This is a genomic window from Spectribacter hydrogenoxidans (genome assembly GCF_031846275.1).
Classification (GTDB): Bacteria; Pseudomonadota; Gammaproteobacteria; order Nevskiales; family Salinisphaeraceae; genus Spectribacter; species Spectribacter hydrogenoxidans.
Window position 1 is genome coordinate 56,153 of sequence record NZ_JAVRIB010000009.1, and the last position, 55,760, is coordinate 111,912.

The window sequence follows — 55,760 nt, forward strand, 5'->3', positions numbered from 1 at the left end:
TGCGATCCCGGCCGATGAGGCGGAACTGGCAGCCATCATCCTGGCGGCTCGTGAGGCAGGCGAATGCGTGCGGCCGGTCGGGGCGGGCCACTCGTTCACCCCGCTTTGCGCGACCGATGGGGTGCAGGTCTCTGTGTCCCGCTTTACCGGGCTGCGGTTGGTGGATCAGGCGACCGGTCGCGTGCGGGTCGGGGCCGGTACCCGCCTGGGCGAACTCGGGGCGGCACTTCACGACCATGGGCTGGCCATGCCCAATCTCGGCGACATCGATGTGCAGTGTCTGGCCGGAGCGCTGGCCACCGGCACCCATGGCACCGGCGTGGCATTCGGCAATCTGGCGACCCAGGTGACCGGCATGCGCTTGGTTGGTGCCGACGGGCAGGCTCGCTGGTGCAGCGCGGATAATCATGCCGACATTTTTCACGCCGGCCGCATTCATCTCGGCGCTCTTGGCGTGGTCACCGAGGTGGAACTGGCCTGTGTCCCTACCTACCGCTTGCACTACCGCAGCGGGCGGATCGGCTGGGACGACATGCTTGCGGGCCTCGAGGCACGGCGGGCCACCCACCGCAACGTGGAGTACTACTGGTTTCCCTATACCGACACAGTCCAGCTCAAGACCATGGACGAAACCCGCGAGTCGCCCCGCGGCGGTGGTCGCTGGCGACGCTGGCAGGACCTGCTGGTGGAGAACGGCGGCCTCTGGGTGCTTTCGCGACTCGCCCGTGCCCGGCCGGCGAGCTGCCCGCGCCTGAACCGTATCGCCGCCGCCGGGGTGCCCCGTCATGACCAGATCGCGCCGGCCCATGCCGCCTATGCTACCGCCCGGCTGGTGCGCTTCAATGAAACCGAATACAGCCTGCCGCGGGCGGCATTGCCCGAGGTACTGCGGGCAATCCGCACGGTGATCGAACGCGATCGCTTTGCCACCAATTTCCCGCTGGAGATCCGCGATGCCGCGGCTGATGATGTTCCGCTATCGCCGGCTTACGGTCGGGATTCGGCCTATATCGCCGCCCATGTGCATGCCCGCATGCCGTTCACCGATTACTTCACCGCGCTGGGCGAGATTTTCCGGGATCACGGTGGCCGGCCGCACTGGGGCAAGTGGCATGACGAGGATGCCGGGCGTCTGGCATCTCGCTATCCGGCATGGCGAGATTTCGAAGCGGTTCGCAAGCGGCTGGATCCGGATGGGGTGTTCCTGAATCCGCATTTGTACCGGGTGCTGGTTGGCAGCGGTTGATCCGCGCGGCTCAGCCGCGTGCCGGCAGCGGCGTGACCCAGAGTTTCCAGGTGCCGGTGGCCTTCACTTCGATATAGAACTCACCGCTGGTGTCCACGTCGAGATGACCCTCGCCGGGGCCGGTGCCGTAGGAGCGAACCAGCTTACCGCTGGTGCGGTAGATGTAGATCACGAAGATCACGTCCTCGTTGCGGTAACGCACCCGGAATGGTCCCGGACTGGTGAAGACGGCGGTGCTTTCGCGACCGTGGCCGGCGAAATCGAATGACAGGTGCCGGTCAACTGCGCGGTCGTAGCAGGCCAGCCGGTCGTTGTCCCCGGTTTGCGCCCGGCAGGAGCGAAGCGCCGCGGCGGCCTTGTCGCCGAGCGCCGGGTCAGCCGCGAGTACGCCCGATGCGGCGAGCACGGCGACTACGGCAAGCAGACCGGCGAAGCGCTGGCGGACGGTCACCAGTCGAACGGACAGGCGGTACAGTCTTCCATGTGAGTGCCCTGGAAGATGGCGTAGGGATAGCGCGCGCCGGTCATGTCGGCACCGGCCAGATTGGCCAGCGACAGCTTGGCTTCCTGAAGATTGGCATTGACCAGCCGCGCCCCGTCGAGCTGGGCCTTGGGCAGCCAGGCCATCTCGAGATTGGCGGCCGTGAGGTTGGCGCCTGACAGGGTGGCACCGGACAGCCGCGCGAAGTTCAGGTTGGCGCCGCGCAGGTTGGCGTCGGTCAGATCGGCCCCCTGCAGGAAGGCGGTGACCAGAACGGCGGCTTCCAGATTGGCGCCGCGAAGATTGGTGCCGCGCAGGTTCGCGTGCTCGAGATCGGCCCGGGCCAGGTTGGCCCCGGCGAGATTGGCACCGGACAGGTCGGCATTCTCCAGATCGGCGTGACGCAGATCGGCGTTCCGGCAGTCGGCGCCGGCTTCGATGCGGCAGTCGCCAATGGTTCTGGCCGGCGCGTCATCGGCGGTCTCGCCGGCGGCGAGACTCTGCCCGGCCGTCGCCAGGCATAGCGCCATGAGGAGAATTGCGGGCTTTCGCATGATGGATTCCTGAAAAAAAGAGGGCCGAATCCGTGGCGGAGCGACTTAGTGGAGATTTGGAGACTAAGACACCACGGATTCGGCCCGGCACTCTGAAAGGAAAGCGTCAGGTTGTTTTTGAAGTAACGGTTTTCCGGTTGACCTCTAGTTCTGGGCGGCGAAGTCCGGAATCTTGAAGGCGATGAACGAGCCGCCCTGGGATACCGGCTTGGTCAGGTTGGCCAGGTCACCACCCCATAGCGGCACGGCGCCGCCGTAACCGGTGGCAATGCCTACGTACTGGTCGCCGTCATGCGTCCAGGTAATGGGGCAGCCGACCACGCCGGAGCCGGTCTGGAACTTCCACAGCTCCTTGCCCGTCTTGGCGTTGAAGGCCTTGAAGAAGCCGTCGCTGGTGCCGGTGAAAACCAGGTTGCCGGCGGTAGCCATGGTGCCGGCCCACAGCGGCAGCTTCTCGTTGTGTTCCCACACGATCTCGCCGCTGGTCGGGTCCATCGCCCGCAGGGTACCCACGTGGTCGTCGTACAGCTTCTTGATGCGGAAGCCCTGGCCGAGATAGGCGGCGCCCTTCTTGTAGGTGACGTTTTCGGTCCAGTAGTCCTCGGTCCAGTTGTTGGCGGGGATGTAGAACAGGCCGGTATCCGGGCTGTAGGACATCGGGTTCCAGTTCTTGCCACCCAGGAACGGCGGGGTCACCTGGATGGACTCGCCGCGATCCTTGCCCTCGGCGGGCTTGGGCGGACGCTGGCCGGCCACTTCGATCGGGCGGCCGGTCTTCTCGTCGATGCCCTCGGCCCAGGTGATTTTGTCGACGAACGGGTAACCGGCGATTACCGCGGTGCCGTCGTTGATGATGTCGTCATCCCGATCCGCCAGATCGTTGATGTCGGTGACATAGAAAAACCCGTTGCGGTCGGCATGGGCCCCGGCGCGAACGGTCTTGCCGTCCTTCTTCATGTCGAAGAGGATGATCTCGTTGTTGCCGGAGAAGTCCCAGGCATCGTTCGGGGTGTGCTGGTAGAAGCCCACCAGTTCGCCGTTGCTCGGGTCCACGTAGGCCTGGCCCGAGGTGTAAAGGCTGTCGTAGTCCTGCGGGTCGCCGGTCTCACCGGTGCGCTTCCAGGTGTTCCACGGCGCCGGATTGCCGGCTCCGATGATGATGGTGTTGGTGGCCACGTCGAACGACGCACTCTGCCAAGGGGCGCCGCCTCCATGGCTCCAGGATTCGGCCTTGCCCGTGCCCTTGTAGTCACCGTCTGGCCAGGATGGGGCGGCCGGGTCGCCGGTTGGCGTGCTTTCCTCGCCGTCCAGGCGGCCCATGTGGCCCTCCACCAGCGGCCGCATCCAGATTTCCTCGCCGGTGTCCGGGTTGCGGGCGTAGAGCTTGCCCAGTACCCCGAATTCGTCACCGGAGCTGCCGTGGATCAGCATCACCTTGCCGGTTTCCTGGTCCTTGATGATGGTGGGCGCGCCGGTCATGGTGTAGCCGGCTTCGTGATCGGCGAACTTCTCCTGCCAGACGACCTCGCCGGTGTCCTTGTTCAGCGCCACGATCGCCGCATCCAGGGTGCCGAAGAACACCTTGTCGCCGTAGATCGCGGCACCGCGGTTGACCACGTCGCAGCAGGGGCGGATGTTCTCGGGCAGACGGTGGGCGTACTCCCACAGCTTCTCGCCGCTTTCCACGTCCAGCGCGAAAATGCGGGAGTAGGAGGCAGTGATGTAGGCCACGCCGTCGTGAATCAGCGGCTGGGTTTCCTGCCCGCGCTGCTTCTCGTCGCCGAAGGAAAACTGCCACGCCGGCCGTAGCCGCTCGACGTTCTTGACGTTGATATCGTTCAACGGGCTGTATCGCTGGGCGTCCGGCCCGAACCCGTACATCAGGATGTTTTCCGGGGTCTGGGCATCGTTGACAATGTCCTCCCAGCTGACGTCGGCGGCCAGGGCCGGCGCGGAACTGACGGCCATGCCGGCCGCCAGGGCCAGGGCCGTGTTGCGACGCCTTGGCGTCGTGGATTGCTGTCGCATGAATCGGTCTCCTCGTGGAACGCGTTGTATGGACTCCCGCGCGGCGCTTGTGGCTATGGTTTTGTGAACGCCTTGCCAGCCACACTGGGGCAGCAACCCTGAGAAAGACTTGAGAGAAAGATGGGAAAACGCTGAGAGTGAGTCAGCGCCTCACGCCACCAGCCGATACCCCACGCCGCGCACGGTCTCCAGCCGGGGCGGGGCGTCACACTGGCCGAGCTTGCGGCGCAGGTAACCGATGTAGACGTCGACCGTATTGAAGGTGACGTCGGCGTCTGGGCCCCAGACCCGCTCCAGCAGGCGGGTGCGCGATAGCACTCGCGGCGCGCCGGCCATCAGGCAGTGCAGCAGCGCGAACTCTCGGGCGCTCAGCACGATGGTTTGATTGCCACAGCGAGCTTCGTGCATGTCCGGGGTCAGCGTGAGTTGCCCGACCCGCAGGCATTGTTCGGCCGGGTGTCCCCGCCGGCGCCTGTTGATCGCCTCCAGGCGGGCCAGCAATTCCTCGAATGCAAAGGGCTTGGTCAGGTAGTCGTCGGCACCCGCGCGCAGCCCGGCCACGCGGTCGTCCACCCGGTCACGGGCGGTGAGCATGAGAATCGGGGTGACGTCGCCGTCGTCACGGATCTGCTGGCAAAGCCGCACCCCATCGAGGTCTGGCAGGCGCAGATCCAGGATGATCAGGTCATAGTCCACATTGCCCAGACGGGCCAGGGCGGCGGCCCCGCTTTCGGCGGTGTCGGGCGTGAACCCCTCTGCGGCCAAGCCGCGCCGCAGCATGTCCGACACCCGTGGGTCATCCTCGACGATCAGCAGATTCATGGCGCGGCTACCTCGGCTGCGGCCAGCGGCAGCACCAGTACCGCCCGGGTGCCGCGCCCGCCGGGGCCGGCGCCAAGTTCGATGGTGCCCCCGTGGTCCTGGGCGATGCGCCGGGCGATGGTTAGCCCCAGGCCGAGACCGCCGGTGTCGCCGCCACGGGCGAAGCCGTCGAAAGCCCGCTCGCGCTCGGCCGGTGCCATGCCCGGTCCCTGGTCGGTGACGGTGATGATGCCGCTACCGGTCGGCAGGTCGTGATCCAGTTCGATGTGGACGCAGCACTCGTCCGGCGAGTGCTTGATGGCATTATCGAGCAGGGTCAGCAGTGCCTGCTGAAGGCGCTGGCCGTCGCCGCGCAGTGTCACGGCGTGACCGGGCGCCAGGTAGATCACGCGGATGCCGCGTGGCCGGCCGAGCGCGCCGGCTGCGGCCGCGGCACGGCTGACGATCTTCCCCAGTTGCAGATCCTCGCGCACGAAGGCCAGTTCGCGGCTGCGCGAGCGGGCCAGGGCCACGAGATCCTCGATGGCATGGGACAGGCTGTCGGCCAGCCCCACGATCTGCTGCAGAGCGGCCCGTAGTTGCCCGGTATCCGGCGCGCGCTGGCGCAGGGCCATGTCCGCCTCGCCGCGCAGGGCGGTCAGCGGCGTGCGCAGTTCGTGGGAAATCTCGCTAAAGAACTGCTCGCGCCGGTTGTCGACGGCCTGCAGCCGGCGATTGCGCTGTTCCAGTTCGGCGGTGCGCGCCGCGACCTGGTTGGCCAGATCCACGCGCAGGCTGTCCAGCCGGTGCCGGTCGCGCTGAAGGCGGGCGGCCATGCGGTCGAACATGGCGGCGAGCAGGCCGATGTCGTCGCGGGTGTGGTCCTGCAGGCGATAGTCGAGCCGGCCGCCGCCGACCAGCGCGGCCCCGTGCATCAGCCGGCGCAGGCGTGATCGCATCGCACCGACCAGGCCCAGATTCACCGCGGCCGCCAGCGCCAGTACCAGCAGGGGCAGGCCCACGGCCAGCAGGGTGGCTTCCCGCGCAGTGTCGGCCATCTGACGGGCATTGGCCTGGACTTCAGCGCGTTCGTCACGGATTGCCTGGTCGAGTAGTCGCTCGATGTGTTCACGGGTGACCCAGAGCGGTTCGCGGCGGCTCAGTAGTACCTCCTCGGCGCGGGTGAGCAGCGCCTCGATGGCGGCGATCTGATCGAGTTCGCCGCGCTCGTCAGCGCGGGCCGCAGGCTCGAGCAGCGCCAATTCGGCGCCAACGGACTGACGCCAGGCTGTCAGCAGTTCCATCGCGTCTCGCTGGGCCTGCGCGTCGATACCGGGGGCAGCCAGCGAGGCCATGTAACGGTCGATGCCGCCTGCTACCCGAGCCAGCAGTTCCAGCTGCTCGTGAGCATGGCCGCCCCTCCGCAACAGAAACTGCGCCTGCTGCCAGCCGATCGCGGTGACGGCGCCCCCGCAGGCGAGGGCGATGCCGGTGATGGCCAGTGTGATGATCAGCAGGCCGTTCAGGCCGCGGATCGGCCAGTGGCGGGTATCGGCGCGCGGGTGGGAGTTTCGGGGTCGGATAGGGTGGGGGCGATCCTGAATGCTGCGGCCTATGAAGACCCGCTTCCGGCCCGAGATCAATAAGGCAGACTTCCCCTTTTTGAATTTCCGGATCTAGTCCGCGCGCCGCTGAAGCAGGTATTCCCGCCGGCTTCGGTAGGCCTGCCGCCAGCTTTCCGCCAGTGGCGGCAGCTCGGCAAGCGCGGCCATCTCGTCGAGATCGGGCGCCGGGTCGTTTCGCACCGACCATAACCGGGCGAGGGTGAATCCGTGCCCGGCCGCCTCGATCCGGGTCGGCACGTCATCCGGTGCCACCTCACCCGGCTCGGCCACCCGGTACAGCCAGCCCGAACGGCCGGTCTGCGCCACCACCTGAGCGAAGTTGCGGATACCGGTGCGCCTGGCGATCTTGTAGCAGGGGTAGCGCGGCTGGGTAATGACGATGCAGGCGGTGCCCAGGCGGAAGACATCCCCGGCGTGGACATCGGTCTCGGTCATGCCGCAGGTGCTGAGGTTCTCGCCCAGCAGGCTGGGTTCGAACTGGTCGGCCAGATCCGGGTATTCCTGCCGCCAGTGGTCATAGTGCTCGGCGGGATAGTGATTGAGTGCGCGCTCGGGGCCGCCGTGGTGGGTGCGGTCGGCCTGGCGGTCGCCAGCCAGGCCTTCGGCCGCCAGGACGACGGGCGCGTCGGCGCGCTGCTTGAACATGCCGGTGAGCGATCCGACGCCGGGAAGCTGACGCAGGTCGCCGACGAACAGGCCCAGGGTTTCGATGGAAGCGGCATCATGAGCCATGGCTATCTCCGGGGGCGATGGGTCTGGGGGTTGATGCCGCCCGGCTTGTCGGCGATCCAGGCCACGAAGCGGGCGATGTCCGGATGGCCGAGCAGGGCGTCACGGTCATGATAGCGCTCGGCCAGCGTCTTTTCGTCGAGTACGGCGTGGATCTGCTTGTGGCAGGGGCGGCACAGGAAAAGAATGCGCTGCTGGCGTTCGTTGCGCGAGAAGCGGCGGCGAATTCGCTTGAGCCGATGGGTACGGCGCGGGATCAGGTGGTGGCGCGTCAGCCGCACCTCCCGGCGTTCGCAGAGCTGGCAGCAATCGGGCTCGACCATGATCTAATCCTGACGCGGACCCGGCCGGTTGGCCAGCGGTTAAGCTGGCGGCATGACCGACACCCTCGAGGTAACCGGCTGTCAGCGTGTGTTTACCACCAATCCGGGTCTGGAGAAGGTGGTGATCGCCGAATTTCGCCAGCGCTGTTATGCCGCCGGCGCCCCGGCCGGTGGCTTCGATGCCCGCCGGAGCGGCGTCCGCGGTCGGGTGCTGGCCGGCGCCGATGGTGTCGTGATGGCTGCGGTAGCCCCGCGCATGCGCAGCATCCATCACGTGCGCCGGCCGGTTGACCGGTTCGACCTGCCGGACGGGCCCGATCCTCTGGCGGCGATTGCGGCCCGGGTCGCGCAACTGGACCTGCCCGAACTGGCCACCGCCGCCAGCTTCCGGGCGAGTTGCATCCGGCGCGGCGACCAGCGGTTCACCAGCGAGGACGTGATGCGTGCCGTGGGCGCGGCGATCAACCGCACCTGGCAGGTGCCGGTGGACCTGACCGGTTATGACGCGGCGGTACATGTGGACGTGATCGAGTCGCGCTGCATCGTGGATGTCGTGCTTCCGCACCAGGCGCTGTCCAATCGGCACCCCCGTGTCGAGACCCATCCCACCGGCCTGCGTGCCAACATTGCCTACGCGGCCCTGCGCATGGCCGGCATCGAGGAGGACAGCACCGGCCGGGTGCTCGACCCCTTCTGCGGCTCCGGCACCATCCTCCTGGAAGCCGGTGACCTGGCCCCGGGGATCGAAGTGGTTGGCTGCGACTGGAACGAGCGGGCCGCGGCCGGGGCCGAAGCCAATCTGGCGCAAGCGGGTCTGGGCGGCCGGGGGTGGGTCGAGTGCCGCGACAGTCTTGCCGGGCTGGATGATCTTGGCGCTTTCGACGCCGTGGTCACCAATCCGCCCTTCGGTCGCAAGCTGGGCCGCGGCATGAAGTTTCCGGATTTCTATCGGCGCCTGTTCGAGCTGGCGGCCGACCGGCTGGCGCCGGGACAACGGCTGGTGTTTCTCGCGGACCGCGGCGGGGCGGTCAACCGTGGCCAGCGGGCCGCCGGGGGCTTTCGCCTGCGGCGACGGCGGCTGATCCAGATGAGTGGCGTGTGGCCCTGCATCTACGTGTTCGAGCGCCTCTGATTGCTGGCTATACTTCCGGGATAACAAGAGGAGGGAACTGCAATGACCGTCGAAACCACTGTCTTTCTGTTCACTATCGGTCTCGGTCTTGTGCACATTCTCGTGATGGCGATGTGCAATATTCCGGTCTATGGGTTGATGCCGCTGCTGGGCGCGCGGGACAACCTGCCGAAATCGGATAACGTCTTTCTCAACCGGGCCTGGCGAGCCAATGACAATTTCAAGGAAACCGCGATCTGGGCTCTGCCGCTGCTGGTGCTGGTCCAGGTCACCGGCGATGCCAATGCCACCACGGCGCTGGGTGCCTGGGTGTATTTCTGGTCGCGGGTAGCCTATCTGCCAATCTATTTCTTCGGCGTGCATACCCTGCGAACCGTGGCCTGGTTTGGCGGGCTTATCGGTATCGGCATGATAGCGCTTCAGCTCTTCTAATCGCGTTTCGATCCCGGGACTTTAATGGAAGCCCCGGGATCGAGTGATCAATCGGCCGAGCAGAGGGCTGTGGTCCTCCAGGCGCTTGGCGCGCAGGTGGCGGGCCTCGCCGCTGCGCTGCATGCCCCCGCTGACCAGTAGCAGCCGCTAAGCCAGTGCCGGCCGGCTGATTGGCGAACAGGCCGGGTGGCCATAGATCGGCAACCGTCCCGTTCACGGCCTATCGCTGAACTCGCCGCGGCGGATTATGCCCACGGCTCGGCCCTCGATTGCCAGCGACTGGCCGCTGCCATCCACCACGATGGGCTCGTAGGCAGGGTTGGCCGGTAGCAGCTCAATGATGCTGCCGCGGCGTCGGAAGCGCTTGACGGTGACCTCGTCATCCACCCGGGCCACCACCACCTGGCCGTTGGCCGCCTCGCGGGTGGCGTGCACGGCCAGTAGATCGTCATCACGGATGCCGGCGTCGATCATGCTGTCGCCGCGTACCCGCAACAGGTAGTCGGCCCGCGGCTTGAACAGAGAGGGAGCGATCCGGTGATGGGTTTCGATGTTCTCCACCGCCAGGATCGGGGCGCCGGCGGCCACCCGGCCGATCAGTGGCAGGGTATCGGGATCGGCGACCTGGGGGGACAGCCGGATGCCGCGGCTGTGACCGGCGCTGAGCTCGATCGCCCCGCGCCGGGCCAGCGCTCGCAGATGGGCCTGGGCGGCATTGGGCGAGGCAAAGCCGAAGTGGTCCATTATCTCCGCCCGCGTCGGCGGAATGCCCCGTTCGGCGAGGGTGTCGCGGATGAAGGCCAGAATCAGGGTCTGGCGGTCGGTGAGTTCGAGCATGGAGCGATCCGATTGCCGGTTGCGTGTAAATATATACAGCTAGTGATCGATGTACAACGCCTCCATGCGGGTTATTCGATCTTCCACGAAAAAGCCCCCGGCCGAGGGCCGGGGGCTTGTTGCGCGAATGCCGTTACCCGAGGAGGGTTAGGACGGCAGATTCGGCAGCATCAGCAGATCAGTCAGGCTGCCCAGCCCCGGGAGTGCGGGCAGACCGGCGTCGCCCAGGCCCGGAAGCGCGGGCAGGCCGGCATCACCGAGGCCCGGCAGTTCCGGCAGGCCGGCATCGCCAAGGCCCGGCAGACCGACATCACCCAGACCCGGCAGACCGCCAGCAGCGCCTCCGGTCGGATCGGGGATCACGGTGTCCAGTACCAGATTGAATTCGAGTTCTTCCAGGAAGACGATGGCCGGGTCGCTCAGCGGCGCACCGGCATCGGCGAGCTGGCCGGCGGGGCCGTCCAGCGCTTCGAACAGCGGAAGACCAGCATTAACCAGCTGCTGGCCAAGATCACGGCCGGCAGCGATGAACTCGAGTTCCATGCCTTCCAGCGGCGTGCCGACCAGCGTACCGGTGAACAGGTTGGCCGGGACGTCGGTCAGAGTGTTCTCGACGTAGTCCGGCGCGATGATGTCGCCGTTATCGTTGACCAGTTCACCGTTGAGGCTGGCAATCAGGCTGGAATCCAGACCGCGATTGGCGGCAGGTCCTTCAACCAGGCCATTGACAGTGTTGTCAACGTTGTTGAGCAGGACCTGCAGGTTTTCCGGCCCCTGGGCTGCGGCGCTGCCGACAAAACCGGCTGACAGCACGACTGTAAGTGCAATGCGTTTCATGGTGGCTCTCCTACGCTCGGCCATTATTGAGATGGTTCGAAAATGACGTGTTCAAGGCAGAGACCGTTGTTGTTCTGCTGCCAGGACCGCGTAGGAAGCAGACTACACGAAGAATCGTCAGTAATGAAAACCCGCCCGACGCAAGGCACGTCGGGCGGGTCGGAAACGGGACGTTGTCATGCCATCGCCCTCGCCTGTCACGGGCGGCGCGATGCCTGTGTTTACAGCCCCTGCAGGGTGACATCCCGGGCCAGCGCGGTGAGCGTGCCGCCGTCGACCTGATTCAACGGTAGCGGCACTTCCTCGGGCAGCAGACCGTTGTTGCCGCCAGCCAGCACCATGCCGCTGCCCAGCAGCCCACCGACGATGGGCAAGCCGCCCTGGCCGCCCAGCAGGCCGCCGATCAGCGGCAGACCGCCGTCGTCGCCGCCCAGCAGATCGCCCAGAAGCAGCAGATCGCCGTCACCGCCCAACAGGACGCCGACGATGGGTAAGCCACCCTCGCCCCCGAGTAGATCGCCCACCAGGGGCAGCCCTCCGGCACTGTCACCGCCGAGCAGGCCACCCACGATCGGGAGGCCGCCCTCGCCACCGAGTAGGCCGCCCACGATCGGGAGGCCACCCTCACCGCCGAGTAGGCCGCCCACGATCGGGAGGCCACCCTCACCGCCGAGCAGGCCGCCTACGATCGGGAGGCCACCCTCACCGCCGAGCAGGCCACCCACGATCGGGAGGCCACCCTCACCGCCGAGTAGGCCGCCCACGATCGGGAGGCCGCCCTCGCCACCGAGCAGGCCGCCGACCAGAGGCAGACCGCCTTCGCTGCCACCGAGCAGGCCGCCGATCAACGGCAGGCCGTCGGTGCCGCCCAACAGCGGCAGGCTGCCGTCTCCGCCGGCAATCGGCAGCAGTACACCGCCCATGTCCCCGTCGCCAGGACCGACCAGATCCACTTCGGTCAGATCCCGGACCACCACCAGCAGGCCGGTGGGCAGACCCAGGCCACCCAGCGATGGCAGGGCTCCATTGCTCAGCAGAACAATTTCCTCACCGTTGACCAGGGGAATGCCGTTGGCCAGCAGGCCGCCGTTCACGTAGAGCGCGCTGAGCGGTGTACCGATCTCGACCAGCGGTGCTGACAGATTGCCAAGTAGCGGGGCCAGATTGCTCCCGGCAATGCCGAACAGCGGGTCGGTGAGACCCTGCAGCATGCCGTCTTCGGCGGCGAGGTCAGCCAGGGGGCTGCCGTCGGCTAGGTCCATCGCCAGCGTGTTGACCAGAATCTGCAGATCGTCGGTCGCGGCAACGGCATTGCCGGTCAGGACATTCTTGAGTGTTGAGTCCAGATTGATCACGGCGTGGTCCAGCGCCGCCACGATGTTGCCGCCATCCTGGGCCCAGCTGCCGCCGGAAGCGGCCAGTAGTGCCAGACCGAGCCCGGCGGATTTCAAGCAATGCTTGGTTTTCATGATGCATTTCCTCCCTGAAATGACGAATGGCGTCGGGCGGGTGCACGACGCAGTCCGGAATACCTGCCCGCATGATCCCGCCGGGGTCGGGACGGGTCTATCGGTGATTTGCGCCAGCGGGCGTCAGAAAATTGACGCCATGGTCGGCGTATTGCCAGCGCGAGGATTGATACCCGGCCACGAAAAAGGCCCGGCGATGAGGCCGGGCCCTGATTCGCGGGTCTGTTTTGCCCGACGTTGGTTGGCTCAGAGGCCGGCCAGCGAGACCCCGTTAACCAGCGCACCGGCCGTGTTCGGATCGAGCGACTCGAGTGGCAGCGGCAGTTCCGTCAGCAGCATGCCCTGACCGTTGCCGGCCACCATGCCGCCGCCGAGCAGGCCGCCGATGACGGGCAGGCCGCCCTGGCCGCCGAGCAGGCCACCGATCAGCGGCAGGCCATCCTCGCTTTCCAGTAGCCCGCCGATGATGGGGATACCGCCTTGACCGCCCAGCAGGCCACCGATGACAGGGATGCCGCCCTGGCCGCCCAGCAATCCGCCGACAATCGGGAGGCCACCCTCGCCGCCGAGCAGCCCGCCGATGACGGGGATGCCGCCTTCGCCACCCAGCAAGCCACCGATCAATGGCAATCCGCCGTCGTCACCGCCCAGCAAGCCACCGATCAATGGCAGCCCGTCGCCGCCCAGCAGGTCGCCACCGAGCAGGGGCAGGCCATCGAGTTCGCCACCGCCCAGCAGCGGCAAACCCTCACCCAGCAGGTCATCGGTGACCTGGATCAGCGGCAGGGTCAGCGGTTCACCGACCTGGGCCACCGGGATGGTGATGCCGTCGAGGGTTGGTGTGAGGCCCAGCGCGGCATTGGTCAGCGAATCGGTCAGGGCGATGCCCGAGTCGGCCAGCCCGGCCGCCGGCGTACCGGCGGACAGATCCCCGATCAGCGTGGACACGGTCATGCCCAGGTTTTCGGTGGTGGCACTGGCATCGCCCATCAGCAGCGTGTTCGCCGTGCCGTTGAGGTTGATCGCCAGCTGATTGAGGCCCCCTGTGAGATTGGCGACCGGATCCTGCGCCTGGCTGACCCCGGAAAGCGCCAGCAGGGCAGCGCCTGCCACCCAGTGTTTGCTTGTATGCATCGTCTTTTCCTCCCTCTGGGATTGAACGGTGCCGTGTGGCACCGGGCGTGGTCGGTGAGAGGATCAGGGCTGTTGGCGGGTCTGCCTATCAGCGAAATGCCACGGTAAATGTCGGAAAATGCTGTCGCCGGGTCGGGCCATGGCGGTCAGTGGTTCGCCAGAGCGCTCAGCAGCCGTTCGTGGATGCCGCCGAAGCCGCCATTGCTCATCACCACGACCCGGTCGCCGGGGCGTGCTGCCGTGACGATGGCATGCACCAGCGTATCGATGTCGTCGGCGAGTGCGGCGTGATCGCTCAGGCCGGCTAACGTCTCGGCAGCGTCCCAGGCCAGATCGGCGGTGTAGACGAACACGGCGTCCGCCGCGGCCAGCGAGGTGGCCAGGCGGTCACGATGGATGCCCAGCCGCATGGTGTTGGAGCGGGGTTCCAGCACCGCCAGGATGCGACCGTCCGGGAAGCTGGCGCGCAGGCCCGCCAGGGTGGTGGCGATGGCCGTGGGGTGATGAGCGAAATCATCATAGACGACGACCCCGCCGGCCTCGCCACGTTGTTCCATGCGGCGCTTGACTCCGGCGAAGCCGGCCAGGGCGGCACAGGCCGACGCAGGTGCCACCCCGGCGTGGCTGGCCGCTACCAGGGCGGCCAGGGCATTCATGCGATTGTGCGCGCCGGTCTGGTTCCAGTTCACCGCGCCGGCCAGCTCACCGGCGTGTAGGACATCGAAATCGGTGGCGGAATCGCGGCGGGGCAGGGCCTGCCAGCCGCTTGGTGTCCCGAAGGCCTCCCGCGGTGTCCAGCAGCCCATGGCCAGGACTTCGTCGATGGCCGGCTCGGTGGCGTTGTGGATGATCCGGCCACGCCCCGGCACGGTACGCACCAGGTGATGACACTGGCGCTGAATGTCGGCCAGGTCATCGAAGATGTCCGCGTGATCGAATTCCAGGTTGTTCAGCACCAGCGTGCGCGGTCGGTAGTGGACGAACTTGGAACGCTTGTCGAAGAATGCTGTGTCGTATTCGTCGGCCTCCACCACGAAGCATTCGCCCTCGCCCAGCCGGGCCGAAACGCCGAAATTGCCGGGAATGCCGCCGATCAGGAACCCCGGCGCCAGTCCGGCATCCTCGAGCAGCCAGGCCAGCATGCTGGCGGTGGTGGTCTTGCCGTGGGTGCCGGCCACGGCCAGCACATGCCGGCCCGCCAGCACGTTTTCGGCCAGCCACTGTGGCCCGGACGTGTAGGGCAGACCGGCGTCCAGCACCGCCTCGACCTCGGCATTGCCACGCGACAGCGCATTGCCGAGGACCACCTGATCCGGCCGGTGTATGAGGTTGTCTGCGCCGTAGCCGTCGAACACCTCGATGCCGGCCTCGGCCAGCTGTGTGCTCATGGGTGGATAAAGGCCCTGGTCCGAGCCGGTCACCCGGTGGCCGGCGGCCCGGGCGAGCAGTGCCACCCCAGCCATGAAGGTGCCGCCGATGCCGCTGATGTGGACCTGCATCAGCCGCGTACCCGCATGCGCCCGGTTGTGGCCGTCACCGCAACGCGGGACCGATCAGGGCGAATGCCATGAACAGCAGCATTTCGTAGCCCAGAGCCACCAGTACCCCGAGTCCGAGCGACAGATCCAGCGCATGCCGGTAGATGTGGCCGAAGGCGATCAGCCCCCAGATGCCCACGATCATGTACACCAGCAGCACCAGCGTCGAGGGCTGGGGAATGTCATCCGGCGAGGCCCCCTCGGCCAGGGCCGTGAGCATCGGCGCCAGTGCGCTGGTGGGGCCGAGCATGAGAATGGTCAGTGCGCTGCCCGTGGCGAACAACGCGATCAGCGTCTGCAGAAAGCGGGGGCTCAGATCGCGGAACTTGAGCACCCCGTGAACGTAGAGCGCCAGCAGCCCGGTGGCCAGCAGGGCCTGGGCCAGCGCGGGGCCCACCGATGCGGCCACGCTGACCTGGGCGAACGTCAGGGTAAGATAGGCGCCCGCAACCAGCGACAGCAGGTTCCAGTCCGCAGGCAGATCCTGCGGCCCCCGTCTCAGCAACAGGATATCCAGAGTGACGCGTAAGGTTTGGACGAACATGATGCAACAATCCTACAAGTGGGCCGCATGATACCGGAGGCACCCGACAAGGTCGCCGTGGTCAGCGACAAGGCCGGTCTGGCCGCGCTGGTCGATCGGCTTCGGCAGGCCGAGTGGGTGGCGCTGGACACCGAGTTCATGCGCGAACGAACCTACTTCCCGCAGCTGTGTCTGATTCAGGTGGCCACCGCCGACGAACTGGCCTGTATCGACCCGCTGGCCTGCGAGGATCTGACCCCCCTGGCGCCGCTTCTGGCGGACACCTCGGTGATCAAGGTCTTCCATGCCGCCAGCCAGGATCTGGAGGTCCTGTACCAGGCGGTCGGCGAGATGCCCCGCCCGGTGTTCGATACCCAGGTGGCGGCGGCGCTGCTGGGTCATGCCGACCAGATCGGCTATGCCCGGCTGGTCGAGGATGTGCTGGGTGTGCGACTGGAAAAGGCCCATTCCCGCACCGACTGGAGCCGGCGGCCGTTGAGCGCCGACGAGATCGATTATGCCGCCGATGATGTGCGTTATCTGACCGGGGCCTATACCGCGCTGCGCGATGAACTGGAGGCCCGCGGACGTCTGGCCTGGCTGGCGCCCGAGTTCGAGGCAATGACCGATCCGGTCCGTTACACGCCGGACCCGGACAATGCCTGGCGCCGGGTGAAGGGTGTGCGCAAGCTGCGCGCCGGTCAGCAGCGGGCATTGGCACAACTGGCCGCCTGGCGGGAGCGCACCGCGGTCGACAGTGACCGGCCGCGCGGCTGGATCATCAAGGATGACGTGCTGGTGGACCTGGCCCGACGCCGCCCGCGTGATGCCGGCGAACTGGCCCGAGTGCGCGGGCTGGCCGACGCCACCCGCCGCAAGCAGGAGGCGGCTATCCTGGCCTGTATCGCGGCTGCAGCCGATGAGCCATCGGAGGCGCTCATCGGACCCGGCCAGCCGCTGGATGCCGACGGTCAGGCGCTGGTGGACCTGCTGACCTGCGGCCTCAAGGCGCGGGCCGCCGAGGCCGAGATCAGCGCCGGCGCTCTGGCCACGCGCAAGGATCTGGAATCACTGGTGAGCGGCGAACGCGACCTGCCCATCCTGCGGGGGTGGCGCCGGGCTGCCGCCGGCGAACGGCTGCTGGCACTGCTGGAAGGGCGTGCGTTGCTGCGCGCCGACGGCAATTCGGTGGTGCTGGAGGAAGTCCCGGCCAGTTAGCAGGTTCTCAGCTCGGCAGCGCGGCTCGGATGCGGGCCTGGATGGCGTCCATGTCGCCCATGCCGTCCACCGCCTCGAGCTTGCCCTGGTTGCGGTAGTACTCGATCAGTGGCTGGGTCTGATTATCGAAGACATCCAGCCGGTTGCGGATGGTGTCCTCGTTGTCGTCCGCGCGGCCGCGTTCGAGCAGGCGCTGGACGATCTCCTCGTTGTCGACTTCCAGGTGGATCACCCGCTGCACCGGCCGGCCGAGTTTCTCCAGCATGGTATCCAGCGCCTCGGCCTGGGCCAGACTGCGCGGAAAGCCATCCAGAATGAAGCCGTTGGCGGTGTCTGGCTCGTCCAGCCGGTCGCGGATCATGCCGATCACCACCTCGTCGGCCACCAGCTCGCCGGCGTCCATGGCGGACTTGGCTTTCCTGCCGAGTTCGGTGCCGTCGGCGACCGCCGCACGCAGCAGATCGCCGGTGGAAATCTGCGGGACCCCGAAATCCTCGACCAGCTTCTCTGCCTGGGTGCCCTTGCCGGAGCCGGGGGCCCCGAACAACACGATTCGCATGTTGGTTCTCCTCGGAATCGACGCACGCTCTGATTATGGCGGCGGAATAATGGATTCCACGGCCTTGCGCGCGCCTTCTGGAAGCCGCGCAGGCTAAACAGTGCTCGGGGGTAAGTCAATTTTCCGTGCCGGGAAACAGCGGGTATTCTTGTAGCCCCCAATCCCTGCAACTTGACTGCGAGAGAGCCCCGATGACTGCCCGCAATGCCTTCTATGCCCAGAGCGGCGGCGTCACCGCCGCCATCAATGCCAGCGCCTGCGGGGTGATCGAGGCCGCCCGCGAACATCCGGACGCCATCGGCAAGGTCTACGCCGGACGTGACGGCATCGTCGGGGCGCTCACCGAAGACCTGATCGACACCAGTTGCGAATCCCCTGCGGCGATCGCTGCCCTCAAGCATACGCCGGCCGGGGCGTTCGGGTCGGCCCGCTACAAGCTCAAGGGGTTCGACCAGAATCAGGCGGAGTACGAACGGCTGATCGAGGTCTTCAAGGCCCACGATATCGGCTACTTCTTCTATAACGGCGGCGGCGACTCCGCCGACACCTGTCTCAAGGTGAGCCAGCTGGGCGAGCAGATGGGCTATCCCATCCAGGCCATCCACGTGCCCAAGACCATGGATAACGACCTGCCGCTGACCGATTGCTGCCCCGGTTTCGGCTCGGTGGCCAAGTACACTGCGGTATCCATCCGCGAGGCCAGTTTCGATCTGGCCAGCATGTGCAAGACATCCACCAGGGTGTTCATTCTGGAAGTCATGGGCCGTCACGCGGGCTGGACCGCCGCCGCCGGCGGGCTGGCGTCGGACGAGGACGGGCGTGATCCGCACATCCTGCTGTTTCCGGAAGTCACCTTCGACGAGGCCGCGTTCCTGGCCCGGGTCGACGAGTGCGTCAAGCGCGACGGCTACTGCACCATCGTCGCGTCGGAAGGGGTGCGCAACGCGGACGGGCAGTTCCTGGCCGACGCCGGCAGCACGGACGCCTTCGGCCACACCCAGCTGGGCGGCGTGGCGCCGACCCTGGCCAATCTGATCAAGGATCGGCTCGGCCACAAGTATCACTATGCGATTGCCGACTACCTCATGCGAGCGGCGCGCCACATCGCCTCGGCCACCGACATCGAACAGGCCTATGCCGTGGGTCGGGCGGCGGTGGAATACGCCATGGCCGGCAAGTCTGGCGTGATGGTGACTATCGAGCGGGAGTCGGACGACCCCTACCGCTGGTCGCTGGGCGAGGCGCCGCTGGACCAGGTGGCCAATGTCGAGCGCAAGATGCCGGCCGAGTACATCAGCGCGGACGGCTTCCATATCACCGAGGCCTGCCGGCGCTACCTGGCGCCGCTGATCGCCGGGGAGGACTACCCGCCGTTCGTGCACGGCCTGCCGCAGTACACCCGGCTGCAGAACGTGGCGGTGGAAAAGCGCACGGGGCGCTCGTTCCAGGTCTGATCCGCGGCCGTCCCGGTTGCCCCCGGCGTCAGTCCAGGTACTGGCGCCAGTCGTGGCGGGTATCACCGAAGGCCAGGAAATGGGGGTTGAGCAGACCATCGCGCTGGTTGTAGCGCAGCGGGTTGCCCGTGAGCTCCACCACTTCACCGCCGGCCGCGGTGAGCACCGCGTGAGCAGCGCCGGTGTCCCACTCGGAGGTCGGGCCCAGGCGGGGATAGAAGTCGGCCTCGCCCTCCGCGATCAGGCAGAACTTCAGTGACGAACCCATCGCCACCGGCTCGAAATCCGGCATCCGGGTGAGCAGGGCATCCACTTCCGGCGTGCGATGCGAACTCGACACCAGCACCCGGGGCCGGGCCGGATCCACCGTCGCCACCGACAGCGCCCGCTGCGAGCCATCGGCCTCGCGCTTGGTGGCGCCGGCCCGCGGGGCGGCCGACCATGTGCTGTCCAGTTCCGGCGCATGTACCACGCCCAGTACCGGCACACCGTCCTCGATCAACGCGATGTTCACCGTGAACTGGCCGTTGCGCTTGATGAACTCCTTGGTGCCGTCGAGCGGATCGATCAGCCAGTAGCGCGACCAGCCATGACGCGTGGCGGCGTCGATGTCGGCACCTTCCTCGGACAGCTGAGGCCAGTCCGGTGTGAGTTCGCGCAGCCCCGCTGCGATTACCCGATGGGCGACGAGATCGGCCGCCGTCAGCGGGCTGTCGTCGGCCTTTTGTTCGACACCGAAGTCGCCGTGGTAAACGTCGAGAATGGCGCGTCCCGCGTTCTCGGCGATGGCGATGACGTCGGGTAGCAGTGGATCGGCCTGGGGCATGTCGGTATTGCCGGTGAAGTGGGCGCGACATGATACCGACGCCGGGCGGCGGTATCCTCCCGCGCATGACGCATCGCATCGTGGACTGGGCACAGGTGGACACCGTCCTGCTGGACATGGACGGCACCCTGCTGGATCTGCATTTCGACAACCGCTTCTGGAACGAGCACCTGCCGCGCTGCTATGCGCAGGCCCGCGGGCTGGATGAACAGGCGGCTCGCGCCGAACTGATGCCGGTGTTCGAGCACCATGCCGGCCAGCTCAACTGGTACTGCACCGACTTCTGGAGCCGCACCACGGCGCTCGACATCATGGCGCTCAAGCAGGATCTTCGGGACCTGATTCAGCCGCTGCCCGGCGCGCTGGCGTTTCTGGATGCCGTGACCGCCGCCGGCCGGCCGGCCTGGATCGTTACCAACGCGCATCCCGACGTGGTGGCCCTGAAGATGGAGTGCACCGGTCTGGCATCGCGGTTTGCGGGCATCGTCACCTCGCACGACATCGGCCATGCCAAGGAGCATCCGGACTTCTGGACGGGCCTGGCCGAGCGCATCGATTTCCAGCGCGAGCGGGCGCTGTTCGTGGATGACAGCCCGGCGGTGGTGGCCGCCGCCCGGACCTACGGCATCGGACAGGTGGTGGCGATTGCCAGGCCGGATACCCGCGCCGCGGTGCGCGAGCATGTCCATCGGCCAGTGGTGGACGGTGTGGCCGATATCCGGCCGGACTGAACGGCGCGATTCAGCGTCGGCCGCCGCCGCTGTTGCGACGGCGATCGCCGCCCCGACCGCCGTTACCCCCGCTGCGCCGTCGCGGTCCGCCGCGGGGTTTGCGCGGCCGCGGGGCGGGGCGCTCGATATCGTTGGCGTAATAGTCCGAGGGGGCCACTTCCGAATCGATCTTGTGGCCCATGTACTTCTCGATGTCGGGCAGCGAGTACACGTAGGTCTCGCAGGCCAGCGAGATGGCGTCGCCCTCGGCGCCGGCCCGGGCAGTGCGGCCGATACGATGGACATAGTCCTCGGCGTCCTGGGGCAGGTCGTAGTTGAACACGTGTGATACCGCCGGGATGTGCAGCCCGCGGGCCGCCACGTCGGTGGCCACCAGCACCGGCAGCTTGCCCTCCTTGAAATCGTCGAGCAGGCGCTCGCGTTTCTTCTGTGGCACATCCCCGGACAGGGTGGCGGCCTGGATGCCGTTGGCGTTGAGGGTGTCCTCCACCTTCTCGGCCTCGCGCTTGGTATTAATGAACACCAGCGTGCGGGTCGGATCGATGCGCCGCAGCAGGCCCAGGAACAGCGGCAGCTTGTCTTCGCGGCTGACGTGGTAGAGCTTCTGGCGGATGGCCTTGACGTTGACCGTATCGGTATCGGTCTTGATCAGCTGCGGGCTGTTCATGTGTTCGTAGGCCAGCTCCATCACCCGATGGGACAGCGTGGCCGAAAACAGCATGTTCAGGCGGTCGCCGGGCGGCGGCATGCGCCGGAACATGAAGCGGATGTCGTCGATGAAACCGAGGTCGAACATGCGGTCGGCTTCGTCGAGCACCGCCACTTCGATTGCCTTCAGGGTGTAGACCTTCTGCTTCCAGTAGTCGATCAGCCGGCCGGGTGTGCCGATGAGAATGTCCACGCCGTCGGCAATGGCCTGGCGCTGTGTGTCGTAGCCGGTGCCGCCGTAGCACACCACCAGTTTCAGTCCGCTGTGCTTGCTCAGGCCCTCGGCATCCTTGTGTATCTGGATCGCCAGCTCGCGGGTCGGGGCGAGAATCAGCGCGCGCGGCTGGCTGGCGGTCTGCGGTGCGCGATTGGACGGATCCGGCGCGTTTGCCAGCAGTCGGTGCATGGTGGCGAGCAGGAACGCCGCTGATTTGCCGGTGCCGGTCTGCGCCTGGCCGGCCACGTCCTCGCCCCTCAGGGCCAGCGGAATGGTGTCGGCCTGAATCGGCGTACAATACGTAAATCCCAGTTCCGCGGCCGCTCGGGACAGCGAAGGATCGAGCCCGAGGGCATCGATGGAAACGTCGGTCAGCAGCCGGGAATCAGTCATGTGGGGGCTTCTCGTCACCAGTACGCGCCCGCATGCCGAGGCGGGTGTCGTCGCTCGGGGTTGAAATACGCCGAATAATGGGCTCCAATACAGGTAACGCCCGCCGCGCCGGCGGGCGGCTTCCGCCATAAAGTCGCGTATTCGGCCCTGGACGGGAACTGTTCCCGCCGATTCGCCCGACATCATAACAGTTTGATCATTCGGGGTTGCGCCCCCACATTAGAGCCGTGGCGCCGATACCCGTACCCCCGGCGCGATACCGATTCCCATTGTCCTGCAAGTCACGAGGACGCAAGCGAATGAGTGAAAACATAGTCAAGGTTACCGATGACAGCTTCGATCAGGATGTGCTGGGCGCTGACACGCCGGTGCTGGTCGACTACTGGGCAGAGTGGTGCGGCCCGTGCAAGATGATTGCACCGGTGCTCGACGAGATTGCCGACGAGTACGAGGGCAAGTTGCGCATCGCCAAGCTCAACATCGACGAAAACCCGAACACGCCGCCCCGCTATGGCATCCGTGGCATTCCCACGCTGATGCTGTTCAAGGGTGGTGAAGTCGAGGGCACCAAGGTTGGCTCGTTGTCCAAGACCCAGCTGACCGAATTCCTCGACGGCCACATCGGCTGAATCGACTTTCCGGCCGCCGGCCTTGCCGGCGGCCGTTACGCTCTCTCCCCGCGACTGACATACCCCGAAACCGGCCCTGCGGCCGTTTCCACCACTAGACGGAACTGCCAAGTGTCCGACCAGAAGATCGAAGAACGTCCCGGCTTTGACGATAGCGTCGAGGCTTCCGGCGGCCCCGCCCGCGGCAAGAACAACAACAGCGGCGGCGGCGACGGTGGCCCGCGCAAACCGCGACGGCGTCGCGGCGACAAGCGCGGCGGTGGCGGCGGCGGCGGTGGCAACCGCGGCAACGGCAATCGCCGCGGCGGCAATAACAACAACGGGAACAACAACAACGGCAACCGCAATCCCAATCGCGATCCCAACCAGGGCGGCGATTTCGATTTCGACGAGGAAGAGCTGGCCGCCTACGAGGAAGAGGACGACAACGACGACCGCCCGGTGATCAACCTCACCGAGCTCAAGCGCAGTACGGGCGCTGAGTTGATGACCATGGCCCAGGAACTGGGTATCGAGAACATCTCGCGCACCCGCAAGCAGGACCTGATCTTCACCATCCTCAAGGCCCGCGCCAAGCTGGGTGAACGCATCCACGGCGACGGCGTGCTGGAAATCCTGTCCGATGGTTTCGGCTTCCTGCGCAGTGCCGATGCCTCCTACATGGCCGGTCCGGACGACATTTATGTCTCGCCCTCGCAGATCCGACGCTTCAACCTGCGCACCGGCGATACCGTCACCGGCCGGGTGCGCCCGCCCAAGGATTCGGAGCGCTACTTCGCGCTGCTCAAGGTCGACCAGATCAACTACGAGCTACCGGAGAAATCCAAGGGCAAGGTGCTGTTCGAGAACCTGACGCCACTGTTTCCGCAGGATCGGCTGGGCCTGGAGATCGGCAATGGCTCCACCGAGGACATCACCGCCCGGACCATCGATCTGGTCGCACCGGTCGGCAAGGGTCAACGTGGCCTGATCGTGTCGCCGCCCAAGGCCGGCAAGACCATGATCCTGCAGAACGTGGCCCAGTCCATCGCCCACAACCATCCCGACTGCTACCTGATCGTGCTGCTGATCGACGAGCGGCCCGAGGAAGTCACCGAAATGGAACGCTCGGTGCGCGGCGAGGTGGTGTCATCCACCTTCGACGAACCCGCCGCCCGCCACGTACAGGTGGCCGACATGGTGATCGAGAAGGCCAAGCGTCTGGTCGAGCACAAGGTGGATGTGGTGATCCTGCTGGACTCCATTACCCGTCTGGCTCGCGCCTACAACACCGTGGCGCCCTCGTCCGGCAAGGTGCTCACCGGTGGCGTGGACGCCAATGCCCTGCAGAAGCCCAAGCGCTTCTTCGGCGCGGCCCGCAACGTGGAAGAGGGCGGCAGCCTCACCATCATTGCGACCGCCCTGGTGGAAACCGGCTCCAAGATGGACGAGGTGATCTACGAGGAGTTCAAGGGCACCGGCAACCTGGAAGTGCACCTGGAGCGTCGCATCGCCGAGAAGCGTGTCTACCCGGCGATCAATCTCAGTCGCTCCGGCACTCGCCGTGAAGAACTCATGGTTGATCCGGTGGAACTGCAGAAGATCTGGGTGCTGCGCAAACTGCTCCACGGCATGGACGATCTGGCCGGCATGGAACTGCTCATCGATCGGATGAAGCAGACCAAGACGAATGCCGAATTCTTCGAGTCGATGAAGCGGCAGTAGCCGACGTCCTGCCTTGAGCGCGGCGCCATGAATGGCGCCCTACAATCGACGTGCTTGTAGGGCCGCATTCATGCGGCCGAATCAAACATCTGAATCGGAAAAGCCGAAGATTCCACCCCGCTGAAGCGGGCCGGGTGTCTTTCTTGTGCGACAAGAAAGTCACCAAAGAAGCGCTTCCGGCGGGCGAGTCCTGCCTCGAACGGGGTTCGAGGCAGGATGCCCTGTGCGCTTCGGTCGGCGAGGGGGTGTTTCGACGGGTCATCCATGACCCGGCGAAAACCGCGCGCCCGTCCTGGGCGCGCCCCTACGGGCCGGGAACCTCGCCGCCCTGCAGTGCTCAGCTCGTCCCGACGGGAATGAAGAAAAGGTGTCACAGCCGGGTGGGGTCGCTTCTTCCCTCCCGTTAGCGCTTGCCGCCCGGCGGTCGGGCGGGAATCCCCCGGTCAGCGCTACCGCGCTGACCGGGGGACAAGCGGTCCGGGCGCCCTTCTTTTCGTTGCTTTTCTTGGGCGCGCAAGAAAAGGAACTCGCCCTTCAGGGCGAAATTCTTTCACGCCATGAATCAGAAATCGCCGGCAACGCGCTTCGCTTGTGCCGGTCTACGACTGGGCAGGCGCCATGAATGGCGCCCTACGGCTCCGTGTTCGCTTACCGCCCAAGCCGGCGGTGCAACCCCCGATGAACCAGCAACCCCAACACTGCCAGGGGCAAGGCGGTAACCGCCCACTGCACCGCAATGGCTCCGAACAGCACCGGCGCCCGCATCATCGTCGACATCAGCGATTCCTGGTAATAGAAGAACCACTGGTGGTCGGCGGGGAAGATCCAGACATGCAGGTGGTAGAACACCGCCGTGGGGCCGGCGATCACCAGCAGGGCGGTGAGGCCGGCGGCAATCACGCCGGCGCCGGTGGCCAGCGACCGCCAGGCTGGTAGCGGCCAGCGACGGCGGATGATCAGGCCGCCGAGCAGCGGGGTCAGCACCACCGCGCTCCAGCCGGCGACGCGGAACAGCCCGACCAGCCAGGCCACATCCTCCAGGTGCCGGATCTCGGGTGGTCGCAGCAGCCGGCCGAGGGGACGGCCGTCCGGGGCGTGATAGGTCAGACCGGCCAGGCGGTCGGGGTCGCGGTTGATGGCGGTGACGATCTCGTCGAACAGCCGGGTCCGCTCGGCCTCGGTGGTCAGTTGGAAACCCTGCCGGTAACGGTTCTGCGGTCCATATTCGGCGATGTTGTCGTCCAGACCAACGGCCTCGTGCCAGAAGCCGTAGCTGAAACCGGCTGCCGACCAGACCAGCCAGGTCAGCCAGAACGCGGCCAGCAGCAGGCCGAGGATGAAAGCGCTCCAACCAAGGGCACGCGCGGCGCGCCGGAGTTCAGGCAGACGTGCCATCGCCCCCGAACAGCCGCTTGGCCAGGGCAACCCGGTCGACTGCCCGGTCCGGAATCGTTTCCAGCGCTTCGACCGCCCGCAGGCGCTTCAGCAGTCCGGCCTGGTTGGCAATCTGGATGGCCAGCCCTGGGCGGGCGTTATACTCCAGCACCAGCGGGCCCTGGTCGCGGTCCAGCACCACGTCGACGCCCAGATAGCCCAGTTTGGTGAGATCGTAGGAGCGGGCCGCCAGTTCCAGCAACAGATTCCAGTCGGGGATTTCGATCGCCCGGATGGACTGGCCTGAATCCGGGTGTTCGTCGATCACCCGGTTGAGCCAGACCCCGTCGAGCGTGCGGCCCGTGAGCAGGTCCACGCCGGCTCCGACGGCACCCTGATGCAGGTTGGCCTTGCCGTCCGACTGGCGGGTAGGCAGGCGTACCATGGCCGCCACCGGCACCCCGCGAAACACGATGGTGCGGATGTCGGGGACGCCCTGGTGGCTGACGGCATCGAACACCGGATGCGGTTTGACCCGGTACTCGATCATCGCCTTGTCGGGCAGGCCGCCCAGGCTGTACATGCCCGACAGGATGTTGGACACGAAATGCTGGATGTCGCCGTCGGTGGCGACCACGCCCGAGGCCCGGATGTAGCGCCCGCCACGGCGCCCCGCAATCACCATGATGCCGTTACCGCCGGAGCCCTGGGCGGGCTTGATCACGAAATCGGTGCGCCCGCCCAGCATGTTGGCCAGATCACGTGCCTGGTGTTGGATCTCGATGACGCCCAGCAGCGCGGGTACCGCGATGCCGGCGTCCATGGCCAGTTGCTTGGTGCGCAGCTTGTCGTCGACCAGCGGATAGAAGCGCCGCTGGTTGTAACGCATGATGTAGTCGCCGTTGCGCTGGTTCATGCCCAGCAGTCCCTGTCGGCGCAGGGTCCAGGGCATGATCAGTGGCGGATTCCGGCGTGCCAGCCGACGCATCAATCGGAGGCGGCTCATCAGCGCCATGGTCGTCAGCCCTTGCGGCCGGACAGCGACGAGCGGAATCGCCGCAGTTCGGACAGCCGGTAGCCGGTATAGCGACCCATCAGCAGCGTGGCGGCCAGCAGCACCAGCAACAGTTCGGGGAACACGAAGGTCAGATAACTCAGCAGCGGGTCCGCCATCACCAGATAGCCGATGATGGCCACCAACAGACTGCCCAGGCCGGCCAGCAGTGCCTCCTGAGGTCCGGATTCATCCCAGGTCACCGACATGCGCTCGATGGTCATGGCCAGGATCACCATCGGGAACAGGGCGATCGACAGCCCGCGGTCCAGCCCCAGCTTGTGGCTGACCACCGACACCCCGGCCATCAGCAGGATCACGATGATCACCACCGAGGCCAGCCTGGGCACCAGCAGCAGCTTCAGCTTCTCCAAGTAGAAGCGGATCATCACGCCCAGCGCCACCAGCGTGGAGAACAGGATGATGCCCCAGATCAGCTTGGTTTCCCGGAATGCCAGCGCAATCAGGATGGGCATGAAGGTGCCGAAAGTCTTGATGTCGATGAAATTGCGCATCAGCACCACCACGAAAACCCCCAGCGGCACGGTCAGCAGAATCTTGTAGACGTTCTGGGTGGAAACCGGCAGCGACAGCAGCGAGAACTCCAAGAGCCCGGAATCCAGCAGCCGCGCCCGTTGCTGGGCCACGCTCATCACCTCGCGTGACGAGCGGCTGATGGCGAAGGTGAGTTCGGGTTTGCTGGCGTTTTCCGCCTGGGTAAGCGGCACGTCGCCGGTGGTCCAGGCCAGCACGTTGTCGGGGAAGCCGCTGGCCCCCGTGGCCGGATTGAAGGCTACCCACTGGTCGCCGTTGTGTACCTCCAGCCAGGGCTCGAGTTCCGTCTCGCGGGTGCTGTCCTGCAATACCAGCACATGAACCACGCGGCTGGGAATGCGGGCGCCTGCCAGCACGTGCCGGATTTCGGCCACCCGCTCGGCCGGCGTGCCCAGCTCCTCCCGTAGCAGGCTGACATTTTCGTTGGGTGTGGGATCGTTGAACTGCTGGAGCAGCTCGCGGGTGAAGGAGACGATGTCCGCCGACTGGTTACGCACACCGTCGAGCAGCGCCATTACGGCCGAACTCTCCGGTTCCGGATAATCCGGGACTTCCGGGTAGCGGGGCTTGGGCTGTGTGCGGTCGCGGTTGTTGTCCGAGTCCTCGGCCAGCACCACGCGGTAGTACAGCGTCTGGCCGCCGCGCACGTTGCGGGCGGCCCAGAGGGCCTGGCGATTTACACCGGTGAGTTCCGTGGCCAGGCCGAACCCGCCGGAGACGAAATCCTCGTCCAGCATCGAAAAGCCGGGCGGCTTATGCGGAATCCGCGCCGAGATCTTGGCCGAGCGGCCCTGACCCTGGAACTGCAACCGGGCCTCGACCACCCATACCTGGGTCTGCCCCGACGGGCTGATCGGCAGGCCCAGCCGTTCCACCTTGTAGACACAGGTGCCGATGCCGATGATAGCCAGCACCAGCGCCAGCAGCTTGACGTGCAGATCCTTCATTGCGGGTGGTTCACGGGCGTAGCGACCGATGACACGGGGTCAGGTGCCGATATCCTCGTCATCCTCCCGCCCCTCTTCGCGCGACACGGGAGAGTCGTCATCACAGGACGGTTCGTGCAGGAAGGTGGCGGTGACATCCAGCAGCCCCAGGTGCTGGATGGTGCGACGGCCGATCAGCAGCGGGTAGTTCATGTCGCTGCGGTTCTCCAGCGAGAATTGCTCCTCGTAGACACGCTGGCCCATGCACATCTTCATCAGCACCACCGGGCGGCGCTCGGTGCCACCGGCCCCGCGGATTCTGACGTTGCGGAACAGGGGGCGCTCGTAGGTGCGGGTGACGGTTTCGTCTTCCTCGGTGTCTTCCACGTCAACGGTGAAACGCACCCAGTCCTCGTCATCCTTCTCGAAGCGCTCGATATCCCGGGCATGCATCGACGAGGTCAGGGCCCCGCTGTCCAGTTTGGCCTTGATTTCGATCCCCCAGGGCTCGATCTCGGCCTTTTCCACCCAGCCGAAGATGCGCGCATGCTCGGTGTACTCGCGGGCCTGGGCGGCGCCGACGATGATCGGCAGTACCAGGGCAGCGGTCAGCAGGGCGGGCAGTCGCATTCGGTGGTCTCCTGTGCTTGGTGCAATGCGCGGCGGCTTTCAGGAAGCCGCTGGTTCCGACGTCTCCCCGCCCCTCGTAACGCTGCGCCGGAGGGCACGATAGCCGATGTCCGTGCGGTATTGCACGCCCGGCCAGGTGATCCCGGCCACGCGGCGATAGGCACGGGCCTGTGCTGCGGCTATGTCCGAATCCAGCGCGCACACGCACAGTACGCGGCCACCGGCCGTCTCCACTCCGCGCTCACCGGTCCGGGTGCCGGCATGGAAAACCCTGGTGTCGGGTTCGCCGTCCACGTCCAGGCCTTCGATGAGGTCGCCCTTGGCGTAGCTGCCGGGATAGCCGCCCGCCGCCATCACCACACCCAGGCAGGGGCGAGGATCCCAGTCGGCGGTGATCCGGTCGAGCCGGCCGTCGAGCGCCGCATCGATGATGTCGACCAGGTCGGTGCGCAGCCGCATCAGCAGCGGCTGGGTTTCCGGATCACCCATGCGGGCGTTGAATTCCAGCACCCGGCAACCGCCGTCCGGTTCCACCATCAGCCCGGCGTAGAGAAATCCCGTGAACCGGCGTCCCTCGGCCGCCATGCCGGCTACCGTGGGTCGCATCACCTGCTCGAGAATGGTGTAGGCCACCGCGTCGGTCACCACCGGCGCCGGGGAGTAGGCGCCCATGCCGCCGGTGTTCGGGCCGAGGTCGCCATCCAGCGCCGCCTTGTGATCCTGGGAGCTGGCCAGGGGGAGAATGTGCTCGCCGTCTACCAGCGCGATGAAGCTGGCTTCCTCGCCCTGCAGGAAATCCTCCACCACCACGCGCTTGCCGGAATCGCCGAACGCCTGCCCGGAGAGCATGTCGCGCACCGCGGCCACCGCGGTATCCACATCCTCGGCCAGGATCACCCCCTTGCCGGCCGCCAGGCCGTCGGCCTTGACCACGATCGGTGCCCCGCGCTCGTGGATGTAGGCGACGGCTTCATCGGGGTTATCGAACACCCGGTAGTCGGCGGTGGGAATCCGGTGACGGGCGAGAAAGTCCTTGGTGAAGGCCTTGCTCGATTCCAGCTGGGCGGCCGCCCGGGTAGGACCGAAGCAGCGCAGCCCGGCGGCGCGGAAGGCATCGACAATACCGGCCGCCAGCGGGGCTTCGGGGCCCACGATGGTCTGGTAGACGGATTCGCGGCGGGCCAGATCGAGCAGGCCGTCGATATCGGTGTCAGTCACCGCCACGTTTTCCACCCCCGGTTCCAGCGCGGTGCCGGCGTTTCCCGGCGCCACCAGCACCCGGCTCACCCGCGATGACTGGGCGGTTTTCCAGGCAAGTGCATGTTCGCGGCCGCCGCCGCCGACGATCAGAACCGTGTTGTCTGCCATGGAATCCGGGCTTGGAGAGCGGGCGGCGCGGATATTAGCAGCAACCGGGCGGCGGCCCCAGCGGCGGCGGGCTGTCATCCAATTGTCATGTTCCTGTCACATGGCCGTCAGAGCCCGGGGCTAGCCTTCGGGTCATGACCCGATCCGCGAGGCCGAGCCCATGACCGACACCAGCGACAACACCCGCGCCGGTTACCGGACCATCTGGATTTCCGACGTGCATCTGGGTACGGCCGGCTGTCAGGCCGAGCGCCTCACGCAGTTTCTCAAGGACAACCAGTGCGACACGCTGTATCTGGTTGGCGACATCATCGACGGCTGGCGTCTGCACAACCATTTCTACTGGCCGCAGACCCATACCAACGTCATCCGCAAGATTCTGACCAAGTCCAAGCGCGGCACGCAGGTCTACTACGTCACCGGCAACCATGACGATTTCCTGCGCAAGTTCGTGGACTACGAACTGCGGCTGGGCAACGTGCACGTGGTCAACGATATGGTGCACGAAACCGCGGACGGCCGGCAGCTGTTCGTCATCCACGGCGACCTGTTCGACGTGGTCACCCGCTACCACAAGTGGGTGGCGCTGATCGGCGACGCGGCCTACACCTCGCTGCTGCGGGCCAACCGCTACGTCAACTGGGCGCGGGCGCGGCTGGGTTACCCGTACTGGTCGCTGTCCGCCTTTGCCAAGCAGCGGGTCAAGACCGCGGTGAACTTCATTTCCGAATTCGAGAAGGCGGTGGCTCACGAATGCCGGCGCCGCGGCTTTGACGGGGTGGTCTGCGGCCACATCCACCATGCCGAGATCAAGAACCTCGAAGGTGTGACCTACTACAACTCGGGCGACTGGGTGGAATCCTGCACCGCGCTGGTCGAGCACCACGACGGGCACATGGAAATCCTGCACTGGGCCGACACGGAAGAAACCCACCAGAACGTCACCCAGCTGCGCGTGGCGTGATCCGGGCCGGCTTGCGCCACGGCGGGTGACCGCTGACACTGCCGGCATGAACGATGCCGTGGAAATTCTCGCCGAGGGCCGCTTCCTGCGCCTGTCGCGGCGCGGCAAGTGGGAGTACGTGTCGCGGGTGAATGCTGCCGGTGCCGTCCACATTCTCGCGGTCACGCCGGATGATGAACTGCTGATGGTCGATCAGTACCGCGTGCCCATGGGCGGTCGGGTGCTGGAGCTGCCCGCGGGCCTTGTCGGCGACGCAGACGGCGGCACCGATGACACGCCGGAAACCGCCGCAGCGCGTGAGTTGCTCGAGGAAACCGGTTACCGCCCGGGGCGGGTTGAACACCTCTACGACGGCCCTTCCTCGCCGGGCATGGCCTCGGAACTGGTGACCATGGTGCGGGCGTTCGACCTGGAACGCGTGGGCGAGGGCGGCGGCGTGGGCGGCGAGGACATTCGCGTGCTGCACGTCCCGCTGGCCGGCGTGCGCCACTGGCTGGCCGAACAGGTTGCCGCCGGCCGGTCGGTGGATCACAAGGTCTACGCCGCGCTGTTTTTCCTGACGGACGCCGTGAGGTCTTGAGCCTCGGCCGGTGGTGGCGCCCCTTCGGCGGCTGTGCACAACGCGTAACCCGCCGGCGCCGGCGGGCGTGACAGCCGGAATGCCCGGTCGTCCAGCCATGCGGTGTCCGCTTCGATCCGGACCGCGGCCAGGCGGCGTGGCCCGACCTGTCCGGTCGCCTTGATCACCGCCTCGCGTGCGGTCCAGCTCACGAAGAACATCGCCGGGTCATGTTCCGCGGCCGCGTTTTCCGCCAGCGACAGCAGCCGCAGCACCCGCAGGGTCCGCAGCGGCCGGATGCGCTCGATGTCCACTCCGATGGCACCGCCATCGGTCACCGCGCATACCGCGTAGTCCCCGGCATGGCTGAGACTGATCGCGGGCCCGTCGGGCATGCCCAGCTGGCCGTCCCGCCGCGTCAGCGCAGCAAGATCAATCGGCCAGCCGTCATGGCCGGCGGCGGCCGCCAGCAGCCGCAGCCCGTCCTCGCTCTGCCGGCGGGCGCGGGTACTGGTCATGGCCGCGAGACGCTCACGCACCGGTGCCGACAGCGCCGCCCGCCAGGCCGCGGATACCGGCGGCAGATCGCGGCGGTTGAGCAGGTAAAGCCCGGATTCCGCCGTCACGTGCCCTGCCAGGCCTGTTCGGTGAGTTCGTTGAGCAGCCGTCCCAGCCGTTCGGCCTCGGTGGCGGCATCCGCATCGCGGCCGATGATCTGCGGTGGCCCAAGGGCAATGCGGAAACGGGCGAACGGCTTGGGAATCAGCGTGCCGTCCCAGGTGCGCAGCTGCCAGTAACGGTTGAGCGCACAGCCTACCGGTAGCACCGCCGCCCCCGTACGTCGCGACAGGATCACCGCTCCGGCCTTGAACTGCTGCGCCGGCCCGCTGGGACCATCCGCGAACACCACTGGCGATTTGCCCTCGCGCAGGGCCTTTCCCATGGCCCACAGGGCCTCGCGGCCGGAGCGGGTGGATGACCCCCGCATCACGGCGCCGCCGTGCAGGGCTGCCACCCGGGCGATGAATTCGCCTTCCCGCGACGGGCTGATCAGAAAGCCCATCCGCATGCCCAGCCGTTGCCAGTTCAGCAGGTAGATGCCGCTGACCAGTTCCGCCTGGTGCCAGGCGCAGGCGATTACCGGGCCCTCGCGGCGCGCGGTCTCGACATAGCCGCTGCCGGCCACCACATCGAAGCGACAGGTCCAGCGCACCAGCCAGAGATACGCCGACACCACCCAGGCCAGCAGCGTGATCTGCAGGCTCTGCCAGAACGTCAGGTTGGCCCGCAGGCTGCCGTCGGGATTGCGGAGAAAGGGTTCGCGTTGGCCCATGGGTGAGGTAAGGGCTCGTGAAGCATGCCGGTCCGGTAGTATCGCCGATCGACCGGCGGCCCCGCACGGATTGAAAGCACCCACGCCCGGCCGCAGGCTTCACTAGAACTCCGGAATCAATCGGCACATGCTTCGATCATTGAACAGCGGGTCACTCGCCCTGCTGACCGATCTCTACCAGCTGACCATGGCTTATGCCCACTGGTGTGCGGCCGATCCCGAGCGTGAGGCGGTATTCAACCTGTTCTTCCGGGAGGCGCCGTTCGGGCAGGCATTCGCGCTGGCCGCCGGTCTGGAGGACGTGCGCGACTACCTGGCCGATTTCGCTTTCGCACCGGACGACATCGACTACTTGCGCGGGTTGACCGACGCCCGTGGCGGCCGGCTGTTCGAACCCGCGTTTCTGGATTATCTCGCAACCCTGAGATTCACCGGCGATGTGGATGCGGTGCCCGAAGGCACCGCGGTGTTCCCCCGTGAACCCATGCTGCGGGTGCGCGCGCCCATCCTGCAGGCCCAGCTGCTGGAAACAGCGCTGCTCAATCTGGTGAATTTTCCCACCCTGATTGCCACCAAGGCGGCGCGCATGGCCCGTGCCGCGGGCGGTGATCCGGTGCTGGATTTCGGCCTGCGCAAGGCCCACGGCCCGCAAGCCGGGGTGATCGCCGCGCGGGCTGCCTACATCGGCGGCTGCGCGGCTACCGCCAACGTGCTGGCCGGCAAGCTGTTCGATATCCCGGTCAGGGGCACGCATGCCCACAGCTGGGTCATGGCCTTCGACGATGAACTGGACGCCTTCCTGCGCTACGCCGAGGCCCTGCCGAACAACTGCATCTTCCTGGTGGATACCTACGACACGCGATCCGGCATCGACAACGCCATCGCCGCCGGCCGGCAGCTGCGCGAACGCGGCCACGAAATGCTGGGCATTCGTCTGGACTCCGGTGATCTCGGAGCGCTGGCCCGCGAAGCCCGCGCCAGGCTGGATGCCGCCGGATTCCCCGACGCCCGTATCGCAGCCAGCTCCAGCCTGGACGAGCACAGAATCGCCGAGCTCAAGCAGGGCGGTGCGCCCATTGTGTTGTGGGGCGTGGGCACGCGGCTGACCACCGGCGCGCCGGATGGCGCCCTCGACGGCGTATACAAGCTGGGGGCGATCCGCGACGACGACGGTCGCTGGCGGCAGCGCGCCAAGCGTTCCGATACCGCCGACAAGCAGACCCTGGCCGGCAGCCTCCAGGTGCGCCGCTTTCTCGACGCCGATGGCCGGCCGCTGGCCGACTGGCTGTACGACGACGAGGTGGTCGGTGCCGATTTCCGGGCCGGCCGGTTGCTGGCAGGCGGCGAGGCCCGCGCACTGCCGGCGGCGGCTTCCACGCGGGACCTGTTGCAGCCGCTAGTGCGTGGTGGCCGGCCGGTGGGTGACCCGCCCGACCTGACATCCATCCGCGAGCACGCCGCGGGTGAATGCTCGGCATTTGCCGCTGTCACAGGCTATGAGGTCGCGCTGGAGGCGCGGCTGGCCGATGCGCAGGGAGATAAGTGATGGCAACGGACGCACTGATTCTGGTCGACATTCAGAACGATTTTCTGCCCGGCGGCGCGCTGGCGGTTCCCGAGGGGGACGCCGTAATCCCGGTGGTCAATCGCCTGCAATCCGCGTTCGATATCGTCGTGGCCTCGCAGGACTGGCACCCGGCCGATCATCTGTCCTTCGCCAGCCAGCACGAGGGTTTGACACCATTCGAAGTGACGGAAGTGGATGGCTTGACCCAGATTCTATGGCCTGATCATTGCGTTCAGGGGTCGCATGGCGCGGAATTCGCGGCCGACCTGAACATGGGTCGCGTGGACGCGGTATTCCGCAAGGGCACGGACCGTCGTATCGACAGCTACAGCGCCTTCCACGACAACGGCCATCGCAAGGCCACCGGACTGGCCGACTGGCTGCGGGCCCGCGACGTGACCGCGGTGACGCTGGCCGGTCTGGCAGCGGATGTATGTGTGTACTTCACCGCCATGGACGCGGTGGACGAAGGATTCGCCACCCGGCTGGTGTCCGATGGCACCCGCGGGGTGGATCTGCAGCCCGGTGACGTGGACAGCGCGTTCGATCGCATGCGCGCCGCCGGGGTGGAGATGGTTACCAGCGAGCGGATTGCCGGCCACTGACGGCCGCCAGCCGTCTCGATCAACCCCGACACGAGTTGAAAGCCATGCCCGATGCCGAGCAGGTTGACCAGGTCCCGGTGGATACCGGCCGAATCACGCTCGACCGCATTGCCGCGGTCATCCACGTTCAATGCAGCGGCGAGGCCATCGCCAGATCCGGACATGCCTTCGAACTGCGCGAGGCGGGCTATCCGCCGGTGATCTACGTGCCCATCGCCGATGTTCGGCCCGGTGTGCTGAGCGACAACCCGGCCACCAGTCACTGTCCGCACAAGGGCGACGCCCGCTACTACGACGTCACCGTCGGCGACCAGGCCCTGCCCAATGCCGCCTGGCACTATCCCGACCCCAGACCGGAACTGGCTGCGATTGCCGACTGCGTGGCCTTCTACCCCGACCCCATCGTGATATGGCGGGAGTAGGGTACCGCTACCAGACGGACTAGCGCTTCGGATACAGCAGCCGGGATACCGGGTAGCCGGTTGCGGCTGGCAGTGCTCCGGCAATCTCAGCCGCACTGGTCAGCAAGCGATCCCCGGCAACCGGCCCGAAAGCCCGGCAGGCGGCTACGTACAGCGCATGGATCGCGGCGGCGATGGCCGGCTCGCCCAGTGCAGGCATGGTGGTGCGACGGCCGGCCAGCCAGTCCGCCACCTCATCGGCGCTTGCCGCCAGTGCCGGTTCGCGGCCGACCGCCGGGGCAATTTCCGCCGCCAGGCGAGTGGTGTCCGCCTGCTGCCGGATGGCATCCACCAGCGCGGCGCCGACTTCCCGGGCCCGCGGATTCGGTATGCCGTTGCTGTTCGCTGCGGCCGGTGTTGCTGCGGGTGCCGGGGCGGTGCCGTGCACCATGGCACGGTAGATCGCGGTGCGCAGGGCATGCCGCTGGCTGGTGGACAACTCGAAGCGCGCGCTGATGTCGCGCACGAAGGTCAGCACGCTGGCGGCCTGACCATTGGCGTACTGCGTATGCCAGAGATGCGATGCGGTGGTCGCCTGGTAGTCGGGCAGATGGGCGCTCAGTACCGCATCAATCGCCTGTTGCCAGTCCGTGTCGGTCACGGGGGTCAGCGCGGCGGGGCCGCGATGGGCGACTGGAATTCCGGGTAGCCGATGTCGGCGTGCTCGGTGTAGTCCAGGCCGTGCTGCTCATGCAGCGTATCGGCTCGCAGACCGAGCACGGCCCGCAGCAACCCGAATACCAGCAGCGCCGATGGAAAGGTCCACGCGAAAGCCGCGCCAATGCCGATCAGCTGCACGGTGATGCGGGCGCCGTCGAACAGGCCGTCAACATGGAACAGCCCGGCGGCCAGCGTGCCCCAGGCGCCGGCGAAGCCATGGACCGGCACCGCGCCTACCACGTCGTCGATGCGTAGCCGCTCCAGCAGGGCCGCGCCGAGGGTGGCCACCACGCCGCCCGCCGCACCGGTGATCACCGCGAAGGGCGCATCCATGCTGGCGCAGCCGGCGGTGATGGCAACCAGCCCGGCCAGTCCGCCGTTCAGGATGGGCACTGCCGCCAGTGGCCGGCGGGTCAGCCCGAGCGTCAGCATGGCGCCCACCGCCCCTGCGGTGGCGGCCAGTTCCGTGTTCATGAGCACGGTCCCCACATCCAGGCTGGCGGCCAGCGTGCTGCCGCCGTTGAAGCCGAACCAGCCCAGCCACAGGATGAACACGCCCAGCGCAATCAGCGGCAGGTTGTGCCCCGGAATGGGGCGGGCGCTGCCGTCGCGCCCGAAGCGCCCCAGTCTGGGGCCCAGAACCAGCACTGCGGCCAGTGCTGACCAGCCGCCCACCGAATGCACCACGGTGGAACCGGCGAAGTCGGTAAAGCCCATCGCCGCCAGCCAGCCGGTGCCGTCGCGCACGCTGCCCCACACCCAACTGCCGAATACCGGATAGATGCCGGCGGTGAGCACCACCGAGCCCATCACGTAGGGCCAGAAACGCATGCGTTCCGCCACCGCTCCCGACACGATGGTGGCCGCGGTCGCCGCGAACATCGCCTGGAACACGAAGAACACCGCCTCGCTGCCGTTGATGCTGCCCAGCAGGAAGCCGTTGGTGCCGAACCAGCCCGAGGGGTTCACCCCGAACATCAGCCCGTAGCCCACCGCCCAGTAGGCCAGTACGCCGAAACACAGATCGGCGTAGTTCTTCATGATGACGTTGGTGGCGTTCTTGGCGCGGGCACAGCCGCCCTCGAGCAGCGCAAACCCGGCCTGCATGAAGAACACCAATGCCGCCGCCATTGCGACCCACGCGATGTCGGCCCCGCCGCTGACCGGTGTCACTTCGGCCCCGGCAATGCCGGGCCACCCGATGGCAGCAATGCCGGCAAGGGCTATGATGCGCGACAAGCTCATGCGTCCGCTTCCTGGGGGGATGAACCACATCGGGGCAGCAAGAACGGTGCCGACGCCGTTTGCCTGGCCGTCGGAGCCGGTCCGGCAAGCGGTGCAGCCGGGTCGTTGCGCATGTTCTAATAAACCATCCTACGTCACTGACCGACCGCTGATGAGCGCTCCCGCTTCCCGTATTTCCCAGGAACTGATGGACCGGACCGGCAGCCTGACCACCGAGGTCACGCAGCCACTGCCCGGGTCGCAACGCATTCACGTGAGGGGGACCCGTCCGGATATCCGGGTGCCCATGCGCGAGGTTGCCCAGGCCGACACCCCGGCCACCTTCGGCATCGAGAAGAATCCGCCGATCACGGTCTACGACACGTCCGGCCCGTACACCGACCCGGACGTCGAGATCGACCTGACCGCCGGCCTCAGGCCGCTGCGCGCCGACTGGATCGCCGAGCGCGGCGACACCGAGCGCCTGGCCGATTTCTCCTCCGAATACGGCCGCCAGCGCCACGCCGACAACGCCCTGGATCACCTGCGCTTCCCGGCGCCGCCCAAACCGCTGCGGGCGAAGGCCGGCGCCAACGTCAGCCAGATGCACTACGCCCGGCAGGGCCTCATCACGCCGGAGATGGAGTTCGTGGCGATCCGGGAAAACGCCCGCATCGACGAAATCCGCGACTCGCGCCTGCTGCGCCGGCATCCGGGCCAGGGCTTCGGCGCCAATCTGCCGCAAGAGGTCACCCCGGAATTCGTGCGCGACGAGATCGCCGCCGGCCGTGCCATCATCCCCAACAACATTAACCACCCGGAATCCGAGCCGATGATCATCGGCCGCAACTTCCGGGTGAAAATCAACGCCAACATGGGCACCTCGGCGGTTTCCAGTTCCATCGCCGAGGAAGTGGAGAAGATGGTCTGGTCGGCCCGCTGGGGTGGCGACACCATCATGGATTTGTCCACCGGCAAGCACATCCACGAAACCCGCGAGTGGATCATCCGCAATTCGCCGGTGCCGGTGGGCACGGTGCCCATCTACCAGGCGCTGGAGAAGGTCGACGGCAAGGCCGAGGACCTGACCTGGGAACTGTTCCGCGACACACTCATCGAACAGGCCGAGCAGGGGGTGGACTACTTCACCATCCATGCCGGCGTGAGGCTGCCGTTCGTGCCCATGACCGCCAGGCGCATCACCGGCATCGTCTCGCGCGGCGGCTCGATCATGGCCAAGTGGTGCCTGGCCCATCATCGCGAGTCCTTCCTTTACGAACACTTCGAGGACATCTGCGAGATCATGGCCGCCTACGACGTGGCCTTCTCGCTGGGCGACGGCCTGCGCCCCGGCTCGATTGCGGATGCCAACGACGAAGCCCAGATGGCCGAGTTGAAAACACTTGGCGAACTCACCGAAATCGCCTGGGCCCGCGATTGCCAGGTAATGATCGAAGGCCCCGGCCACGTGCCCATGCAACTGATCAAGGAAAACATGGACGCCGAGCTGGAAGCCTGCAACGAGGCGCCGTTCTACACCCTCGGCCCGCTGACCACCGACATCGCCCCGGGCTACGATCACATCACGTCCGCCATCGGCGCCGCCCAGATCGGCTGGTACGGCACCGCCATGCTCTGCTACGTCACGCCCAAGGAACACCTGGGCCTGCCCAATCGCGACGACGTGCGAGAAGGCATCATTACCTACAAGATCGCCGCCCATGCCGCGGATCTCGCCAAGGGCCACCCCGGCGCCCAGATCCGCGACAATGCGCTGTCCAAGGCCCGCTTCGAATTCCGCTGGGAAGACCAGTTCAACCTGGCCCTGGACCCCGACCGCGCCCGCGGCTACCACGACGAAACCCTGCCCAAGGACAGCGCCAAGGTGGCCCACTTCTGCAGCATGTGCGGACCCAAATTCTGCTCCATGCGCATTTCCCAGGAAGTCCGCGAGTTCGCCGCCGAGCGCGGCATCGAAACGCCCGAGGATGCCCTGGAAGCCGGCCTGGCCGAAAAGGCCGAGGAATTCGTCGAAACCGGTGGTGAAATCTACCGCTGATACGTCGCTAGCCTGAGCGCGCCATCCCCTCGCTCCGACACAAGGGGAGCGGGCCAAGGAGAGGGAATTGCGCCTCCCGGCGCGACACAAGAAATCCAGACAAATGCTTCATATATTGTTGCGTGATGCGCAACGCGCTATAATCGCGGCGTGATCAAGTCGTTCCGCCACAAGGGGCTCAAGCGCTACTTCGAGTCGGGGTCAAAGGCCGGCATTCAGCCCGAGCACGCTAGGCGGCTACATATGCAATTGGCCGCGTTGGATACGGCGATCAATATCGAAGATATGGATATTCCCGGCTTCAGGCTGCACACCCTAAAAGGGTCGGACGGCGGACGCTGGTCCATCTGGGTGAGCGGAAATTGGCGTATTACGTTTGAGTTCCGGAACGGAAATGCCTTCGTCCTGGACTACGAGGACTATCACTGATGACTATGCATAACCCCCCCCATCCTGGCGAATTCATTCGAGAGGTATACATGGAACCTTTCGATATCACGGGACGCAAGCTGGCGCAGAAGCTGGGCGTCTCTCCCTCGACCCTGAGTCGCCTTCTCAAGGGAAGTAGCGGCGTCAGTTCTGAAATGGCACTCCGTTTATCCAAGGCACTCGGGCGTTCCGCCGAAAGCTGGCTGGCGATGCAGGATAACTATGAACTCTGGCAGGCCAGGGATTCGGTCAATCTTGATGCCGTCGAAAAAATCGAGTTTGACGCGGCGTAGCGAATTATCGCGTTTAACCAATCGGGCCGTTACGGTGAGCTGGTAAGCAGGTTGCTAGCTTTTGCCGCCGTCGAACAAGCTGATCCTGCGGACCCCATTCGAGATCGAGGCGCAACAAATCGTCACCGTCCTGGCGGTCCGTCATCGGTTAGATGACAATTGCTATTAAGCTGGTTATCAACAACAGAGCTCGGGTCGCGATCCGGCATCAGTAAACGACAGGAATGAATTGATGGGATCGCAGCCGGCACTTCCGCTGAACTCGAACCAGCTCAACAGGACGACCGGACTCAGCACCGCCCTCGTGGCCATGGCGGCGTTCTGCTGGGGCATATCGGGTGGTATCGGCGGCATTCTCATGGCCGACGGCTGGAGTGCGTTCGTGGTGGCGTCCTACCGTGGCGCCATCGGGCTGCTGTTCGTGCTGGGCTGGCTGGCGTTGCGCCCGCGGGACAGTGGCCTGGCCAGTGGCCGGTTGTGGGTCTGGTCGGTGATTGCCGGCCTCGGGGTGGCGGGCAACTTCTCGTTCTATTTCGTGAGCATCGGGGAGGGCAGTGTCGCGGTGGCGGCGACGCTGATGTATTGCGCCCCGGTGTTCGTGTATCTGGTGTCGTTCGCGCTCAAGCTGGAGCGGGCCACGCCGCTGAAGTGGGCGGCAATCGCCATGGTGATGGTCGGGGTCGCGCTGCTGACCGGCATTTACAACATCGGGGCGAGCGGCGTTACACCGATCGGCGTGGGCGCCGGGCTGCTGGCCGGGTTGTCGTACGCGTTGTTCATCTTCGGCTTCAAGTACGCGGCGCCGCACGGCAGCCCGCAGGCGATTCTGGTGATCGCGTTCGCCGCGCTTTGCGCCATCCTGATCGGGTTTGCCGATACCGGCCAGGTGGTGGCGGTGCTGAGCACCCCGGACTGGCCGCTTTTCGGCATTCTGGGGGTGCTTGGCGCGGGGCTGTCATTCATTCTCTACATCGTCGGACTGAACCACACGGCGCCGGCGGTGGCCTCGATTGTGGCCATGGTGGAGCCGGTCACGGCATCGCTGTTCGGCGTGGTGGTGCTTGAGGAAAGCCTGGTCGGTATGCAGGTAATTGGCATGGGTCTGATTCTGGTCACGGTGACGGCGCTGAGCGTCTATTCGAGCGCCCGGCGACCCGCTTAGCGCGCTGATTGATTGGCCGGGCTGGTACTGGCCGATGGCGCCTGCAGGCCTGGGCGGCGACGCTGCCTGGCAGGCCGATGCCGCCGCTCCAGGCATGGTCACAGGGGTTCCCGCACCTGCCGACAAACCGCGATTTGCCCCGCGGCCCACGCTTTCCGCCACACTGTGCGTCCCTCAACGATGCAGCAGGGCTTCCCCGACATATGCGCGTCTTCGCCAACCCCATCGGAGCCGGATCGCTCTGGTTCGACAATCTGACCACCGCCCAGGGCACGCCGGTCGCCTACGACCCGCAGGCGCGGGCGTTTCTGGCCATGCCGCCGTTCTGCGTGAACCGTGGCGTGATCGGCTGCAACTGGATTGCGCCGGAGGAAGGCTCGTTCTGCCGATCCTGTGCGATGACGGCGCTGGCCCCCGATCCCTCGATTGCCGATGCCATTCCCAACTGGGCACTGACCGAGGCCGCCAAGCGCTGGGCGCTGGACAACCTCGGCCGCTGGCACTGGTTCCGGCCGGAAGACCCGGGCACGCGGCCGGTATTCCACATGCTGGCCGAGGGGGCGACGCCGGTGCCGATGGGGCATGCGCAGGGCGTGGTCACCATCAGCGTGAACGAGGCGGATACGGTATTGCGCACTACCCGCCGCCAGGCCCTGCACGAGCCCTATCGCACCATGATCGGCCACATGCGCCACGAAATCGCCCACATGCTCTGGTGGCGGCTGAGTCTGCGCGACGATTTTCTTGATGCCTTCCGCGCCATGTTCGGCGACGAGCGCGACGATTATCCGGCTGCCCTGCAGCGCCACTACCACAACGGTCCGCCGGCGGACTGGGACCGACGCTTCCTGACCACCTATGCTTCGGCCCACCCGCACGAGGACTGGGCCGAGACCGCCGCCCACCTGATGCACCTGACCGACATCACGGACAGCTTCGTCGCCGCCGGCCTGACCGCCGCCGATCTGCCGAGCCCGCGCTGGGACCCGTATGCCGAGCCGGATGCGGACCGCTTGATCCGGGTGGCGGCATCGCTGACCGTGGCGGTGAACCACGTCAACCGCGCCATGGGGTTGTCAGATCTGTATCCGTTCGTGCTCTCGGAGGCGGCCCGCCGCAAGCTGGGTTTTGTGCACGACTGGCTGCGCCGGGGCGCGCAGGGGCTGTAACGCGGACACTGGCTCTCCTGCGTCACGGGATATGCCGCTGGCCCGGTTTGCGGCAGACTGCGGGCATGGGTATGGCGATGGCGCCGGGAACCAGCCTTTCCAGTCTTGACCATGAAGGAAGATGCCATGAACCGGAATTGCCTACATCACTGGCCGATCGGGTCGGCCGCTCTCCCGCTGGCCCTGGGCGCCGTGATCGGCCTGGGCGCTTGCGTCAACGACAGCGGTGATCTGGCCACCAGCGCCAGCACCGCCGGCACCACGGCCTATCTCATCCACGAAGACCGCGAGGATGACGACTTCGCCCGGGCCCGCGACTTCGCCGACAAGCGCTTCGTGGCCCTGCGCCGCGACGTGGCCGCCGGCGAGGGGGAACACCTGGATGCATTTGCCAATCTGATGGGTGAGGCCGATACCGAAGCCTTCGGCCGCTGGCTGCAGGGCAACTACGCCAGCCTGTACGGGCCGGCGGCCGCCGAGGGCGATCTGGTCAATCGCGTGGTGGCGCTGCGCGAGACTCGCTAGCGAGCAGGTATGGGGCACGCGGTTGGCAGCCCCGCCGGTTGCCGGCCGGGTGCCCCGCGCCCGGCCCATTGCCGGGAGGGCGCTTCAGGTTCGGCAAATACGCCGGGAATCGGCTATTATGGCCGGCTTTTCCCGGCGATTTTCACGCGACATGAGCCATAACCTGTCCGATCGCGAGCTGCCGTTTCCGCTGGCCCGCATCGGCATTATCGGCGGCGGCCAGCTCGGCCGCATGATGGTGCGCAAGGCCACCCAGCTGGGGTTTTCCGCCATCGTGCTGGATCCGACGCCGAATTCGCCGGCCGGCCAGGTCGCTGGCCACCAGATCGTGGGCGATTTCTTCGACCCGGCCAAGCTGCGCGAGCTGGCCGAACTGTCGAACGTGACCACCTTCGACATCGAATCCATCGACTCGAAGGCGCTGGAAGAGCTGGTGGCCGAGGGGTTCAGCATCCTCCCGTCGCCGCGACTGCTGGCCAGCATCCAGAACAAGCTGACGCAGAAGCGGATGCTGGCCGACAGGGGCATTGCCACCGGCCGCTTTGTGGAACTGGACCAGCCCACGCCGGCAGCCCTGGCCGAGTTCGGCTACCCGCTGGTGCAGAAGGCCCAGCGCGGCGGTTACGACGGCCGCGGGGTGGAAATCTTCCATGACGACACCGACCCGGAGCGCATCCTGCCGGTGCCCAGCCTGCTGGAGGAATACGTCGACTGCGACAGGGAGTTGGCGGTGATGGTCGCGCGCGGGCTGGACGGCACCACGCGCGCCTATCCGGTGGTCGAGATGGTGTTCGATCCGGAAGCCAACATCCTGGACCAACTCCTGGCCCCGGCCCGTATCAGTGAAGAGCAGACCCGCGCTGCCCGCGAACTGGCCATCAAAACGATCGACGCCATCGATGGCGTCGGCGTGTTCGGCGTGGAGCTGTTCCTGGCCAAGGACGGCCGCCTGCTGGTCAACGAGATCGCCCCGCGCACGCACAACTCCGGGCACTACACCATCGAGGCCTGCGTGACCGACCAGTTCGAGCAGCAGATCCGCGCCATCACCGGTCTGCCGCTGGGCTCGACCGAGCAGGTGCAGCCAGCGGTGATGATCAACCTGCTGGGTGAGCCGGGTTACAGTGGTCGTACCATTGTCGAGGGCCTCAGCGATGCGCTGGCCGTCGAGGGCGCGGCGGTGCACATCTACGGCAAGGCGGAATCCCAGCCAGGCCGGAAAATGGGTCACGTGACCGTGGTCGACCGCAGCATTGAAGCGGCCGGCGCCAAGGCGGAACGGATACGCCAGGTTCTGAAGATTCGTGGAGAGCGCCCCCTATGACAACGGAACAACAGCCGCTGGTCGGCATCATCATGGGCAGCGACTCCGATCTGCCGGTGATGCAGAAGGCGGCCGACATGCTCGACCAGCTGGCGGTGCCGTATGAGCTGACCATCGTGTCCGCCCATCGCACGCCACAGCGTCTTTACGACTACGCCACCGGTGCCGAGGATCGCGGCTTGCGGGTGATCATCGCCGGTGCCGGCGGCGCCGCGCACCTGCCGGGCATGGCCGCGGCCATGACGCCGCTGCCGGTGATCGGCGTGCCGGTCAACGTCACCGCGCTCAGCGGCCAGGATTCGCTGCTGTCCATCGTGCAGATGCCGGCCGGCGTGCCGGTGGCCACCGTGGCTATCGACAACGCCACCAATGCCGGCCTGCTGGCCGCGCAGATTCTCGGCACCGGCGATAGCACGCTGCGGGATCGCGTCAGGGCCTATCGCAAGACGCTGGAAGAAAAGGTGCTGACCAAGGCCCAGGACCTGACCCGCCGCGGCGGATAACCGGACGGACGCAACGACCGGCGGTTTCCGCCCGATGCCCATTGTGTGGCAGATTCGCGGTATGGACTGGCGAATCCGACTGACCATGCTCGTGCTTGCACTGGCCCCCGGCCTGCCGGTGGCGGCGGGCGAGGCGGAGGATCCGCGGGCCTTCATCGAGTTCGGGCACGAGTACGCCTCCGCCTGCACCCGCCACCGCGCCGAGATGCGGCTGGTGGCCAACACCCACGAAGCCCGCGCCATCGAAATCGTGCTGTGGCGCTATCTGGGCGATACCCGCAGCCAGGGCCGCAGCGTCAAGACACTGGCGCCGGGCGCCGACCCGGAACCGCTGGGCTGCACCAAGGCCAACGGGCTGGAACGGCGCTGGGAAATCGAGCGGATCGACTTCGTACGCTGATTTTCCGGACAATATCGACGCCCGGGAATGGGTTGTTCGACGGTTGGATGCTGGTGGCCACACGGGTGGAACGATAACTGCAACGACTCCGGTAAGCGCCATCATCTTGCCGACGGCGCCGGGTGTTTGCTGTGCGCCTGGTGCCGCATACTGCGTAAGACAACGCTTTCACGAACCGGGGACTGCATTGGTGACAACGGTTAGCGCCAGGCGCCGATCACTGCTGCGGGCAGTCGTTGCGACTGCCGGCGCGTTTCTGCTGGCGCTGGTCTTATTCCAGACGCTGGTCTGGCAGCAGGGCCAGGAGCGCCAGCATCAGGAGCGTGAGCGAGTGGTCGAACACGCGGCCAGTCTGCGCTCACGGCTGGATACGGGGTTGAGTTCGACGCTGTATCTCGCCAACGGGCTGGTGGCCCTGATCCGCGGGGTGGACAACCCCACCCCGACGCAATACCGGGGGGCATTGCGCGCCCTGCACGATGCCGATCCGCGGGTGCGCAACATCGGCCTCGCCCCGGACAACCGGATTGCCTACGTGCACCCGCTCGAAGGCAATGAAAAGGCCATCGGGCTGCGTTTGGACAACCAGAAGGATCAGTGGCCGAGCGTTCGCCGGGCCATCGAAAGCCGCAGTTCGGTGGTGGCGGGGCCGGTCGATCTCGTCCAGGGTGGCCGCGGCATCATCCACCGCACACCCGTTTTCCTCGAAGATGGCGACTACTGGGGGATGATATCGATCGTGATCGACATCCCGCGGCTGCTCGACTACGTCGGTCTGGCGCCGGAAGTGGATGGCATCCGCTACTGGCTGCTGGGCGATGCCGACGGCAGCGGTGGGCGCGGGCGTTTGGCGGGCCAGGGTGACGTCCCCGCCGATGCGGTGTCCATGCCGATCAGCCTGCCGGGCGCATCCTGGCAGCTGCTGGCGGCGCCGGTCGACGGCTGGCGTCCGCAAGCCGGCTATGTCTGGACCTGGCGGCTGGCCGGTCTGGTACTGGCGGGTCTGGTGGCCTGGGTGGTCTGGCTGCTGATCCGCGCGAATCAGCGCCACCGGGCGATGGCCGGCGCCATGCAGCGGCTCAATGACGAACTGGTGATGAAGAACACCGAACTGACCCAGTTGTCGCGCCACGATGGCCTGACTGGTCTGTCCAACCGGCGGCACTTCGATGACGTCTACGCCAAGGCCTGGGCCAGGGCGTGGCGCCAGCGCCGTGCCATTCACGTGCTGATCATCGATTTCGACAACTTCAAGGCGATCAATGATCGTTACGGCCATGTCGCCGGGGATGCCTGTCTGATTGGTGGTGCCGCTGCCATCCGGCGAGCCGTGGGCCGGGGCGAGGATCTGGTGGCGCGCTCCGGTGGCGAGGAGTTCGCCGTCGTGATCGAGAATGCCGATGCCGCCGCCGTGGATCTTCTGGCCGAACGCATCCGCCGTGAAGTCGCGGCGGCGTTAATCGATGCGCCCGGGCAGCTCGAGCCGCTGTCGCTGACCGCCAGCATCGGTGTGGCCGGCGCCGTGCCGAACGGCCCCGATGGCGGCGCCGATCTGTACCGCGAGGCCGATGGGGCGCTGTATCGGGCCAAGCGGCAGGGCCGCAACCGCGTGTGCTGGGCCGAAAGCCGTGGATGAAAGTGTCCGGCGCGCGATGGCGCGCCTGCCCAACGTGCCGGACCTCTACGGCTGGCTGCACCTGGACCGGCGCGGGCGCTGGTTTGTCAATGGCGAGCGCATCACCCACCCGCGCATCCTGGCCTTCATGGCCCGCAACTACGCGGTGGATGATCGTGGCTGCTGGTTCTTCCAGAACGGGCCGCAGCGGGGCTACGTCAGCCTGGAATACACCCCGTTGATCCTGCGGGTGGACAGCGCGGGCGACCTGATCACGCATACCGGCTTTCCGGTGACCACCATCCACCGGATCTGCCTGGACGAGCAGGGCAGCCTGGTGGCGGACACGCCGCTTGGCGCGGGCGTGATCGACGACCATGATCTGGCATGGGCGCTATCGCGCCTGCGCCACGGGGATGATCCCGCCGATGATACGGCCATTGCCGATGCCCTTGCACTGCCCGGCGGCACGGCTACGTCGCTGTGGTTCACGTTTGCGGGGGATTCGGTAGAAGTGGGCCGGGTGGATGCCGATGCGTTACCCGCGGCGCTGAGTTTCGTCCGTGAGCCGTCAGCCTCGTAACGGATTCCGGCCAAACCGCAGGGTGCAATTTATTGCGCCGGCCCGATGATCCGCAACTGACCCGACTGGGCGCAATCGCCTACCCGCTGGCCCGCATTCCCCCGCCGGAACCCGGGCCGGTGGGCGGCGTCCACACGTTGCGGATCGCCTGCCGCCCACGTTCCGGAAAATCGTCGGAAAACCGCAGCCGCGCATGGCGACCTGCGCCCTTGCATTCGATTTTTCCGCGGTCGATGCCGTGCAGGGTAGCGATATCCTGCACCGCGTTGAGAAAACGCGGCGGCGGTTTGCCGACGGCGACATGCACGCCCTCGGCGTCGATGCGCAATCGGTAGGTCAGCCGGAAACGGTCGAACATGCGGGGCAGCCCCGGGTCAGTCGGTGGATGTGGCGGCGGCCGCGGCCCGCCGCCGCTCGCGAAAGAATGCCCAGATCGCGGCGTTGGCGTCGATCACCTCGGTAGCGGGGCCCAGAATGCGCGTCAGCGCGGGCTCGGCACCCGGCCAGACGTGGCCCGCGCCGGACAGCTGCCACAACTGAACCGTGGCGCCAGCGGGGCAGTCGGCGTAGCTCAGCCGCACCGCCCGGTGTTCGGTGTCGGGGCCGCGCCAGGTCCGTTCCTCGTCGGTTGCCGCCCGCGCAGGTCGGCAGCCATTGCGTTCGGCCCAGGCGGTGAGCGAGGCATTCACGGGCGGATGGTGGACGCGTGTTCGCGTCAGGGGAAAGGGCGGCCCCAGCCCGCCGTCAAACAGCGCCCGCGGATCGTCACGGCTGTGGATGTGCAGGATCGGCACCGGGGTGCCGCCGGCATCGGTCGGCGCGATGATACCGGCGATCGGTGCCACCGCCGCCAGGCGATCTCCCAGCGCCTGCGCCAGCCGGTAGGTCATCATGGCACCGTTGGACAGGCCGGTGGCGTAGATGCGCTGCGGGTCGGCGGGCAGGGTCTCGATCAATCGGTCGATCAGCGCGGCCACGAAGCCGACATCGTCCACGTTCTCCCGGGCGGCATGGCCACAGCAGTCGCCCGCATTCCAGGTGTGCAGGCGCCCGAGGATGCCGCCGGTGCCGTCGGGGTAGACGGTGACGAAACCCTCGCGCCCGCCCAGTTCATGCAGCCGGCTGTAATCCTGCTGGTTGGCGGCATGACCGCCGCCGCCGTGGAAATTGAGGACCACCGGCCACGGCGGTTCACCCGCGTCGTCCGGCACATGGACCAGCGCCTGGCGCTGCCGACCGTCGTGTTCCAGTTCGAGCGTGTGTACGCCCGGGTCCAGTGCCGCCGCGGGCAGGGCGACAATCCAGATTATCAGCGCCAGCCATCCCGCGCGGCGGCGGTTCCCGGTTGCCGGCATCCCTGCCGTACGCATGAGAGCCGACTCAGAACATCAGCGCATAGGGCCCGCCCCGTTCCAGGGCGCGCTGGTAGGCGGGCCGCGCATGAATGCGCTTGAGAAAGGCCGAGAGGTTGGGGAAATCCTCCAGGCTGGTGCGGGCCTGGGCGGCTTCCAGCGGGAAGCTGAGCATGATATCGGCGGCACTCAGGTCGGCGCCGGCGAACCAGTCGCGGCCGGTGAGTTCGCCTTCCAGAAACGCCAGATTCTCGGCGATGCGGGGGTCCAGGAACTGCTGGCCCACGCCATAGGCCAGCAGCCCGCCGAACGGCCGCAACGGCAGCGGTACCGGCTTCGAGCCCAGCTTCGAGAAGATCAGCTTCATCACCAGCAGCGGCATCAGCGTGCCCTCGGCGTAATGCAGCCAGTAGGTGTAGCGCAGGCGCTCCTCGTCGTCATCCGGCACCAGCAGGCCGCCCGCCCGGCTGGTCCGGTACTCGATGATGGCGCCGGTTTCGGCCACCGTCCGCTGGCCGTCCACGATCACCGGCGACCGGCCCAGGGGATGCACCTGCTTGAGCTCGGGCGGGGCCAGCATGGTCTTGCGGTCACGCTCGTGCCGTACCACCTCGTAGGTCAGATCCAGCTCCTCGAGCAGCCATAGCACCCGCTGGGAGCGCGAATTTTCCAGATGATGGACGGTGATCATGGGCGTGGCCGATAGCTGTGGACGTGGGGCGCAAGGATATCGGCGGGCCGCGGGCAATGCGAGTCATGCCCGTGGGACAATGCCGTATGTCCGTCGACGACAAGCCCTTCGCCCCGGCCTGCGAGCGCAATCGCGAGCCGATTCTGGCAGTACTGCGGCGCTATCTGGCTGATTGCCGCAGTGTGCTGGAGATCGGCAGCGGTACCGGCCAGCACGCGGTTCATTTCGGCGCCGCCATGCCGCATCTGGTGTGGCAAACCAGCGATGTGGCCGCCAACCACCCCGGCATCCGGGCCTGGCTGGAGGAGGCTGGTCTGCCCAACGTGCGGGAACCGCTGGCGCTGGATGTCACCGGCGACTGGCCCGCAGGTGACTACGACGCGCTGTTCAGTGCCAACACCCTGCACATCATGGACTGGTCGGCGGTCCGGGCATTCTTCAACGGTGTGGGTGATGTCCTGGCGCCGGGCGGCTGGCTGATTATCTACGGGCCGTTTCATGATGATGGCCGGCCCACCGGAGAGGGCAATGCCCGTTTCGACGCGTCGCTGCGGGCGCAGCCCGGCGGCATGGGGATTCGCGATGTCGTCGATGTCGATCGACTGGCGGCGCAGGTCGGTCTGCGTCTGTCAGATGACGTGGCAATGCCGGCGGATAATCGGTGTCTGGTCTGGTGTCGGGATGAGGGCGTTGGTTGAGTCGTTGCGGCTATTCATTGGCCGTAGGGCGCCATTCATGGCGCCTGCCCGATCGATCTGGCGGGGCCGTCAACAGCTTTCGTGCAGGACTTGCGTTGGTGGGTTGTTCTGATTCCCGGAGTGGAAGAATTTCGCCCTGAAGGGCGAGTCCCTTTTCTTTGCGTCGCCAAAGAAAAGAGACGAAAAGAAAGGCGACCCGGACCGCTGGTCCCCCGGTCAGCGAAAGCTGACCGGGGCATTCCCGCCCGGCCGCCGGGCCATGGCCGGGTCGCGCCGACGGCACGTCAGTGTGCCGGCGGCGCTAAGCCGGACGTCCTGTCCGGCTTACCCTATGGCCCACCGGCCGGGCGGCAAGCGCTAACGGGAGGGAAGAGGCAGCCACATTTGGATTGGGCAGATCTTCTTTCCCGTCGGGACGAGCCGAGCACTGCAGGGCGGCGAGGTCCCAGGCCCGAAGGGGCGCGCACAGGAAGTGCGCGCGGTTTTCGCCGGCACACGGAGGTGCCGTCGAAACACCCCCTCGCCGACCGAAGCGCACAGGGCATCCTGCCTCGAACCCCGTTCGAGGCAGGACTCGCCCGCCGGAAGCGCTTCTTTGGTGACTTTCTTGTCGCACAAGAAAGTTACCCGGCCCGCTTCAGCGGGGCGGAAATCTTCCGATCTTTGTTTCAAACGGATCTCGGAAAACCGGTTTTCTCATTACCAAAAAGAAAGCCCGCCGAAGCGGGCTTTGTCGTCACGACTGAGGGACAGCCTATTCGTCGAACATGCCCCTCAGATTATCCAGCCCCGCCTTGTAGACCCCGTTGATGGTCTCGGTGGCAGTGGCGTCGTCCGCGCCCGCGGCATTGAAGGTGCCGCTCCAGCTGACGTTGCTGCTGTTGTCGCCGGCCGGCATCACCGTGATGGTGGCGCGGTAGTCGGACACGGGCAGCACGCCATCGATGATGGTGTAGGTGTAGCTCATGCCCTCGGCGTCGTAGGACTGCAGTTCCTCGGTGACGGTGCCGCCGTCGCCGCCCAGGGTCAGCAGGCGCTGGGCGCCGGGTTCGTTGTTGGCGCCGGTGGTGATTTCGGTGTCGGCAACGGCCGGATGCCAGCTGTCGAGGTCATCGAAATTGCCGATGGCTTCCCAGACATCCGCGGCCGGCGCGGCGATGGTGGCGGACTGGCTGGCGCTGAGGCTGCTGTCGCCGGCGCTGCAGGCGCCGAGCAACAGGGTGCCGGCGGCCGCGGAAAGTATTGCAATACTGCGGGACATGTAAGGTCTCCTCCCTTGGATTTGTGGTGGGCCGCCGGTTGTCCGTATCTTGTGCGCAGGCGGCCGGTGAACAGTTTCGCAAATGCGGGACTCAAAAGCGACGCAGCTGGTCACCCCAGGCCTTCAGGTCCAGCAGAATCTGCATTTTGGCGGCGTCACCGTCGATGTGATCGGGCAGCTGCGCCAGCAGTTCGTCGTAATCGTCCAGGGTGAGACCGCCGTCCGGGGCGTGGGTCAGACGCCGTTCCCGCCAGCTCTGCCATTCCTCGCGATCCCCGGCATCCAGGGTATCGGGGAAATAGCGGGCGCGGTAGCGGAATAGCAGTTCGCGTAGGCGCGGGTCTTCGAACGCGGGCGGGTCGGCGGCCAGCTCGGCGCCGTCGGCACGGCGCACCCGTTCGCAGGCGGCGCGGTCGGCATCCGGCACGAAACCGCCGTACAGGTCCTGCTCCGGGTCTCGCTGGTCATCGAACTCGCCCTTGGCGAACACCGCCTGCACCTTGGCGCTGACGGTGTCGATATCCGCCATCAGCGCATCGCGGTGGCGGCGCAGGGTATCGCCGTCCAGTTGCAGCCGCTGGGCTTCGGCGGGACTGAGCATGCCGGCCGGGGCCAGCACCGGGCACTTGTTGATGTGGATGCCCTTGAGCGGGATGCGCGCCACACCCTCCGGCAGGTCGGCGGCGGGGGTGAACAGCCGTTCGTGGATGTCCTCGGGCGGCAGGGTCAGCAACTCGGACGGATCGTGGCGCAGGTCGAACGCGATCACCGCGTTGCGGTTCACCGGATGGGCAACAACCGGCATCACCAGGCTGAGGCAGCCCAGTTCGGCCGGGAACTTCTCGGACACGTGCAGCACCGGCCGGTGGTTGTCCACGTCCAGCAATGCCCGGGCGGACGCCTTGTCGCGGTTGGCCTGGACGAACTCGTACAGCCGCGGCTGGCGCTCGCGGATCAGACGGGCCAGGCCGATGGTGGCGTGCACATCGGACAGGGCGTCATGGGCCCGCGCCTGTTCCAGGTTGTTGGCGGCGGCCAGGTGTTCCAGCTTGAAGCTGGGGGCGCCGTCGTCGCGGGTCGGCCACTCGATGCCGTCCGGGCGCAGGGCGTAGGTCAGGCGCACCATGTCGATGATGTCCCAGCGCGAGCAGCCGTCGGCCCATTCCCGCCGGTAGGGGTCGAAGAAGTTGCGCCACAGGGCGTGGCGGGTGATCTCGTCGTCGAAGCGCAGGCTGTTGTAGCCGACCCCGCAGGTGCCGGGCCGCGCCAGTTCGGCATGGATGGCGGCGATGAACTCGGGTTCGGGCAGACCCTCGCGTTCGGCTTTCTGCGGGGTGATGCCGGTGATAAGGCAGGCGGCGGGTTCGGGCAGCCGGTCGGTCGGCGGCTGGCAGTAGACCACCAGCGGATCGCCGATGACATTGAAGTCCGCGTCGGTGCGGATGCCGGCGAACTGCGACGGCCAGTCGAAGCGCGGGTTGGCGCCGAAGGTTTCGTAGTCATGCCAGTAATAGGTGGTGGCGGCCATGGTCAGGCCTCCTCCAGTTCGCTGGCGCAGTCCATCCAGCGCTGTTCGATGTCGTCCCGGGTCTTGCGCAGCCGGCCCTGCTCGGTGGTCAGGCGGGCGGCCCGTTCGCGGTTTTCCGGGGCGTAGAGCTCGGGATCGGCCAGTTGCTTTTCGAGGTCGTCCAGCTGCCGGGTCACGCGGTCGAGTTCGCGTTCCAGTTTCTTGAGTTCATTGCGCAGCGGCTTTTCCCGCGCCCGCTGGTCGGCCGCGGCCTGGCGGGCCTCGCGGCCACTGGGCCGGGCCGGTTCGGGTTCGGCGGGCGCGGCAGGGGCTGCGCCGCCCTCGGCGTTGGGCTGCTGGGCCCGCAGCCAGCGTGCGTAGTCGTCCAGATCGCCGTCGAAGGGTTCGCAGCGGCCGTCGGCCACCCGCCACAGCTGATCGCAGGTGGCGTCGATCAGGTGCCGGTCATGGGCGACCAGCACCACGGCCCCGGCGAAATCCTGCAGCGCGCGCTCCAGCGCCTGGCGCATGTCCAGGTCCAGATGGTTGGTGGGTTCGTCCAGCAGCAGCAGGTTGGGCTCGGTGTACACCACCATGGCCAGGGCCAGCCGCGCCTTTTCGCCGCCGGAGAACGGGGCCACCGGCGCCAGTGCCTTGTCGCCGTGGAAGTCGAAGCCACCCAGGAAGTTGCGCAGCTGCTGCTCGGTGGCCGCGGGGTTCATCCGCTGCAGATGGGTGAGGGCGCTGGCCTGATGGTCGAGCTGTTCCAGCTGGTGCTGGGCGAAGTAGCCCACCTTGAGATAGCAGTCGCGTCCCACCGGCTCGGCCAGCGACGGCTGCTCGCCGGCCAGCAGCCGCATCACGGTGGATTTGCCGGCGCCGTTGCGCCCGAGCAGGGCCAGCCGGTCGCCCGGGGCGATGGTCAGCTTCATCCCTGCCACCACTGGGGTGTTGTTGTAGCCGGCGGCGGCGCCGTCCAGCCGCAACAGCCAGGTGGGCAGGCGCTTGGGCTCGGCGAAGGCGAACGTGAACGGGCTATCCCAGTGGGCCGGGGCCACGGTTTCCATGCGTTCCAGTTGCTTGAGCCGGCTCTGGGCCTGCTTGGCCTTGGTCGCCTTGTAACGGAAGCGGTCGACGAACGCCTGCAGGTGGGCGCGGCGCTTGGCCTGGTTTTCGTATTGGGCCTGCTGCTGTTCCAGCTTTTCCGCCCGGCGTACCTCGAAGGCCGAGTAGTTGCCGGTGTAGAGCACGCCCCGCTTGCCCTCCAGATGCAGTATCTGCCCGGCCACCGCGTCGAGGAAGTCGCGGTCGTGGGAAATCACCAGCAGAGTGCCGGGGTAGCGGGACAGGAATTCCTGCAGCCACAGCACCGCGTCCAGATCGAGATGGTTGGTGGGCTCGTCCAGCAGCATCAGGTCCGACCGGCACATCAGTGCCTGCGCCAGATTCAGCCGCATGCGCCAGCCGCCGGAGAAGCTGTTGATCGGCCGGTCGAAGGTGTCCGGCGCGAAGCCCAGCCCGTGCAGCAGGCGGGCCGCCCGGGCGCGCCCGGCATAGCCGCCGATGGTATTCAGACGTTCGTGGATGTCGGCCTGGCGCGTGACGTTCTGGTCGGCCTCGGCCCGTGCCAGGTTCACCTCCAGTTCGCGCAGCTCGGTATCGCCGTCGATCACGTATTCGATGGCGGCGCGCGTGCCGGCCGGGTTTTCCTGACTGACCGTGGCCACGGTCAGGCCGGCGGGAATCTGCACCTCGCCACGGTCGGCCCCGAGCTGGCCCAGCAGCAGGGCGAACAGGCTGGATTTGCCGGTGCCATTGCGCCCGACCACGCCCACCCGCTGGCGGGCATGCACCGTCAGGCTGAGGTCCTCGAGCAGAATGTCGCGCCCGCGGCGCAGGGTGACGTTGTTGAGATTGATCATTGCGCGAGGATTTTACGCGACAACCGGCTTCGGTTCCGGCTAGGCTGGCCAGTCATTCACGCCGATTTCCCCGGGAGCATTCCGCCCGCCCATGACCCTGCTGCTGCTCTATCTGGCCCTGGCCATCCTGGTGTCGTTCATGTGTTCCGTGCTCGAGGCGGTGCTGCTGTCGGTGAGCCCCTCCTTCATCTCCATGCTGGAACAGCGGGGTACCGCCAGCGGGGCGCGGCTGAAAAAGCTCAAGGACGATGTCGACCGGCCGCTGGCGGCGCTGCTCAGCCTGAATACCATCGCCCACACCGTGGGCGCGGCCGGGGTCGGGGCCCAGGCCCAGGTGGTGTTCGGCAACGCCTACGTCTCGATCACCTCGGCGGTACTGACGCTGCTGATCCTGGTGTTCTCCGAGATCATCCCCAAGACGCTGGGGGCCAGCTACTGGCGCCGGCTGGCCCCACCCGCCGGATGGATGCTGGAATGGATGATCCGGTTGCTGTACCCGCTGGTGCTGCTGTCGATGGTGATCACCCGCATGCTGGCGCGCGACGACGACGAAGCCACGGTCAGCCGCGAGGAATTCCGCGCCATGACCGAGCTGGGGGCGGAGGAGGGCATCTTCCGTGACGAGGAATCCCGCATCTTCCGCAACTTGTTCCGGTTCGGTTCGCTACAGACCCGCGACGTGCTAACCCCGCGCGTCGTGACCATGGCGCTGCCGGAATCCCTGACCGCGGCCGAGGCGTTCGAGCGGCTGACCCAGCGCCGGTTCTCGCGCCTCCCGGTCTATGCCGACGAGCCGGAAGACATCACCGGTTTCGTGCTGCTCAACGACATCCTGATGGCGGTGGCCCGCGACGAGCAC

General features: G+C 66.7%; 57 protein-coding genes (2 of these 57 running past the window's edge). 26 read left to right on the plus strand and 31 right to left on the minus strand.

Annotated elements, in window-relative coordinates; all coding sequences use genetic code 11:
* On the plus strand, positions 1–1,246 hold the 3' portion of the coding sequence (locus RM532_RS09840; RefSeq protein ID WP_311653151.1) for a D-arabinono-1,4-lactone oxidase. Its footprint begins 53 nt before the window's first position; 1,246 of the gene's 1,299 nt are visible here — the last part of the coding sequence; its start codon lies off the left edge, out of view; it ends in the stop codon at positions 1,244–1,246.
* Positions 1,247–1,256: 10 nt separating this feature from the next.
* On the opposite strand, the gene RM532_RS09845 is transcribed toward RM532_RS09840, so the two are convergent.
* The 7 genes from RM532_RS09845 to RM532_RS09875 form a co-directional block, all read right to left on the minus strand.
* Positions 1,257–1,697 (minus strand): hypothetical protein, encoded by a 441-nt coding sequence (locus tag RM532_RS09845; RefSeq protein ID WP_311653152.1) that lies wholly within the window; start codon positions 1,695–1,697, stop codon positions 1,257–1,259.
* The gene (locus RM532_RS09850) at positions 1,694–2,281 is read right to left on the minus strand and encodes a pentapeptide repeat-containing protein (protein WP_311653153.1); all 588 of its coding nucleotides are present in this window, start codon (positions 2,279–2,281) and stop codon (positions 1,694–1,696) included. Before RM532_RS09850 ends, RM532_RS09845 begins: the two co-directional genes overlap by 4 nt.
* 144 nt (positions 2,282–2,425) lie before the next feature.
* The gene (locus RM532_RS09855; protein ID WP_311653154.1) at positions 2,426–4,309 is read right to left on the minus strand and encodes a PQQ-dependent methanol/ethanol family dehydrogenase; all 1,884 of its coding nucleotides are present in this window, start codon (positions 4,307–4,309) and stop codon (positions 2,426–2,428) included.
* Positions 4,310–4,459: 150 nt separating this feature from the next.
* A complete protein-coding gene (locus RM532_RS09860) occupies positions 4,460–5,131 on the minus strand; it encodes a response regulator transcription factor (protein ID WP_311653155.1) in 672 nt (223 codons plus the stop codon).
* Positions 5,128–6,753, minus strand: coding sequence for a sensor histidine kinase (locus tag RM532_RS09865; RefSeq protein WP_311653156.1), 1,626 nt, complete (start codon positions 6,751–6,753; stop codon positions 5,128–5,130). Before RM532_RS09865 ends, RM532_RS09860 begins: the two co-directional genes overlap by 4 nt.
* A 33-nt stretch (positions 6,754–6,786) precedes the next feature.
* Positions 6,787–7,467, minus strand: a complete 681-nt coding sequence (locus RM532_RS09870; RefSeq protein WP_311653157.1) for an MOSC domain-containing protein — start codon at positions 7,465–7,467, stop codon at positions 6,787–6,789.
* Positions 7,468–7,469: 2 nt separating this feature from the next.
* The gene (locus RM532_RS09875) at positions 7,470–7,787 is read right to left on the minus strand and encodes a hypothetical protein (RefSeq protein WP_311653158.1); all 318 of its coding nucleotides are present in this window, start codon (positions 7,785–7,787) and stop codon (positions 7,470–7,472) included.
* A gap of 52 nt (positions 7,788–7,839) precedes the next feature.
* Between RM532_RS09875 and RM532_RS09880 the strand changes: the two genes are divergently transcribed.
* Entirely contained in the window at positions 7,840–8,919 is a 1,080-nt protein-coding gene (locus RM532_RS09880; RefSeq protein WP_311653159.1) for a methyltransferase, read from the plus strand.
* A gap of 42 nt (positions 8,920–8,961) precedes the next feature.
* On the plus strand, positions 8,962–9,351 hold the full coding sequence (locus tag RM532_RS09885) for an MAPEG family protein (protein ID WP_311653160.1): 390 nt from the start codon (positions 8,962–8,964) through the stop codon (positions 9,349–9,351).
* Between the two features lie 213 nt (positions 9,352–9,564).
* On the opposite strand, the gene lexA is transcribed toward RM532_RS09885, so the two are convergent.
* The 6 genes from lexA to RM532_RS09915 form a co-directional block, all read right to left on the minus strand.
* The gene (lexA, locus tag RM532_RS09890; protein WP_311653161.1) at positions 9,565–10,188 is read right to left on the minus strand and encodes a transcriptional repressor LexA; all 624 of its coding nucleotides are present in this window, start codon (positions 10,186–10,188) and stop codon (positions 9,565–9,567) included.
* 147 nt (positions 10,189–10,335) lie between these two features.
* Entirely contained in the window at positions 10,336–11,025 is a 690-nt protein-coding gene (locus RM532_RS09895; RefSeq protein ID WP_311653162.1) for a hypothetical protein, read from the minus strand.
* A gap of 221 nt (positions 11,026–11,246) precedes the next feature.
* Positions 11,247–12,494 (minus strand): hypothetical protein, encoded by a 1,248-nt coding sequence (locus RM532_RS09900; RefSeq protein WP_311653163.1) that lies wholly within the window; start codon positions 12,492–12,494, stop codon positions 11,247–11,249.
* A 246-nt stretch (positions 12,495–12,740) separates the two neighbouring features.
* A complete protein-coding gene (locus RM532_RS09905; protein ID WP_311653164.1) occupies positions 12,741–13,628 on the minus strand; it encodes a hypothetical protein in 888 nt (295 codons plus the stop codon).
* A 146-nt stretch (positions 13,629–13,774) separates the two neighbouring features.
* Positions 13,775–15,127, minus strand: coding sequence for a UDP-N-acetylmuramate:L-alanyl-gamma-D-glutamyl-meso-diaminopimelate ligase (gene mpl, locus RM532_RS09910; protein ID WP_311653165.1), 1,353 nt, complete (start codon positions 15,125–15,127; stop codon positions 13,775–13,777).
* A gap of 34 nt (positions 15,128–15,161) precedes the next feature.
* Positions 15,162–15,710, minus strand: coding sequence for a hypothetical protein (locus RM532_RS09915; protein WP_311653166.1), 549 nt, complete (start codon positions 15,708–15,710; stop codon positions 15,162–15,164).
* 27 nt (positions 15,711–15,737) lie between these two features.
* Between RM532_RS09915 and rnd the strand changes: the two genes are divergently transcribed.
* Positions 15,738–16,907, plus strand: a complete 1,170-nt coding sequence (rnd, locus tag RM532_RS09920) for a ribonuclease D (RefSeq protein ID WP_311653167.1) — start codon at positions 15,738–15,740, stop codon at positions 16,905–16,907.
* A gap of 7 nt (positions 16,908–16,914) precedes the next feature.
* Here rnd and RM532_RS09925 read toward each other — a convergent pair whose 3' ends face one another.
* On the minus strand, positions 16,915–17,466 hold the full coding sequence (locus RM532_RS09925; RefSeq protein WP_311653168.1) for an adenylate kinase: 552 nt from the start codon (positions 17,464–17,466) through the stop codon (positions 16,915–16,917).
* A 191-nt stretch (positions 17,467–17,657) separates the two neighbouring features.
* Here RM532_RS09925 and RM532_RS09930 point away from each other — a divergent pair, with 191 nt between their 5' ends.
* Positions 17,658–18,920 carry a 6-phosphofructokinase gene (locus RM532_RS09930; RefSeq protein ID WP_311653169.1) on the plus strand — a complete coding sequence of 421 codons (1,263 nt, stop codon included), beginning with the start codon at positions 17,658–17,660 and terminating at the stop codon, positions 18,918–18,920.
* A gap of 28 nt (positions 18,921–18,948) precedes the next feature.
* On the opposite strand, the gene cysQ is transcribed toward RM532_RS09930, so the two are convergent.
* A complete protein-coding gene (cysQ, locus tag RM532_RS09935) occupies positions 18,949–19,746 on the minus strand; it encodes a 3'(2'),5'-bisphosphate nucleotidase CysQ (RefSeq protein WP_311653170.1) in 798 nt (265 codons plus the stop codon).
* 65 nt (positions 19,747–19,811) lie between these two features.
* Here cysQ and RM532_RS09940 point away from each other — a divergent pair, with 65 nt between their 5' ends.
* A complete protein-coding gene (locus tag RM532_RS09940) occupies positions 19,812–20,477 on the plus strand; it encodes an HAD-IA family hydrolase (RefSeq protein WP_311653171.1) in 666 nt (221 codons plus the stop codon).
* Between the two features lie 10 nt (positions 20,478–20,487).
* On the opposite strand, the gene RM532_RS09945 is transcribed toward RM532_RS09940, so the two are convergent.
* The gene (locus RM532_RS09945) at positions 20,488–21,795 is read right to left on the minus strand and encodes a DEAD/DEAH box helicase (protein ID WP_311653172.1); all 1,308 of its coding nucleotides are present in this window, start codon (positions 21,793–21,795) and stop codon (positions 20,488–20,490) included.
* Positions 21,796–22,094: 299 nt separating this feature from the next.
* Between RM532_RS09945 and trxA the strand changes: the two genes are divergently transcribed.
* The gene (gene trxA / locus RM532_RS09950; protein ID WP_311653173.1) at positions 22,095–22,424 is read left to right on the plus strand and encodes a thioredoxin TrxA; all 330 of its coding nucleotides are present in this window, start codon (positions 22,095–22,097) and stop codon (positions 22,422–22,424) included.
* 444 nt (positions 22,425–22,868) lie between these two features.
* Complete coding sequence (rho, locus tag RM532_RS09955) at positions 22,869–24,128, plus strand: transcription termination factor Rho (protein ID WP_311653256.1); 1,260 nt, start codon at positions 22,869–22,871, stop codon at positions 24,126–24,128.
* Positions 24,129–24,776: 648 nt separating this feature from the next.
* Here rho and RM532_RS09960 read toward each other — a convergent pair.
* From RM532_RS09960 to purD, 5 genes are read right to left on the minus strand one after another with little or no spacing between them, the layout of a single operon-like run.
* Complete coding sequence (locus RM532_RS09960; protein ID WP_311653174.1) at positions 24,777–25,523, minus strand: DUF1461 domain-containing protein; 747 nt, start codon at positions 25,521–25,523, stop codon at positions 24,777–24,779.
* Complete coding sequence (locus tag RM532_RS09965) at positions 25,507–26,508, minus strand: alpha-L-glutamate ligase-like protein (protein ID WP_311653175.1); 1,002 nt, start codon at positions 26,506–26,508, stop codon at positions 25,507–25,509. Before RM532_RS09965 ends, RM532_RS09960 begins: the two co-directional genes overlap by 17 nt.
* A gap of 14 nt (positions 26,509–26,522) precedes the next feature.
* Entirely contained in the window at positions 26,523–28,058 is a 1,536-nt protein-coding gene (locus tag RM532_RS09970) for an inactive transglutaminase family protein (protein ID WP_311653176.1), read from the minus strand.
* Between the two features lie 39 nt (positions 28,059–28,097).
* Positions 28,098–28,667 (minus strand): retropepsin-like aspartic peptidase RloA3, encoded by a 570-nt coding sequence (gene rloA3, locus RM532_RS09975; protein ID WP_311653177.1) that lies wholly within the window; start codon positions 28,665–28,667, stop codon positions 28,098–28,100.
* 39 nt (positions 28,668–28,706) lie between these two features.
* Complete coding sequence (gene purD / locus RM532_RS09980) at positions 28,707–30,035, minus strand: phosphoribosylamine--glycine ligase (RefSeq protein ID WP_311653178.1); 1,329 nt, start codon at positions 30,033–30,035, stop codon at positions 28,707–28,709.
* A gap of 160 nt (positions 30,036–30,195) precedes the next feature.
* On the opposite strand from purD, the gene RM532_RS09985 reads away from it, so the two are divergent.
* Both RM532_RS09985 and RM532_RS09990 read left to right on the plus strand, forming a co-directional pair.
* Positions 30,196–30,999, plus strand: coding sequence for a UDP-2,3-diacylglucosamine diphosphatase (locus tag RM532_RS09985; RefSeq protein ID WP_311653179.1), 804 nt, complete (start codon positions 30,196–30,198; stop codon positions 30,997–30,999).
* 46 nt (positions 31,000–31,045) lie between these two features.
* Complete coding sequence (locus RM532_RS09990; protein WP_311653180.1) at positions 31,046–31,579, plus strand: NUDIX hydrolase; 534 nt, start codon at positions 31,046–31,048, stop codon at positions 31,577–31,579.
* On the opposite strand, the gene RM532_RS09995 is transcribed toward RM532_RS09990, so the two are convergent.
* Entirely contained in the window at positions 31,537–32,184 is a 648-nt protein-coding gene (locus tag RM532_RS09995) for a 4'-phosphopantetheinyl transferase family protein (protein WP_311653181.1), read from the minus strand. The genes RM532_RS09990 and RM532_RS09995 overlap by 43 nt on opposite strands.
* Positions 32,181–32,891 (minus strand): lysophospholipid acyltransferase family protein, encoded by a 711-nt coding sequence (locus tag RM532_RS10000; RefSeq protein ID WP_311653182.1) that lies wholly within the window; start codon positions 32,889–32,891, stop codon positions 32,181–32,183. The genes RM532_RS09995 and RM532_RS10000 overlap by 4 nt, the downstream gene beginning before the upstream one ends.
* Positions 32,892–33,018: 127 nt before the next feature.
* Here RM532_RS10000 and pncB point away from each other — a divergent pair, with 127 nt between their 5' ends.
* Genes pncB through RM532_RS10015 form a run of 3 tightly spaced genes read left to right on the plus strand, consistent with a single transcriptional unit; the run spans position 33,019 to position 35,485 of the window.
* A complete protein-coding gene (pncB, locus tag RM532_RS10005; protein ID WP_311653183.1) occupies positions 33,019–34,437 on the plus strand; it encodes a nicotinate phosphoribosyltransferase in 1,419 nt (472 codons plus the stop codon).
* Positions 34,437–35,063: a bifunctional nicotinamidase/pyrazinamidase gene (pncA, locus tag RM532_RS10010; RefSeq protein ID WP_311653184.1), complete on the plus strand. Its 627-nt coding sequence runs from the start codon at positions 34,437–34,439 to the stop codon at positions 35,061–35,063. The genes pncB and pncA overlap by 1 nt, the downstream gene beginning before the upstream one ends.
* Positions 35,064–35,107: 44 nt before the next feature.
* Positions 35,108–35,485: a DUF427 domain-containing protein gene (locus RM532_RS10015; RefSeq protein WP_311653185.1), complete on the plus strand. Its 378-nt coding sequence runs from the start codon at positions 35,108–35,110 to the stop codon at positions 35,483–35,485.
* Between the two features lie 19 nt (positions 35,486–35,504).
* Here RM532_RS10015 and RM532_RS10020 read toward each other — a convergent pair whose 3' ends face one another.
* Together RM532_RS10020 and RM532_RS10025 are read right to left on the minus strand one after the other, a co-directional pair.
* Positions 35,505–36,125: a hypothetical protein gene (locus RM532_RS10020; protein ID WP_311653186.1), complete on the minus strand. Its 621-nt coding sequence runs from the start codon at positions 36,123–36,125 to the stop codon at positions 35,505–35,507.
* A gap of 5 nt (positions 36,126–36,130) precedes the next feature.
* Positions 36,131–37,429 carry an ammonium transporter gene (locus RM532_RS10025; protein WP_311653187.1) on the minus strand — a complete coding sequence of 433 codons (1,299 nt, stop codon included), beginning with the start codon at positions 37,427–37,429 and terminating at the stop codon, positions 36,131–36,133.
* 187 nt (positions 37,430–37,616) lie between these two features.
* Between RM532_RS10025 and thiC the strand changes: the two genes are divergently transcribed.
* The 11 genes from thiC (at position 37,617) to RM532_RS10080 (ending at position 47,470) form a co-directional block, all read left to right on the plus strand.
* Entirely contained in the window at positions 37,617–39,467 is a 1,851-nt protein-coding gene (thiC, locus tag RM532_RS10030) for a phosphomethylpyrimidine synthase ThiC (protein ID WP_349255304.1), read from the plus strand.
* A gap of 150 nt (positions 39,468–39,617) precedes the next feature.
* Positions 39,618–39,896, plus strand: coding sequence for a type II toxin-antitoxin system RelE/ParE family toxin (locus RM532_RS10035; RefSeq protein ID WP_311653189.1), 279 nt, complete (start codon positions 39,618–39,620; stop codon positions 39,894–39,896).
* Complete coding sequence (locus RM532_RS10040) at positions 39,896–40,189, plus strand: HigA family addiction module antitoxin (RefSeq protein WP_349255299.1); 294 nt, start codon at positions 39,896–39,898, stop codon at positions 40,187–40,189. The genes RM532_RS10035 and RM532_RS10040 overlap by 1 nt, the downstream gene beginning before the upstream one ends.
* 232 nt (positions 40,190–40,421) lie before the next feature.
* Positions 40,422–41,351: a DMT family transporter gene (locus RM532_RS10045; protein ID WP_311653190.1), complete on the plus strand. Its 930-nt coding sequence runs from the start codon at positions 40,422–40,424 to the stop codon at positions 41,349–41,351.
* Between the two features lie 203 nt (positions 41,352–41,554).
* Positions 41,555–42,520, plus strand: a complete 966-nt coding sequence (locus tag RM532_RS10050; protein ID WP_311653191.1) for a zinc-binding metallopeptidase family protein — start codon at positions 41,555–41,557, stop codon at positions 42,518–42,520.
* A gap of 126 nt (positions 42,521–42,646) precedes the next feature.
* Positions 42,647–43,045, plus strand: coding sequence for a DUF3015 family protein (locus tag RM532_RS10055; protein ID WP_311653192.1), 399 nt, complete (start codon positions 42,647–42,649; stop codon positions 43,043–43,045).
* 151 nt (positions 43,046–43,196) lie between these two features.
* A complete protein-coding gene (locus tag RM532_RS10060; RefSeq protein ID WP_311653193.1) occupies positions 43,197–44,369 on the plus strand; it encodes a 5-(carboxyamino)imidazole ribonucleotide synthase in 1,173 nt (390 codons plus the stop codon).
* Complete coding sequence (gene purE / locus RM532_RS10065) at positions 44,366–44,872, plus strand: 5-(carboxyamino)imidazole ribonucleotide mutase (RefSeq protein WP_311653194.1); 507 nt, start codon at positions 44,366–44,368, stop codon at positions 44,870–44,872. The genes RM532_RS10060 and purE overlap by 4 nt, the downstream gene beginning before the upstream one ends.
* Before the next feature lie 61 nt (positions 44,873–44,933).
* Positions 44,934–45,272, plus strand: coding sequence for a hypothetical protein (locus RM532_RS10070; RefSeq protein ID WP_311653195.1), 339 nt, complete (start codon positions 44,934–44,936; stop codon positions 45,270–45,272).
* Between the two features lie 190 nt (positions 45,273–45,462).
* Positions 45,463–46,908, plus strand: coding sequence for a diguanylate cyclase (locus RM532_RS10075; protein ID WP_311653196.1), 1,446 nt, complete (start codon positions 45,463–45,465; stop codon positions 46,906–46,908).
* Positions 46,901–47,470 carry a DUF2946 family protein gene (locus RM532_RS10080; RefSeq protein ID WP_311653197.1) on the plus strand — a complete coding sequence of 190 codons (570 nt, stop codon included), beginning with the start codon at positions 46,901–46,903 and terminating at the stop codon, positions 47,468–47,470. Before RM532_RS10075 ends, RM532_RS10080 begins: the two co-directional genes overlap by 8 nt.
* Positions 47,471–47,549: 79 nt before the next feature.
* On the opposite strand, the gene RM532_RS10085 is transcribed toward RM532_RS10080, so the two are convergent.
* Genes RM532_RS10085 through RM532_RS10095 form a run of 3 tightly spaced genes read right to left on the minus strand, consistent with a single transcriptional unit; the run spans position 47,550 to position 49,513 of the window.
* Positions 47,550–47,828, minus strand: a complete 279-nt coding sequence (locus RM532_RS10085) for a DUF3634 family protein (protein ID WP_311653198.1) — start codon at positions 47,826–47,828, stop codon at positions 47,550–47,552.
* A 16-nt stretch (positions 47,829–47,844) separates the two neighbouring features.
* Positions 47,845–48,840 (minus strand): CE1 family esterase, encoded by a 996-nt coding sequence (locus tag RM532_RS10090; protein WP_311653199.1) that lies wholly within the window; start codon positions 48,838–48,840, stop codon positions 47,845–47,847.
* A 10-nt stretch (positions 48,841–48,850) separates the two neighbouring features.
* A complete protein-coding gene (locus tag RM532_RS10095; RefSeq protein WP_311653200.1) occupies positions 48,851–49,513 on the minus strand; it encodes a glutathione S-transferase in 663 nt (220 codons plus the stop codon).
* 86 nt (positions 49,514–49,599) lie between these two features.
* Here RM532_RS10095 and RM532_RS10100 point away from each other — a divergent pair, with 86 nt between their 5' ends.
* Entirely contained in the window at positions 49,600–50,211 is a 612-nt protein-coding gene (locus RM532_RS10100) for a DUF938 domain-containing protein (RefSeq protein ID WP_311653201.1), read from the plus strand.
* Between the two features lie 754 nt (positions 50,212–50,965).
* Here RM532_RS10100 and RM532_RS10105 read toward each other — a convergent pair.
* From RM532_RS10105 to RM532_RS10115, 3 genes are all read right to left on the minus strand, one after another.
* Entirely contained in the window at positions 50,966–51,472 is a 507-nt protein-coding gene (locus RM532_RS10105; protein ID WP_311653202.1) for an SRPBCC family protein, read from the minus strand.
* 91 nt (positions 51,473–51,563) lie between these two features.
* The gene (gene sbcB / locus RM532_RS10110) at positions 51,564–53,000 is read right to left on the minus strand and encodes an exodeoxyribonuclease I (protein ID WP_311653203.1); all 1,437 of its coding nucleotides are present in this window, start codon (positions 52,998–53,000) and stop codon (positions 51,564–51,566) included.
* Positions 53,001–53,002: 2 nt separating this feature from the next.
* A complete protein-coding gene (locus tag RM532_RS10115) occupies positions 53,003–54,901 on the minus strand; it encodes an ATP-binding cassette domain-containing protein (protein ID WP_311653204.1) in 1,899 nt (632 codons plus the stop codon).
* A 91-nt stretch (positions 54,902–54,992) separates the two neighbouring features.
* On the opposite strand from RM532_RS10115, the gene RM532_RS10120 reads away from it, so the two are divergent.
* A protein-coding gene (locus tag RM532_RS10120) for a hemolysin family protein (protein ID WP_311653205.1) crosses the window boundary here: on the plus strand, positions 54,993–55,760 show its 5' portion. The gene runs 321 nt beyond the window's last position; the window shows 768 of its 1,089 coding nt (coding positions 1–768); the start codon lies at positions 54,993–54,995; the stop codon falls past the right edge of the window.

Bases quoted from the DNA above. Each gene is read 5' to 3' on its own strand.
- RM532_RS09855 (WP_311653154.1), bottom strand. From the start codon at position 4,309: ATGCGACAGCAATCCACGACGCCAAGGCGTCGCAACACGGCCCTGGCC.
- purD (WP_311653178.1), bottom strand. From the start codon at position 30,035: ATGGCAGACAACACGGTTCTGATCGTCGGCGGCGGCGGCCGCGAACAT.
- RM532_RS10060 (WP_311653193.1), top strand. From the start codon at position 43,197: ATGAGCCATAACCTGTCCGATCGCGAGCTGCCGTTTCCGCTGGCCCGC.
- RM532_RS09870 (WP_311653157.1), bottom strand. From the start codon at position 7,467: ATGGCTCATGATGCCGCTTCCATCGAAACCCTGGGCCTGTTCGTCGGC.
- RM532_RS10000 (WP_311653182.1), bottom strand. From the start codon at position 32,891: ATGGGCCAACGCGAACCCTTTCTCCGCAATCCCGACGGCAGCCTGCGG.
- RM532_RS10095 (WP_311653200.1), bottom strand. From the start codon at position 49,513: ATGATCACCGTCCATCATCTGGAAAATTCGCGCTCCCAGCGGGTGCTA.
- RM532_RS10105 (WP_311653202.1), bottom strand. From the start codon at position 51,472: ATGTCCCGCAGTATTGCAATACTTTCCGCGGCCGCCGGCACCCTGTTG.
- RM532_RS10040 (WP_349255299.1), top strand. From the start codon at position 39,896: ATGACTATGCATAACCCCCCCCATCCTGGCGAATTCATTCGAGAGGTA.
- RM532_RS10015 (WP_311653185.1), top strand. From the start codon at position 35,108: ATGCCCGATGCCGAGCAGGTTGACCAGGTCCCGGTGGATACCGGCCGA.
- RM532_RS10070 (WP_311653195.1), top strand. From the start codon at position 44,934: ATGGACTGGCGAATCCGACTGACCATGCTCGTGCTTGCACTGGCCCCC.
- RM532_RS09970 (WP_311653176.1), bottom strand. From the start codon at position 28,058: ATGAAGGATCTGCACGTCAAGCTGCTGGCGCTGGTGCTGGCTATCATC.
- RM532_RS10055 (WP_311653192.1), top strand. From the start codon at position 42,647: ATGAACCGGAATTGCCTACATCACTGGCCGATCGGGTCGGCCGCTCTC.
- RM532_RS09875 (WP_311653158.1), bottom strand. From the start codon at position 7,787: ATGGTCGAGCCCGATTGCTGCCAGCTCTGCGAACGCCGGGAGGTGCGG.
- RM532_RS09960 (WP_311653174.1), bottom strand. From the start codon at position 25,523: ATGGCACGTCTGCCTGAACTCCGGCGCGCCGCGCGTGCCCTTGGTTGG.
- RM532_RS09880 (WP_311653159.1), top strand. From the start codon at position 7,840: ATGACCGACACCCTCGAGGTAACCGGCTGTCAGCGTGTGTTTACCACC.
- mpl (WP_311653165.1), bottom strand. From the start codon at position 15,127: ATGCAGGTCCACATCAGCGGCATCGGCGGCACCTTCATGGCTGGGGTG.
- sbcB (WP_311653203.1), bottom strand. From the start codon at position 53,000: ATGGCCGCCACCACCTATTACTGGCATGACTACGAAACCTTCGGCGCC.
- RM532_RS10090 (WP_311653199.1), bottom strand. From the start codon at position 48,840: ATGCGTACGGCAGGGATGCCGGCAACCGGGAACCGCCGCCGCGCGGGA.
- pncB (WP_311653183.1), top strand. From the start codon at position 33,019: ATGCTTCGATCATTGAACAGCGGGTCACTCGCCCTGCTGACCGATCTC.
- RM532_RS09850 (WP_311653153.1), bottom strand. From the start codon at position 2,281: ATGCGAAAGCCCGCAATTCTCCTCATGGCGCTATGCCTGGCGACGGCC.
- rloA3 (WP_311653177.1), bottom strand. From the start codon at position 28,667: ATGCGACTGCCCGCCCTGCTGACCGCTGCCCTGGTACTGCCGATCATC.
- RM532_RS09895 (WP_311653162.1), bottom strand. From the start codon at position 11,025: ATGAAACGCATTGCACTTACAGTCGTGCTGTCAGCCGGTTTTGTCGGC.
- trxA (WP_311653173.1), top strand. From the start codon at position 22,095: ATGAGTGAAAACATAGTCAAGGTTACCGATGACAGCTTCGATCAGGAT.
- RM532_RS09925 (WP_311653168.1), bottom strand. From the start codon at position 17,466: ATGCGAATCGTGTTGTTCGGGGCCCCCGGCTCCGGCAAGGGCACCCAG.
- RM532_RS09990 (WP_311653180.1), top strand. From the start codon at position 31,046: ATGAACGATGCCGTGGAAATTCTCGCCGAGGGCCGCTTCCTGCGCCTG.
- RM532_RS09945 (WP_311653172.1), bottom strand. From the start codon at position 21,795: ATGACTGATTCCCGGCTGCTGACCGACGTTTCCATCGATGCCCTCGGG.
- purE (WP_311653194.1), top strand. From the start codon at position 44,366: ATGACAACGGAACAACAGCCGCTGGTCGGCATCATCATGGGCAGCGAC.
- RM532_RS10085 (WP_311653198.1), bottom strand. From the start codon at position 47,828: ATGTTCGACCGTTTCCGGCTGACCTACCGATTGCGCATCGACGCCGAG.
- RM532_RS10100 (WP_311653201.1), top strand. From the start codon at position 49,600: ATGTCCGTCGACGACAAGCCCTTCGCCCCGGCCTGCGAGCGCAATCGC.
- RM532_RS10115 (WP_311653204.1), bottom strand. From the start codon at position 54,901: ATGATCAATCTCAACAACGTCACCCTGCGCCGCGGGCGCGACATTCTG.
- RM532_RS09860 (WP_311653155.1), bottom strand. From the start codon at position 5,131: ATGAATCTGCTGATCGTCGAGGATGACCCACGGGTGTCGGACATGCTG.
- lexA (WP_311653161.1), bottom strand. From the start codon at position 10,188: ATGCTCGAACTCACCGACCGCCAGACCCTGATTCTGGCCTTCATCCGC.
- RM532_RS09905 (WP_311653164.1), bottom strand. From the start codon at position 13,628: ATGCATACAAGCAAACACTGGGTGGCAGGCGCTGCCCTGCTGGCGCTT.
- RM532_RS09900 (WP_311653163.1), bottom strand. From the start codon at position 12,494: ATGAAAACCAAGCATTGCTTGAAATCCGCCGGGCTCGGTCTGGCACTA.
- RM532_RS09885 (WP_311653160.1), top strand. From the start codon at position 8,962: ATGACCGTCGAAACCACTGTCTTTCTGTTCACTATCGGTCTCGGTCTT.
- pncA (WP_311653184.1), top strand. From the start codon at position 34,437: ATGGCAACGGACGCACTGATTCTGGTCGACATTCAGAACGATTTTCTG.
- cysQ (WP_311653170.1), bottom strand. From the start codon at position 19,746: ATGCCCCAGGCCGATCCACTGCTACCCGACGTCATCGCCATCGCCGAG.
- RM532_RS09985 (WP_311653179.1), top strand. From the start codon at position 30,196: ATGACCGACACCAGCGACAACACCCGCGCCGGTTACCGGACCATCTGG.
- rnd (WP_311653167.1), top strand. From the start codon at position 15,738: ATGATACCGGAGGCACCCGACAAGGTCGCCGTGGTCAGCGACAAGGCC.
- RM532_RS09930 (WP_311653169.1), top strand. From the start codon at position 17,658: ATGACTGCCCGCAATGCCTTCTATGCCCAGAGCGGCGGCGTCACCGCC.
- RM532_RS10045 (WP_311653190.1), top strand. From the start codon at position 40,422: ATGGGATCGCAGCCGGCACTTCCGCTGAACTCGAACCAGCTCAACAGG.
- RM532_RS10050 (WP_311653191.1), top strand. From the start codon at position 41,555: ATGCGCGTCTTCGCCAACCCCATCGGAGCCGGATCGCTCTGGTTCGAC.
- RM532_RS09965 (WP_311653175.1), bottom strand. From the start codon at position 26,508: ATGAGCCGCCTCCGATTGATGCGTCGGCTGGCACGCCGGAATCCGCCA.
- thiC (WP_349255304.1), top strand. From the start codon at position 37,617: ATGGACCGGACCGGCAGCCTGACCACCGAGGTCACGCAGCCACTGCCC.
- RM532_RS10025 (WP_311653187.1), bottom strand. From the start codon at position 37,429: ATGAGCTTGTCGCGCATCATAGCCCTTGCCGGCATTGCTGCCATCGGG.
- RM532_RS09940 (WP_311653171.1), top strand. From the start codon at position 19,812: ATGACGCATCGCATCGTGGACTGGGCACAGGTGGACACCGTCCTGCTG.
- RM532_RS09915 (WP_311653166.1), bottom strand. From the start codon at position 15,710: ATGTTCGTCCAAACCTTACGCGTCACTCTGGATATCCTGTTGCTGAGA.